The organism is Brevundimonas sp. EU05-FHT14B11, assembly GCF_058790835.1.
Map to the genome: position 1 here is coordinate 1 of NZ_JBYTCY010000004.1, position 54,193 is coordinate 54,193.

55 protein-coding genes, 1 tRNA gene, 1 other RNA gene and 1 pseudogene are annotated in these 54,193 nt (G+C 69.2%); 35 read left to right on the forward strand and 23 right to left on the reverse strand.

Going from position 1 to position 54,193, the window contains the following annotated elements; genetic code table 11:
• Positions 1-186 precede the first annotated feature (186 nt).
• The 5 genes from msrA to aguB all read left to right on the forward strand — a co-directional run bounded on the left by msrA (position 187) and on the right by aguB (position 5,526).
• Positions 187-807, forward strand: a complete 621-nt coding sequence (gene msrA / locus AC3WRV_RS16500; RefSeq protein WP_291838853.1) for a peptide-methionine (S)-S-oxide reductase MsrA — start codon at positions 187-189, stop codon at positions 805-807.
• Positions 808-989: 182 nt separating this feature from the next.
• Entirely contained in the window at positions 990-3,473 is a 2,484-nt protein-coding gene (locus AC3WRV_RS16505; protein WP_291838851.1) for a TonB-dependent receptor, read from the forward strand.
• A gap of 57 nt (positions 3,474-3,530) precedes the next feature.
• Entirely contained in the window at positions 3,531-3,662 is a 132-nt protein-coding gene (locus AC3WRV_RS16510; protein ID WP_492314099.1) for a hypothetical protein, read from the forward strand.
• Complete coding sequence (locus AC3WRV_RS16515; protein ID WP_492314100.1) at positions 3,659-4,660, forward strand: agmatine deiminase family protein; 1,002 nt, start codon at positions 3,659-3,661, stop codon at positions 4,658-4,660. The genes AC3WRV_RS16510 and AC3WRV_RS16515 overlap by 4 nt, the downstream gene beginning before the upstream one ends.
• Positions 4,660-5,526: an N-carbamoylputrescine amidase gene (aguB, locus tag AC3WRV_RS16520; protein WP_291838845.1), complete on the forward strand. Its 867-nt coding sequence runs from the start codon at positions 4,660-4,662 to the stop codon at positions 5,524-5,526. Before AC3WRV_RS16515 ends, aguB begins: the two co-directional genes overlap by 1 nt.
• On the opposite strand, the gene AC3WRV_RS16525 is transcribed toward aguB, so the two are convergent.
• The 3 genes from AC3WRV_RS16525 to AC3WRV_RS16535 all read right to left on the reverse strand — a co-directional run bounded on the left by AC3WRV_RS16525 (position 5,523) and on the right by AC3WRV_RS16535 (position 7,243).
• Complete coding sequence (locus AC3WRV_RS16525) at positions 5,523-6,314, reverse strand: phosphatase PAP2 family protein (protein WP_492314101.1); 792 nt, start codon at positions 6,312-6,314, stop codon at positions 5,523-5,525. The two genes, aguB and AC3WRV_RS16525, sit on opposite strands and share 4 nt — an antisense overlap.
• Positions 6,296-6,784 (reverse strand): hypothetical protein, encoded by a 489-nt coding sequence (locus AC3WRV_RS16530; protein ID WP_492314102.1) that lies wholly within the window; start codon positions 6,782-6,784, stop codon positions 6,296-6,298. The genes AC3WRV_RS16525 and AC3WRV_RS16530 overlap by 19 nt, the downstream gene beginning before the upstream one ends.
• Positions 6,785-6,889: 105 nt before the next feature.
• On the reverse strand, positions 6,890-7,243 hold the full coding sequence (locus AC3WRV_RS16535; protein ID WP_291838838.1) for a ribonuclease: 354 nt from the start codon (positions 7,241-7,243) through the stop codon (positions 6,890-6,892).
• Between the two features lie 364 nt (positions 7,244-7,607).
• Between AC3WRV_RS16535 and AC3WRV_RS16540 the strand changes: the two genes are divergently transcribed.
• On the forward strand, positions 7,608-8,054 hold the full coding sequence (locus AC3WRV_RS16540) for a PadR family transcriptional regulator (RefSeq protein WP_492314103.1): 447 nt from the start codon (positions 7,608-7,610) through the stop codon (positions 8,052-8,054).
• Between the two features lie 92 nt (positions 8,055-8,146).
• Positions 8,147-8,626, forward strand: coding sequence for a hypothetical protein (locus tag AC3WRV_RS16545; protein WP_492314104.1), 480 nt, complete (start codon positions 8,147-8,149; stop codon positions 8,624-8,626).
• A gap of 63 nt (positions 8,627-8,689) precedes the next feature.
• On the opposite strand, the gene AC3WRV_RS16550 is transcribed toward AC3WRV_RS16545, so the two are convergent.
• Entirely contained in the window at positions 8,690-9,742 is a 1,053-nt protein-coding gene (locus AC3WRV_RS16550) for a 1,9-bis(guanidino)-5-aza-nonane synthase (protein WP_492314105.1), read from the reverse strand.
• 100 nt (positions 9,743-9,842) lie between these two features.
• Positions 9,843-11,108 carry a type III PLP-dependent enzyme gene (locus AC3WRV_RS16555; protein ID WP_492314106.1) on the reverse strand — a complete coding sequence of 422 codons (1,266 nt, stop codon included), beginning with the start codon at positions 11,106-11,108 and terminating at the stop codon, positions 9,843-9,845.
• Between the two features lie 258 nt (positions 11,109-11,366).
• Here AC3WRV_RS16555 and AC3WRV_RS16560 point away from each other — a divergent pair, with 258 nt between their 5' ends.
• The 5 genes and pseudogenes from AC3WRV_RS16560 to phnE all read left to right on the forward strand — a co-directional run bounded on the left by AC3WRV_RS16560 (position 11,367) and on the right by phnE (position 17,982).
• Positions 11,367-14,150, forward strand: a complete 2,784-nt coding sequence (locus AC3WRV_RS16560) for a M16 family metallopeptidase (RefSeq protein WP_492314107.1) — start codon at positions 11,367-11,369, stop codon at positions 14,148-14,150.
• Positions 14,151-14,273: 123 nt separating this feature from the next.
• Positions 14,274-15,071, forward strand: a complete 798-nt coding sequence (gene phnC, locus AC3WRV_RS16565; RefSeq protein ID WP_291834622.1) for a phosphonate ABC transporter ATP-binding protein — start codon at positions 14,274-14,276, stop codon at positions 15,069-15,071.
• Positions 15,068-16,084 carry a phosphate/phosphite/phosphonate ABC transporter substrate-binding protein gene (phnD, locus tag AC3WRV_RS16570; RefSeq protein WP_492314108.1) on the forward strand — a complete coding sequence of 339 codons (1,017 nt, stop codon included), beginning with the start codon at positions 15,068-15,070 and terminating at the stop codon, positions 16,082-16,084. Before phnC ends, phnD (AC3WRV_RS16570) begins: the two co-directional genes overlap by 4 nt.
• A 56-nt stretch (positions 16,085-16,140) precedes the next feature.
• A pseudogene (gene phnD / locus AC3WRV_RS16575) lies at positions 16,141-16,992 on the forward strand (phosphate/phosphite/phosphonate ABC transporter substrate-binding protein); the annotation flags it as partial.
• 231 nt (positions 16,993-17,223) lie between these two features.
• Entirely contained in the window at positions 17,224-17,982 is a 759-nt protein-coding gene (gene phnE / locus AC3WRV_RS16580) for a phosphonate ABC transporter, permease protein PhnE (protein WP_291834643.1), read from the forward strand.
• Between the two features lie 58 nt (positions 17,983-18,040).
• Here phnE and AC3WRV_RS16585 read toward each other — a convergent pair whose 3' ends face one another.
• The 5 genes from AC3WRV_RS16585 to AC3WRV_RS16605 form a co-directional block, all read right to left on the reverse strand.
• A complete protein-coding gene (locus AC3WRV_RS16585; RefSeq protein ID WP_492314109.1) occupies positions 18,041-18,331 on the reverse strand; it encodes a GIY-YIG nuclease family protein in 291 nt (96 codons plus the stop codon).
• A gap of 88 nt (positions 18,332-18,419) precedes the next feature.
• A complete protein-coding gene (gene thrS / locus AC3WRV_RS16590) occupies positions 18,420-20,345 on the reverse strand; it encodes a threonine--tRNA ligase (RefSeq protein WP_492314110.1) in 1,926 nt (641 codons plus the stop codon).
• Positions 20,342-20,602: a membrane protein insertion efficiency factor YidD gene (gene yidD / locus AC3WRV_RS16595; RefSeq protein WP_291834641.1), complete on the reverse strand. Its 261-nt coding sequence runs from the start codon at positions 20,600-20,602 to the stop codon at positions 20,342-20,344. Before yidD ends, thrS begins: the two co-directional genes overlap by 4 nt.
• 81 nt (positions 20,603-20,683) lie before the next feature.
• Positions 20,684-21,148 (reverse strand): iron-sulfur cluster assembly scaffold protein, encoded by a 465-nt coding sequence (locus AC3WRV_RS16600; RefSeq protein WP_291834613.1) that lies wholly within the window; start codon positions 21,146-21,148, stop codon positions 20,684-20,686.
• 29 nt (positions 21,149-21,177) lie between these two features.
• Complete coding sequence (locus AC3WRV_RS16605; protein ID WP_291834610.1) at positions 21,178-21,990, reverse strand: tetratricopeptide repeat protein; 813 nt, start codon at positions 21,988-21,990, stop codon at positions 21,178-21,180.
• A 74-nt stretch (positions 21,991-22,064) separates the two neighbouring features.
• Here AC3WRV_RS16605 and AC3WRV_RS16610 point away from each other — a divergent pair, with 74 nt between their 5' ends.
• Complete coding sequence (locus tag AC3WRV_RS16610; protein ID WP_492314111.1) at positions 22,065-23,450, forward strand: leucyl aminopeptidase family protein; 1,386 nt, start codon at positions 22,065-22,067, stop codon at positions 23,448-23,450.
• A gap of 153 nt (positions 23,451-23,603) precedes the next feature.
• A complete protein-coding gene (locus AC3WRV_RS16615) occupies positions 23,604-24,377 on the forward strand; it encodes a C40 family peptidase (protein ID WP_492314112.1) in 774 nt (257 codons plus the stop codon).
• Positions 24,378-24,623: 246 nt separating this feature from the next.
• Here AC3WRV_RS16615 and AC3WRV_RS16620 read toward each other — a convergent pair whose 3' ends face one another.
• On the reverse strand, positions 24,624-25,352 hold the full coding sequence (locus AC3WRV_RS16620) for a c-type cytochrome (protein ID WP_492314113.1): 729 nt from the start codon (positions 25,350-25,352) through the stop codon (positions 24,624-24,626).
• Positions 25,353-25,503: 151 nt separating this feature from the next.
• Here AC3WRV_RS16620 and AC3WRV_RS16625 point away from each other — a divergent pair, with 151 nt between their 5' ends.
• Positions 25,504-26,226 carry a 3-deoxy-manno-octulosonate cytidylyltransferase gene (locus AC3WRV_RS16625; protein WP_492314114.1) on the forward strand — a complete coding sequence of 241 codons (723 nt, stop codon included), beginning with the start codon at positions 25,504-25,506 and terminating at the stop codon, positions 26,224-26,226.
• Between the two features lie 135 nt (positions 26,227-26,361).
• Here AC3WRV_RS16625 and AC3WRV_RS16630 read toward each other — a convergent pair whose 3' ends face one another.
• Positions 26,362-27,177, reverse strand: a complete 816-nt coding sequence (locus AC3WRV_RS16630) for a helix-turn-helix domain-containing protein (protein ID WP_492314115.1) — start codon at positions 27,175-27,177, stop codon at positions 26,362-26,364.
• A 107-nt stretch (positions 27,178-27,284) separates the two neighbouring features.
• Here AC3WRV_RS16630 and AC3WRV_RS16635 point away from each other — a divergent pair, with 107 nt between their 5' ends.
• A complete protein-coding gene (locus AC3WRV_RS16635) occupies positions 27,285-27,683 on the forward strand; it encodes a hypothetical protein (protein ID WP_492314116.1) in 399 nt (132 codons plus the stop codon).
• On the opposite strand, the gene nudC is transcribed toward AC3WRV_RS16635, so the two are convergent.
• Complete coding sequence (nudC, locus tag AC3WRV_RS16640) at positions 27,671-28,612, reverse strand: NAD(+) diphosphatase (protein WP_492314117.1); 942 nt, start codon at positions 28,610-28,612, stop codon at positions 27,671-27,673. The two genes, AC3WRV_RS16635 and nudC, sit on opposite strands and share 13 nt — an antisense overlap.
• 57 nt (positions 28,613-28,669) lie before the next feature.
• Between nudC and ffs the strand changes: the two genes are divergently transcribed.
• Positions 28,670-28,763: signal recognition particle sRNA small type (gene ffs / locus AC3WRV_RS16645), an RNA gene on the forward strand.
• 35 nt (positions 28,764-28,798) lie between these two features.
• Here ffs and AC3WRV_RS16650 read toward each other — a convergent pair.
• On the reverse strand, positions 28,799-29,395 hold the full coding sequence (locus AC3WRV_RS16650) for a hypothetical protein (protein ID WP_492314118.1): 597 nt from the start codon (positions 29,393-29,395) through the stop codon (positions 28,799-28,801).
• A 137-nt stretch (positions 29,396-29,532) separates the two neighbouring features.
• On the opposite strand from AC3WRV_RS16650, the gene AC3WRV_RS16655 reads away from it, so the two are divergent.
• Positions 29,533-31,419 (forward strand): DNA polymerase III subunit gamma/tau, encoded by a 1,887-nt coding sequence (locus AC3WRV_RS16655; RefSeq protein ID WP_492314119.1) that lies wholly within the window; start codon positions 29,533-29,535, stop codon positions 31,417-31,419.
• Between the two features lie 86 nt (positions 31,420-31,505).
• Entirely contained in the window at positions 31,506-31,940 is a 435-nt protein-coding gene (locus tag AC3WRV_RS16660; RefSeq protein ID WP_492314120.1) for a hypothetical protein, read from the forward strand.
• Between the two features lie 975 nt (positions 31,941-32,915).
• On the opposite strand, the gene AC3WRV_RS16665 is transcribed toward AC3WRV_RS16660, so the two are convergent.
• Positions 32,916-33,530 (reverse strand): malonic semialdehyde reductase, encoded by a 615-nt coding sequence (locus tag AC3WRV_RS16665; protein WP_492314121.1) that lies wholly within the window; start codon positions 33,528-33,530, stop codon positions 32,916-32,918.
• A gap of 161 nt (positions 33,531-33,691) precedes the next feature.
• Here AC3WRV_RS16665 and AC3WRV_RS16670 point away from each other — a divergent pair, with 161 nt between their 5' ends.
• The 8 genes from AC3WRV_RS16670 to AC3WRV_RS16705 all read left to right on the forward strand — a co-directional run bounded on the left by AC3WRV_RS16670 (position 33,692) and on the right by AC3WRV_RS16705 (position 38,793).
• A complete protein-coding gene (locus AC3WRV_RS16670) occupies positions 33,692-34,021 on the forward strand; it encodes a YbaB/EbfC family nucleoid-associated protein (protein WP_291837392.1) in 330 nt (109 codons plus the stop codon).
• Positions 34,021-34,356 carry a CPCC family cysteine-rich protein gene (locus tag AC3WRV_RS16675; RefSeq protein ID WP_492314122.1) on the forward strand — a complete coding sequence of 112 codons (336 nt, stop codon included), beginning with the start codon at positions 34,021-34,023 and terminating at the stop codon, positions 34,354-34,356. Before AC3WRV_RS16670 ends, AC3WRV_RS16675 begins: the two co-directional genes overlap by 1 nt.
• Positions 34,356-34,958 (forward strand): recombination mediator RecR, encoded by a 603-nt coding sequence (gene recR / locus AC3WRV_RS16680; protein WP_492314123.1) that lies wholly within the window; start codon positions 34,356-34,358, stop codon positions 34,956-34,958. The genes AC3WRV_RS16675 and recR overlap by 1 nt, the downstream gene beginning before the upstream one ends.
• Before the next feature lie 156 nt (positions 34,959-35,114).
• Complete coding sequence (locus AC3WRV_RS16685; RefSeq protein ID WP_492314124.1) at positions 35,115-36,380, forward strand: DNA recombination protein RmuC; 1,266 nt, start codon at positions 35,115-35,117, stop codon at positions 36,378-36,380.
• A gap of 89 nt (positions 36,381-36,469) precedes the next feature.
• On the forward strand, positions 36,470-36,910 hold the full coding sequence (locus tag AC3WRV_RS16690; protein ID WP_492314125.1) for a hypothetical protein: 441 nt from the start codon (positions 36,470-36,472) through the stop codon (positions 36,908-36,910).
• 10 nt (positions 36,911-36,920) lie between these two features.
• Complete coding sequence (locus AC3WRV_RS16695) at positions 36,921-37,109, forward strand: helix-turn-helix transcriptional regulator (protein ID WP_291837405.1); 189 nt, start codon at positions 36,921-36,923, stop codon at positions 37,107-37,109.
• Between the two features lie 9 nt (positions 37,110-37,118).
• Positions 37,119-37,772: a hypothetical protein gene (locus AC3WRV_RS16700; RefSeq protein WP_492314126.1), complete on the forward strand. Its 654-nt coding sequence runs from the start codon at positions 37,119-37,121 to the stop codon at positions 37,770-37,772.
• A 43-nt stretch (positions 37,773-37,815) separates the two neighbouring features.
• Complete coding sequence (locus tag AC3WRV_RS16705; RefSeq protein ID WP_492314127.1) at positions 37,816-38,793, forward strand: TraB/GumN family protein; 978 nt, start codon at positions 37,816-37,818, stop codon at positions 38,791-38,793.
• A gap of 5 nt (positions 38,794-38,798) precedes the next feature.
• Here AC3WRV_RS16705 and AC3WRV_RS16710 read toward each other — a convergent pair.
• Positions 38,799-38,872 (reverse strand) — tRNA-Gly (locus AC3WRV_RS16710).
• 38 nt (positions 38,873-38,910) lie between these two features.
• Complete coding sequence (locus AC3WRV_RS16715; protein WP_492314128.1) at positions 38,911-40,623, reverse strand: amidohydrolase; 1,713 nt, start codon at positions 40,621-40,623, stop codon at positions 38,911-38,913.
• A gap of 92 nt (positions 40,624-40,715) precedes the next feature.
• Between AC3WRV_RS16715 and AC3WRV_RS16720 the strand changes: the two genes are divergently transcribed.
• On the forward strand, positions 40,716-41,066 hold the full coding sequence (locus tag AC3WRV_RS16720; RefSeq protein ID WP_492314129.1) for a hypothetical protein: 351 nt from the start codon (positions 40,716-40,718) through the stop codon (positions 41,064-41,066).
• Positions 41,063-41,494: a DUF488 domain-containing protein gene (locus AC3WRV_RS16725; protein WP_291837801.1), complete on the forward strand. Its 432-nt coding sequence runs from the start codon at positions 41,063-41,065 to the stop codon at positions 41,492-41,494. The genes AC3WRV_RS16720 and AC3WRV_RS16725 overlap by 4 nt, the downstream gene beginning before the upstream one ends.
• A gap of 8 nt (positions 41,495-41,502) precedes the next feature.
• On the opposite strand, the gene AC3WRV_RS16730 is transcribed toward AC3WRV_RS16725, so the two are convergent.
• The 4 genes from AC3WRV_RS16730 to AC3WRV_RS16745 form a co-directional block, all read right to left on the reverse strand.
• Positions 41,503-41,895: a hypothetical protein gene (locus tag AC3WRV_RS16730; protein ID WP_492314130.1), complete on the reverse strand. Its 393-nt coding sequence runs from the start codon at positions 41,893-41,895 to the stop codon at positions 41,503-41,505.
• 1 nt (position 41,896) lies between these two features.
• Positions 41,897-44,068: a 3-hydroxyacyl-CoA dehydrogenase NAD-binding domain-containing protein gene (locus AC3WRV_RS16735; protein WP_492314131.1), complete on the reverse strand. Its 2,172-nt coding sequence runs from the start codon at positions 44,066-44,068 to the stop codon at positions 41,897-41,899.
• Positions 44,069-44,084: 16 nt separating this feature from the next.
• Positions 44,085-45,290, reverse strand: coding sequence for an acetyl-CoA C-acetyltransferase (locus AC3WRV_RS16740; RefSeq protein ID WP_492314132.1), 1,206 nt, complete (start codon positions 45,288-45,290; stop codon positions 44,085-44,087).
• 158 nt (positions 45,291-45,448) lie between these two features.
• A complete protein-coding gene (locus AC3WRV_RS16745; RefSeq protein ID WP_492314133.1) occupies positions 45,449-45,826 on the reverse strand; it encodes a VOC family protein in 378 nt (125 codons plus the stop codon).
• A gap of 172 nt (positions 45,827-45,998) precedes the next feature.
• On the opposite strand from AC3WRV_RS16745, the gene AC3WRV_RS16750 reads away from it, so the two are divergent.
• Positions 45,999-46,562: a hemerythrin domain-containing protein gene (locus AC3WRV_RS16750; protein WP_492314134.1), complete on the forward strand. Its 564-nt coding sequence runs from the start codon at positions 45,999-46,001 to the stop codon at positions 46,560-46,562.
• 57 nt (positions 46,563-46,619) lie between these two features.
• On the forward strand, positions 46,620-47,189 hold the full coding sequence (locus tag AC3WRV_RS16755) for a CAP domain-containing protein (RefSeq protein ID WP_492314135.1): 570 nt from the start codon (positions 46,620-46,622) through the stop codon (positions 47,187-47,189).
• Here the strand turns inward: AC3WRV_RS16755 and AC3WRV_RS16760 are convergent.
• The gene (locus AC3WRV_RS16760) at positions 47,186-48,175 is read right to left on the reverse strand and encodes a KpsF/GutQ family sugar-phosphate isomerase (protein ID WP_492314136.1); all 990 of its coding nucleotides are present in this window, start codon (positions 48,173-48,175) and stop codon (positions 47,186-47,188) included. The genes AC3WRV_RS16755 and AC3WRV_RS16760 overlap by 4 nt on opposite strands.
• A gap of 77 nt (positions 48,176-48,252) precedes the next feature.
• Between AC3WRV_RS16760 and AC3WRV_RS16765 the strand changes: the two genes are divergently transcribed.
• From AC3WRV_RS16765 to AC3WRV_RS16780, 4 genes are all read left to right on the forward strand, one after another.
• Positions 48,253-49,350 carry a serine hydrolase domain-containing protein gene (locus AC3WRV_RS16765; RefSeq protein ID WP_492314137.1) on the forward strand — a complete coding sequence of 366 codons (1,098 nt, stop codon included), beginning with the start codon at positions 48,253-48,255 and terminating at the stop codon, positions 49,348-49,350.
• 79 nt (positions 49,351-49,429) lie between these two features.
• Entirely contained in the window at positions 49,430-50,218 is a 789-nt protein-coding gene (otsB, locus tag AC3WRV_RS16770) for a trehalose-phosphatase (RefSeq protein WP_291838456.1), read from the forward strand.
• The gene (locus tag AC3WRV_RS16775) at positions 50,215-52,002 is read left to right on the forward strand and encodes a glycoside hydrolase family 15 protein (RefSeq protein ID WP_492314138.1); all 1,788 of its coding nucleotides are present in this window, start codon (positions 50,215-50,217) and stop codon (positions 52,000-52,002) included. The genes otsB and AC3WRV_RS16775 overlap by 4 nt, the downstream gene beginning before the upstream one ends.
• A gap of 6 nt (positions 52,003-52,008) precedes the next feature.
• Positions 52,009-53,454: an alpha,alpha-trehalose-phosphate synthase (UDP-forming) gene (locus tag AC3WRV_RS16780; protein WP_492314139.1), complete on the forward strand. Its 1,446-nt coding sequence runs from the start codon at positions 52,009-52,011 to the stop codon at positions 53,452-53,454.
• Between the two features lie 4 nt (positions 53,455-53,458).
• Here the strand turns inward: AC3WRV_RS16780 and AC3WRV_RS16785 are convergent, their stop codons facing one another.
• Entirely contained in the window at positions 53,459-54,073 is a 615-nt protein-coding gene (locus tag AC3WRV_RS16785; protein ID WP_291838448.1) for a glutathione S-transferase family protein, read from the reverse strand.
• Positions 54,074-54,193: the final 120 nt, after the last annotated feature.

Sequence of the window (54,193 nt, forward strand, 5' to 3'; positions counted from 1 at the left end):
CATCGGCATCAACTTCCGCTAAAAACGGAAGCTGATCCGAAGCCTTCGGCCTCAAGCAGGCCGAAGGCCGGTAGGCCAAGACTACAGAGCCGCCGGTCCTCCAAAGAGGGCCGGCGGTTTTGCTTTGCGCGACATCCGCCGATGCAGCGCCTACGTATGAGGACCATCGTCGAACGAGGCTGTCCCATGCCGCGCCGTCTCCTCCTGATCCTCGCCATCCTCGCCGCCGCCGCCTGTTCGGGCGGCGACAGGGCCGAGGGCGGCGCTCCGCCCGCCGCGCAACAGGACAGCGGCCGCCGCGAGGTCGCGGTCTTCGCCGGCGGCTGCTTCTGGTCGACGGAATCCAATTTCGAGCACATGCCCGGCGTGGTGGCCGCGGTCTCCGGCTTCGCCGGCGGGCGAACCGCCAATCCGACCTATGATCAGGTCGTGCGCGGCGGCACGGGACATCTGGAAGCGGTCCAGGTCACCTTCGATCCCGCCCGGATCTCGTATCGCGCCCTAGTCGATCGCTTCTGGCGCACCATCGATCCGACCGATGCGGAGGGCCAGTTCTGCGACCGGGGCGCCAGCTACGGGACCGCCGTCTTCGCCACGACCGCCCAGCGTCCGACGGCGGAGGCTTCGCGCGCGGCCGCCGTCCGGATCATCGGCGCCGATCGGTTTGTGACACCCGTTCGCGCCGCCGCCCGGTTCTGGCCCGCCGGGGCCGAGCATCAGGATTTCGCCCGCCGCAATCCGGTTAGATACGGCGGCTACAGCCGATTCTGCGGCCGGCCCGAGCGGCTTCGTCAGGTCTGGGGCTGAAAAACCATCCACAGTTGTGCGTTGCAACATGGTGTGTCCCGACGGCCACCCCCGCCGACTGTCATGTCACTGTCACATCAATGTCGTCCCACTTTCCAACGGCGCGCCTAAGGGGGGCGTGATTTCGACCGGCCGCCGCCGGACGAGGGCGCTTCCGCCCAGCTCATCGGGGATAGATGACAATGACGAACCGCAAACGCGTGTTCTGGGCCACCACGGCCCTCTTCAGCGGCCTGCTTCTGGCCGGCGCCGCTTCGGCCCAATCGACCGGCTCCGCCGCGGTTGAAGAAACTGACCTGGGCGAGGTCGTCGTCACGGGTTCGCGCGGTCCGCGCAGCATCGACGGCGCGATCGTCGCCCAGCAGATCGGCAAGTCGCGCTCGACCGTGACCCAAGAGTACCTGGCCCGCCAGCAGCCCGGCCAGAACACCCTGCAGTCGCTGAACCTGCAGCCGGGTGTGAACTTCAATAACAATGACGCCTACGGCAACTCCGGCGGCGACCTGACCATCCGCGGCTTCGACGCCCAGCGCATCTCGATGAACCTCGACGGGATCCAGCTGAACGACACCGGCAACTACCAGATCTATCCGACCCAGCAGATCGAACCGGAACTGCTGGAGCGCGTCAGCGTCAACCAGGGCACGACCGACGTCGACAGCCCGACCGCGGCCGGCACCGGCGGCACCGTCAACCTGGTGACCCGTCGTCCGAGCAACGACTTCGGCATCATCGTCCAGCCGTCGATCGGCACCGACAACTACCAGCGCATCTTCGCGATGCTGGACACCGGCGCCATCGGCCCCTGGGGCACGACCGCCTGGCTGGCCCTGTCGGCCAACAGCTACGAGCAGTTCGACCGTGACGGCGTGACCAACCCGGGCGACCTGGAGCGCCAGGCCGTCAACGGCCGCATCTATCAGCCGCTCGGCGACAACGGCGACTTCGTGTCGGTGGCCTTCCGCTATCAGGAAGACCGCAACAACACCTACGGCCGCAAGAACGTCCGCAACTTCAACAACGGCGGCGTGCTTGAAGCCGGCAACACCCAGTCCTGCCAGCTTCTGGCTCCGGGCGCCGGCCGTCAGGACCACGGCACCGCCGCCCTGAACCCGGGCTGCGGCAGCTTCTACGGCACCTTCTTCAACCCGACCGACAGCTTCAACGTCCGCGGCCAGTCGCGCTTCACCCTGACCGACAAGCTGACCCTGACGGTTGACCCGCAGTTCTCCTACACCCTGGCGAACGGCGGCGGCATTCAGGCGATCGAGGAAACCGATCAGCGCCTGCAGGGCCTGATCTACAACCCCGCCACGGCCGCGACCCGCGTCGCCAACGGCGTCGATCTCAACGGCGACGGCGACATCCTCGACCGGATCCGCCTGTACTCGCCGTCGAACACCCGCACCAACCGCACCAGCGTCAACGGCTCGCTGATCTATGATCTGAACGAAGATCACCGCTTCCGCGTGTCGTACACCCACGACTTCGGTGTGCACCGTCAGACCGGCGAATACAGCCGCGTCGACCTGGGCGGCCTGCCCGCCGACTGGTTCGGCGGCGTCATGAACAACGGCCAGCAGATTCTGACGCGCGACGGCAACGTCTTCCAGAAGCGCAACCGTCGTTCGACCGCCGAACTGAACCAGGTTTCGCTGCAGTACGTCGGTGACTACTTCGACAACGCCCTGACCCTCGATCTCGGCGTGCGGATGCCCTTCTTCAAGCGCAACCTGCAGAACTTCTGCTACCAGCTCGACACCTTCGACGCCTACTGCTCGGCCCAGGCCCCGCGCACTTCGGCGGGCGTGCTGATCACCCCGACCCCTGGCGCCCCGGTCGCCTTCGAGCGCAAGTACGACGACGTCCTGCCGAACGTGAACGTCACCTGGCGCTTCGCCGAGAACCAGCAGCTCTTCGCCTCGTACTCGAAGAACCTGTCGGCTCCGCGTACCGATGACCTGTACGACCGGATCCCGGCCAACCCGGAACCGGAAACCACCAACAACTACGACATCGGCTACCGCTACCAGTCCAGCCGCCTGATCGCCTCGGTCTCGGCCTACTACTCGGCCTTCCAGAACTACATCGTTCGCGCCTACGAAGAAGTTCGCGACGACGACGGCAACCTGCTGGACACCATCGCCTACACCACCAACGCCGGTGATGTGGACCGCTGGGGCGTCGACGGCCAGATCGGCTACTTCGTCAACGACAACCTCTCGCTCTACGCCACGGCCTCGTACTTGGGCAGCGAGATCAAGGAAGACATCCCCGGCACCACCGCCGGCAGCACCTTCGCCACCAAGGGCAATGAGCTGTTCGAAGTGCCGGAATGGCAGTACGGCCTGCGCGCCCAGTACGAAGTCGGCGCGCTGACCCTGGGTGTCCAGGGCAAGTACGTCGGCGAACGCTGGACCACCCTGGTCAGCCAGGGGCCGGGCTCGAACGACTACACCAAGGACTACACCCTGGTGGACGTCGATCTGCGCTACGACCTCGACTTCATCCGTCCAGGCACCTACCTGCAGATCAACGCCCTGAACGTGTTCGACGAACTGTACCTGTCGGATATCGCGACCTCGACGGCTCCGTCGGGCTCGGGCCAGACGGCCAACCTGGGCGCTCCGCGCTCGGTCGTCGCCACCCTGCGCGTCGCCTTCTAAGGCTCACGCGGTTCAGACTGAATGGAGGGCGGTCCGGAAACGGGCCGCCCTTTCTTCTTGCGCGCCGCCTCGCATCGCCTGGGCCTGCACGTCACCCGCGACGGCCGGAACGTTGAAGTCGGGGCCGCGCATGTCTATCTGGCGCGGCTGGCCTGCTTCGCCGCGCACAAGGATCGCTTCCGCCCATGACCACGCCCGTCCCCGCCGAATGGTCGCCGCACCGCGCGATGTGGGTCGGCTGGCCCAGCCATGGCGAGCTGTGGGAGGACAACCTCGAACCGGCGCAGGCCGAGGTCGAGGCCTTGGTGCGCGCCCTGGCCGGTCCGGGGCGTGAACACGTCAAGCTGCTGGTCGGCAAGGCCGAGGCGCTGGACGACGCCCGCGCCCGCTTCGCCGGCGTGGACGGGGTCGAGGTCATCGACGGTCGCTTCGGCGACATCTGGCTGCGCGACACCGGCCCGATCTTCGGCGCCGGCTCGGCCCGCGCCGCCGCCTTCCGCTTCAACGGCTGGGGCGGCAAGTACGAACTCGAGCACGACGACACCGTCGCGACCCAGATCGGCGCGGCCTCCGGCGTGCCGCTCGATCGCAACGACTTCATCCTCGAGGGCGGGGCGCTGGACCACGACGGGCAGGGGACCATCCTGACCACCCGCCAGTGCCTGCTGAACCCCAACCGCAACCCCGGCTGGACCGAGGCGAAGGCCGAGGCCGCCCTGACCGGGGCGCTGGCCGCCCGCAAGGTGCTGTGGCTGGGCGACGGCCTGCTGAACGACCACACCGACGGCCACGTCGACAACCTGGCCCGTTTCGTCGCGCCGGGCGTGGTGGCCTGCCCGATCGCCTGGGGCCGGAACGACCCGAACGACGACGTCTATGACGCGGTGGCCAAGGCCCTGTCGGAGATGACGGATGCGGCCGGCGGGCCGATCACGGTCCTGCGCCTGCCGTCGCCCGGCCTGGTGCTGGACGAGGACGAGAAGCCGATTCCCGCCAGCCACATGAATTTCCTGATCGCCAACGGCGCGGTGATCGTCCCGACCTACGGCGACGACCGGGCGGCCGACCTGGCCTGCCAGGGCCTGAAGACCGTCTATCCGGACCGCGAGATCATCCCGCTGCCGTCGCTCGCCATCCTGAGCGGCGGGGGATCCTTCCACTGCATCAGCCAGCAGGAGCCTGCGTAATGAGCCGCACGATCAGCGTCGCCGCCATCCAGACCGCCTATGGCGAGGACATGCAGGCGAACATCGACAAGACGGTCGGCTTCATCCGCGAGGCCGCGGCCCGGGGCGCGCAGGTGATCCTGCCGTCCGAGCTGTTCCAGGGGCCGTATTTCTGCGTCTCGCAGGAGGAGAAGTGGTTCGGCACGGCCTGGCCGTGGCGTGAACACCCCGCCGTCGTCCAACTGCAGCCGCTGGCCAGGGAACTGGGCGTGGTCATTCCCGTCTCGATCTTCGAGCGCGAGGGGCCGCACTATTTCAACTCGCTGGTGATGATCGACGCCGACGGGACCCTGATGGGCGTCTATCGCAAGAGCCACATCCCCGACGGCCCCGGTTATCAGGAAAAGTACTACTTCCGGCCCGGCGACACCGGCTTCAAGGTCTGGGACACCAAGTTCGGCCGCATCGGTGTCGGCATCTGCTGGGACCAGTGGTACCCGGAGACCGCCCGCGCGATGATGCTGCAGGGCGCTGAGATCCTGATGTATCCGACCGCCATCGGCACCGAGCCGCATGACGACACCCTGGACACCGCCGCGCCGTGGCGCCGGGCCATGCAGGGCCATGCCGTGTCAAACGTCGTGCCGGTCGTCGGCGCCAACCGCATCGGTCATGAGCAGGTGACGGAGGCGGGCCAGACCTTCTACGGCCACTCCTTCATCGCCGACCATCGCGGTGATCTGGTCGAAAGCCTGGAGCGGGAGGAGGGCGTGCTGGTGCACACCTTCGACCTCGACTTCCTGGATCGCCACCGCGCGGCCTGGGGCTTCTTCCGCGACCGCCGCACCGACCTTTACGGCGTCATCAGCGGCCCGCGCCCCGCCTAGGAGCCGGCCGGCCTGAGCGCCCGGCGCTCTGCGGCGCACGACGGGTTGGTCAGGCCTTCCGCCCGGGCGGCGGCCACCTCGGCGCGCGCGGCCTCAAGATCGGCGGCGAAGTCCGGCGCGGCGGCGGCGCGGGCGTAGAGCGTCCGGCCGATGCTCGCGCCGTCCCGCACGTCGCTCGGCCAGTTCATGCGGCAGACGATGCGGCTGAAGCCGATCTCGGCCCCCTCTCGGCGCGCGGCCTCGGCCCGGTCGGGCGCGAGGTCGGCGAACATTTCGCCATAGGTGGCGCCCGCGACCGCGCCGTTGGCGGGCCAGGACGGGCTGTCGCGCATGGTGTCGGTGACGCGCTGGCAGGGCTGAAGGGTCGGGTCGACGGCGATGGGACGGGCGCGCGCGTGCCCGGCGGCCAGGCGGCGGGTCAGGCTGTCGGCGTCGACCAGAAGACGATTCATCAGCCGGGTCAGGGCCGGGCGGGGCGCGCCGGCCAGGCGGGTCCCCAAGGCGCAGTCGAAATGCTGGGCGGCTTCGGGCGGACGCAACTCCGCCTGGGCTGTGGCCATCCACCAGCGGTCGGACCCGGGCGCGGCGCCCGGCGTCTCGTCACCGGTCCAGGTCAGGGTCGTGAGCGATGGGGCGAAGGCGCCGGACAGGGCGTCGAGGGCGCCGGCGTCCAGATAGCCGGACACGGGCAGGGCCGCCGGGCCGCTCCCGCCGCTCGTGGCGCAGGCCCCCGGCAGCAGGATCAGGGCCGCGACGGCGGCCGTACGGATCAGTGGCCGCCGGTCCACGACAGCTGGACGTCGTTGGGGGCGCCGTCGACCGGGGTCACGACCACGGTCAGCAGGCGGGTTCCGCCGTCGCCGGCCGAATAGGCCCGCGCCTCGCCCCGGTTCAGGCTGTTGATCGGCTTCAGGCCCGCGGCTTCGGCGCGCTGGCGATAGAAGGCGACGACCTCGTCCGGCGTGGCGTCGGTGGTGAAATCAAGCATGCCGCCGGGGCCCGCAGGCCCTTGGGCCGAGATGGCCGCAGACTTGGGCTGGCCGCCCGGGTAGATGACCGCGAACGCGGGAGCGTCAGGCGCGGCGGGCTCGGCGGTTGTCGCAGGGGGCGCAACGGCGGGGCCGGCCGCCGTCGTGGCCTCGGTGGCGCCGTCCGTCGGCGTCGCCTCGACGGCCGCGTCATCCTTTTTCGCGTTGCTGTCGCAACCGGTCATGACGATGGCCGCCGTGATCGTGGCGGCCCAAAGCATGCGCTTCATCCCGTATCCGTCCTTGAGACTGCGTTGTTGGCTTCACCGTGGCCCAACCATGCGGCGGCGGCAAGGCGGCAAGAGGCCGGTTCGGCGACCGAGCGCCGGAGTGTGTCAGCCCGTCGCCGCGTCGGCCTCTCCCCGCCCGCCCTCGGCGGGATCGCCCGCCGGCCCTTTCAGATCCTTGCCCGTGTTCTTCACCGCATTGGGTTCCACGCCCGACGGAGACTGGGGATCGGCGGAGGCCATGCCCTCGCTGGCCAGGGTCTCGTTGATCAGGTCCTGGTCGGGGTCGTCGTCCGAACCCGTGGCGGCCCCGCCCTGCAGGGAGCCGGCGCGCGTGTCCGATCCCATGTCCGAACCCGACAGGGCCTCGGTCAGGGCGTCCGGCGTGCGCCCCAGGTCCGGCTTTTCACCCATGTCGTCGGCTTCGCGGGCGTCTTCGGTCTGCTGTTGCTGCTCGGTCATGGAAAACTCCTTCCCGAACATAGCGGTCGGGGGCGGGCGAGGTTCCGAAGCGGGGGCGGCCCATAAAAATATATCTTACGACTATTGCGTAGCACTTTTTAAGATATATCTTTGCCGCATGAAAACGAAAGGACACATGATGTTTGGATTTCACGAAGACGAAAGCGGCCACCACGGCCGCCACCACGACCGCCATCGCGGTCATGACCGGGAATGGGGCCACGGCGCTCATTGCGGCGCGGATCGGGGCGACGGCGAAGGCCGCGGCTTCGGTCGGGGCATGTTCGGCCGGGGTGGACCCGGCGGGCGCCATGGCATGGGCGGCCAAGGTATGGGAGGAAGGGGCGGCGGCCGGGGCCGGCGCATGTTCGGTCCGGGCGATCTGAGGCTGGTGCTGCTGGCCCTCATCGAGCAGGAGCCCCGCCACGGCTACGACCTGATCAAGGCCATCGAGACCGCCTTCGGCGGCGGCTACGCCCCCTCGCCGGGCGTGGTCTACCCTAACCTCTCGCTGCTCTCGGACGAGGGCCTGATCGCCGGCGTCGAAGCCGGCGGCAAGCAGGTCTTCTCGGTGACGGAGGCCGGCCAGGCCTGGCTGGACGCGAACCGCACGGCCGTCGACGGCGTCATGCAGCGCATGGTGCTGGCGGCCCGGATGGTCTCGGGCGAACAGGCTCCGGAAGTCGTGCGCGAGGCCCTGCACACCCTGCGTCAGGCCATCGTCACCAAGCCCGGCGACTGGAGCGATCCGGAAACCGCGCGGGTGGTGGAAAGCCTGATGAAGGCGGTGCGGGAGATCAGCGGGCAGTAAGAGACGCAAGCTGAAGCGAAGGGGCCGCGAGTGATTGTGGCCCCTTTATCGTGCGCTATTGGCGAGGCGCAGACCCGGTGTAGGGTCGGCGAATGAGACCTCTGTTCGCCATTTCGCTAATGACGCTGTCTCTCGGCGCCTGCGCGTCCATCTCGCCCGCCGAGGGGCTAGAGCGCATCGTCTATGATCCTCAGCCGCCGCCGTTCTGTGGTGCGTGCGAGACGCGCACGGTCACGGTGACCGCCGACGATACGGTCTGGATCGAGGACGGTCATTGGGCCGGAGACTATTCAAACTGGACTGTCCGGCGGCGCCGGTTGGTGGGCGAAGCTGGGACCTATATCCGTCTCCGGGACGCGCTCGTCCCCTATCGCCCCGAGACCGAACAGCTGTCGTCGTCCTTCGCGGGCGAGGAGTGCGAGAACTACCTCACCGACAACGGCGGTGCGGTCATCACCTGGAGCGGCGCGTTCGGGGCCATTCGCCGGGGCCTGGATTACGGCTGCCTGGACGACAAGGTGATGAACGATGCGATCATGACCGCCGTCGCCCAAGTGCCGGTCGGCCGCTGACGGCAGACATGAAAAAGGGGCCGGATCGCTCCGGCCCCTCTCATGGGTTCGACCCAAGCGGTCTTACTTCCCGAACAGCTTGTTCCAGCGGCGCTTGTCGCGGTTCTTCCAGGTCCCGCGGTGATAGGCGTCCGAGCCGATCAGCGGCACGACGGTGGTGGCTTCGGCGAAGACCATCTGCTCGTGCGTGGTCTGCACCTTGCCCCACGAGGCGGCTTCCTTGAGCGTCGAGGACGAGCAGGCGCCGTCGCGGACGTCGGCGACCGTGATCTGGACCGCATAGCGGTGCATCTCGGCCTCGATGCCGAGGATCTCGGCGCAGACGACCGTGTCCTGGGCGAAGTTCTTGGGCACCCCGCCGCCGACCATGAACAGGCCGGTGACGCCCGCGGCGATCTTGATGTCGGTCAGTTCGCGGAAGTCCGCCACCGCGTCGATCATCAGATAGGGCTTGCCCTCGGCGATCCGCTCCTTCTGGTGCTTGACCAGGCCGAAGCCGGCCGAGGAGTCCACGAAGGCCGGGCAGAAGATCGGCACGCCCTCTTCATAGGCGGTCTGGATCAGCGAGCCGGGCTTCTTGGCGTTGCCTTCCGACAGCCACTTGCCCATTTCCCAGATGAACTCGCGCGAGGAATAGCCGCGCGGCTCCAGACGGTTGCAGATCTCCAGGATGGTGTGGTCACACGCCTGAAGCTCTTCCTCGTCGATGTAGGTGTCGTAGATCCGGTCGATGTAGTTGTCGCGCAGGACGTTGTCGTCCACCTCGCCGGCGGCCTGGTAGTGCTTGAAGCCCAGGGCCTCGAAGAAATCCATGTCGACGATCGAGGCGCCGGTGGCGACCACGGCGTCGATCATGCCGAACTTCACCATGTCGCGGTACACGTGCATGCAGCCGCCGGCCGAGGTCGAGCCGGCCAGGATCAGCCACGGCGAGCAGTCCTTGTCCTCGATGGCCATGTTGAAGATGTCGGCGGCGCGGGCGGTGTCGCGCGACGAGAACGACATCTTGCGCATGCTGTCGATGATCGGACGGGCGTCGAACGAGGTGATGTCGACGTGCTCGACCGTGTTCTGGAGCAGTTGGGCTTTTTGGTTCGATTGAACGGGAGCGTTCATTGCAAGGGTTTCCCTTTGATTTGAGCGCCCGTCGTCAAAAGAGAACAGCGGCCCGGACGGAGCGACGGGCCGCTGCTTGTTACAACGCAAAAGCGACGGTTTAGCGCCGTTGCTTCTTCCGCTGGCCCGCCTTGCCCTTCGGGCGCGACAGGCGGACGATCTTGCGGGCCTGCTCTTCCGCCGAGGTGCGCACGGTCGGGATGGAGCGCGGCGCCAGGCCGTAGAGCGAGGCCATCGGGGCGTCCTCGACCGCGGCGATGTCATGCTCGCCATAGCCATTGAAGCCGGTCGTCATGGCGACGCCATAGGCGCCGAGCATGCCGATCTCGATGAAATCGCCTTCCTGCACATCGGCCGGCAGCCAGAACGGGCCCGGCATGTGGTCGATGGAATCGCAGGTCGGGCCGTAGAAGCGGAAGGGCTTCAGGTCAGACGAGGCGTCTCCGTCCCGGACCAGCTTGGTCGGGAAGGGCCAGCGCGAGTGGGTGGCGTCGAACAGCGAGCCGTACGACCCGTCGTTCAGATACAGGGCGTCGCCCTTGCGCAGGTCCACGCGGCACAGGACCGACGAGGATTCGGCGACCAGCGACCGGCCCGGCTCGCACCACAGCTCGGTCGTTTCCGACACGGGCATCTCGCGGAAGCCGCGGTGGATGGCGTCGGCGTATTCGCTCATGTCCGGCGGGACCATGCCCGGATAGACCGAGGGGAAGCCGCCGCCGACATCGACGATGTCCACGAATACGCCGGCGCGGCTGATGGCGCGGCCGACCTGGGCCATGGCGGCCTCATAGGCGGACGGGCGCATGCATTGCGATCCGACGTGGAAGCAGACGCCCATCAGGCCGTCCTTCACCGCCTGGCGGGTGGCCAGCAGCAGGGACGGGGCCTGGTCCGGCGAGACGCCGAACTTGCCCGACAGGGAATAGGCCGCGCCGTCCGCCGAGACCGCCATGCGAACCAGCAGGTTCAGGTCGGTCGCGCCGCCGGTGGATTCGATGATCTTCTGCAGCTCGTCATGGCTGTCGAGCGAGAAGGTGCGGACGCCGTGGTCGAAATAGGCCTTGGTGATCGCGCCGCGGCTCTTGACCGGGTGCATGAAGGCCAGGCGTGCGTCGACGCTCACCGAGCGAACCAGCTCGATCTCGCCGATGGAAGCCACGTCGAAGGCGGTGACGCCCGACTCGATCAGGGTCTCGATGACCCAGCGCGAAGGGTTCGCCTTCACCGCATAGAAGACGTCAGCGTTCAGATTGTCCTGGAACCAGCGCGCCGCTACGGAAACCGAACGCGGTCGCACGAGGGCGACGGGACGTTCAGGGGACCGCTCGCGGACCAGGTCCAGGGGAAATGGATACGTGCGCAATTCACGTAAACCCCTGTAATTGTTAAACCCAGACCGGCGTTAGCAGCGCAACGTTAGACCTACGGGGTCCGCCGGAAGGCGCGATATGAGGTCATACGACTGTCATGTAAAGAGGTTTTTTCTAGGCGGGCGTTGATCTTGCTCGGGATTTGTCCGCGTGCGGAACGAGCTTGGCCGCCCGGCATGACTCAGCCGTAACTTGCCGCGCCGCGGAGCGCTGATACCGTCCCCTCCGCATATCATTCGGGGGACTGTTCCATGCGCCGCGCCGCTCTTCTCGCCGCCGTCTTTCTCGCCGTCACGCCGTGGCAGGCCTTCGCCCAGGTTCCGGCCTCCGAACTGGCCCGCAGCGTCGACATCCCCTTCGAAGAGTTCACCCTCGACAACGGCCTGAGGGTCGTCGTCCACACCGACCGCAAGGCGCCGGTTGTGGCCATCCACGCCTGGTACAACGTCGGCTCCAAGGACGAGCCGGCGGGCCAGACCGGCTATGCCCACCTGTTCGAGCACATCGGCCTGTTCAATCCGACCGAGAACGTGCCCGGGGGCCTGATGGAGCCCCTGCGGGCCATGGGCGCCACAGACTGGAACGGCACCACCTGGTTCGACCGCACCAACTTCTTCCAGACCGTGCCGACCTCGGCGGTGGACCAGGCGCTCTACATGGAGAGCGACCGGATGGGGCATCTGCTGGGCGCGCTCAGCCAGGAGCGGCTCGATAACCAGCGCGGCGTGGTCCAGAACGAGAAGCGCCAGGGCGACAACCAGCCCTACGGCCTCGTTTATTACACGGTGCTGGAGACCCTCTTCCCCGAGGGGCACCCCTATCGCCACTCGACCATCGGCTCGATGGCCGACCTGGACGCCGCCAGCCTGGAAGACCTGCGCCAGTGGCACCGCGACAACTACGGCCCCAACAACGCCGTCCTGGTGCTGGCGGGCGACATCGACACGGCGACCGCGCGGCCGCTGGTCGAGAAATACTTCGGCCACATCCCCCGCGGCGCGGTGAACGAACCGGCCCAGGCCGACATCCCCACCCTGGCGGCGCGCGTCGACAAGGTGCTGCACGACCGCGTGCCCAACACCCAGCTGTCGCGCAACTGGGTGGTCCCCGGCCTGGTGTCCGACGAGGCGGCGGCCCTGGACATCGCCGCCAGCGTGTTCGGCGGCCTGGCCAGCTCGCGCCTGGACAACGCCCTGGTGCGCGGCGACGAGACGGCGACCTCGGTCAGCGCCTCCTATCAGCCGTTCCAGCGGCTGGGCATGATCGACATCGATGTGAACGTGAAGGCGGGCGGCGACGCGGACGCCGTCTCGGCGCGGCTGGACCAGCTGCTGGCCGACTATATCGCCAGCGGCCCGACCCAGGCCGAGGTCGAGCGCGCCGTGACCCGCCGCATCGCCGGGGTGCTGCAGGCGCTTGAGCCGACCGGCGGTTTCGGCGGCAAGGCGGTGACCCTGGCCGAAGGCGAGCTCTACGCCAATGATCCCGGCTTCTACCGTCGTCAGCTGGCCGCCTACGGCGCGGTGACGCCCGCCTCGGTCAAGGCGGCCATGCAGCGCTGGCTGACCCGTCCGGTGCTGGCCGTCCGCGTCGAGCCGGGCGAGCGCGAAGCCTATGCCGAGGCCGCCGACAACCGTCCGGCCCCGGCGCCCGCCGCCCCTCTGACGATCACCCCGCGCGCGCCCATGCCGCCTGTCGGCGAGATGCGCCCGCTGGTCTTCCCGGCCACCGAACGCCTGCGCCTGTCGAACGGGATGGAGGTCGTCTACGCCCGCTCGACCACGGTGCCGATCACCCGCGTGGCGGTTGAGTTCAACGCCGGCCTGGCCGCCGATCCGGCCGATGAACTGGGCGCCCAGACCCTGATGCTGGGCCTGCTGAAGGAAGCCGCCGGCGACCGTGACGCCGCCCAGATCGCCGAGCGCGAGGAACAGCTGGGCGCCAGCATCAGCGCCGGCGCGTCGATGGACCGCACGGTCATCAGCCTGATGTCGCCGACCGCCAATCTGGACCCGGCCCTGGCCCTGATGGGCGACATCATCCGCCGTCCGGCCTTCCGCCCGGGCGATATCGAGCGCCGCCGGACCCAGCAACTGGCCCAGATCGCCCAGGAGCGCAGCTCGCCCAACGGCATGGCCGGGCGCGCCTGGCCCGCCCTGGTCTTCGGCGCCGACCATCCCTACGGCCGCCCGATGACCGGCCTCGGCTCGCCCGAGAGCGTCGGCGCGATCAGCCGCGAGGATCTGCAGGCCTTCCATGCCCGCTGGATCCGCCCCGACCTGGCCCAGATCTTCGTCGTTTCCGACAAGCCCCTGTCGGAGGTCGCCGCCCTTCTGGAAGCCCATCTCGGTCAGTGGGCGCCGCCGGCTTCGGCCCGCGGCGAGAAGAATTTCGCCGCCGCCGTCCCGACGGCCCAGCCGCGCATCATCCTGGTCGACCGGCCCCAGTCGCCCCAGTCGATCATCCTCGGCGCCATGGTCCTGCCGACGACCGGCCACCAGGACCGGGTGGTCTTCACCGCCGCCAACGAGGCGATCGGCAGCGGCTTCCTGTCGCGCATCAACCAGGACATCCGCGAGACGCGCGGGTGGTCCTACGGCCTGGGCGGCTCCGCCGCCGGGCTGGAACAGCAGGTGCCCTACATCATCTCCGCCCCCGTCCAGTCGAACCGCACGGGCGAGTCGGTGCAGGTCCTGATCGATCAGTACCGCGCCTTCCTGTCCGACCGGGGCGTCACCGCCGCCGAGCGCGAGCGGATCGTCAACGCCAACGTCCGCCAGATCCCGGGCCAGTTCGAGACCTCGGCGGCCCTGCTGGGCGCCCTGCGCTCGAACGCCCTCTACGGCCGTCCTGACGACTACTGGACCACCCTGGCGCCTCGCTATCAGGGGCTGGACCAGGCCGCGCTGGACGCCGAGGCCCGCCGCCTTCTGGGGGAAGCGCCCTTCGTCTGGGTGGTCGTGGGCGATGCGGCGACCGTCCGGCCCCAACTGGAGGCCCTCGGCCTGCCGGTCGAGGTGCGGACGGCGCAGTAGGGCAGGGCGTGCCCGCGGCGCCGTTCCGCTGGACGAAATCGTCGCGGACGTGCCATTAAGACTTGCCTCGCGGGCCCTGTCGGGCCATGCGGCGCGCCCTTGCAACCGCAAATTCGCGTGCTCATGACCTCAGCTCCCGCCGCTGTCGCGTCCGTCAAGGACGTGTCCAAAACCTTCGGCGCCCGGAAGGCGTTGAACGGCGTCTCCGTCGAGGTCGGCGCCGGCGAGATGGTCGCCCTGATCGGCCCGTCCGGCTCCGGCAAGTCGACCCTGCTGCGCTCGATCACCGGCCTGCAGTCGATCGACGGCGGTAAGGGCACCATCACCGTCTTCGGCGAGGTGGTTCAGAAGAACGGCCGCGTGACCGGTCAGGTCCGCGCCGCGCGCCAGAAGCTGGGCATGATCTTCCAGCAGTTCAATCTGGTCGGCCGCCTGTCGCTGTTCTCCAACGTCATGCTGGGCGCGCTCGGCCGCGTTCCGGGCTGGCGCGGCCTGTTCGGCGCCTGGCCGGGCGCGGACAAGGAACTCGCCATGGCCGCCCTGCACCGCGTCGGCGTGTCCGACTATGCGGCCCAGCGCGCCAACACCCTGTCCGGCGGGCAGCAGCAGCGCGGCGCCATCGCCCGCGCCATCGTGCAGGGCGCGAAGGCCATCCTGGCCGACGAACCCGTCGCCTCGCTGGATCCCGTCTCCGCCCGCAAGGTCATGGAGCTGCTGGTCGAGCTGAACCAGCGCGACGGCATGGGCGTCATCGTCACCCTGCACCAGGTCGACTACGCCATCCGCTATTGCGACCGCGTCATCGCCCTGCAGGGCGGCAAGATCGTCTACGACGGCCCGTCGACCGGTCTGGACACGGCCCGCCTGATCGAAATCTACGGCCCGGAGTTCGAGGACGCCTTCTGGGAAACCAAGGCATGATCCTTTCCGGCTGGGCTCGCCGTTCCGGGATCGGCGCTCTCGCCGTCGCCGCGCTGGGCCTGACCGGCGTGGCTCTGGCCGGCTGCGGCGAGCGGAACGGCGCGTCCGGCAAGCCGGCCGAGACCGTGACCTTCTCCATCCTCTCCGCCCAGGGCCAGGCGTCCGCCGGCCCCCTGTGGCAGCCTCTGCTGGACGACATGTCCAAGGCCGTCGGCGCGCCGGTGAAGCCGCAGTTCGCCTCGACCTACGCCGCCCTGGTCGAGGACATGAAGCGGGGCGAGGTCCAGGCCGGCTGGTTCTCGGCCCAGCCCGCGATCGACGCCATCGATGACGCGAACGCCGAACTGATCGCGCGCACCGTCAACCAGCAGGGCCAGGACAACTATCGCGCCACCCTGATCGTCAAGACGGGTTCGGGCATCACCCTGGACGGCGTCATGGCCTGCGGGCGGCGCTACAGCTTCGGCATCGGCGACGCCCAGTCGACCTCGGGCACCCTGGCCCCGCTGACCTATCTGTTCACGCCGCGCGGCATCGATCCGGAGCGCTGCTTCAGCAGCGTCCGCTCGGCCAACCATGAGCGCAACGCCTTCGAGGTCGCCTCCGGCGTGCTGGACGTGGCGACCTCCAACACCGTCAGCGGCGCGGCCCTGCAGGGCCAGAACCCGACCCTCGCCGAGCAGATCCAGGTCATCTGGCAGTCGCCGCCGATCCCCGAGGGCGGGATTGTGGTGCGCGAGGACCTGGACCCGGCGCTGAAGGAAAAAATCCGCAGCTTCTTCCTGACCTACGGCCAGGGCGCCGGGGTCGAGGCCGAGCGCCAGCGCCGCGTGCTGGCCGGACTGCGCTATTCACGCTTCAACGCCGCTGACGACGACTATCTGGACCCCGTGCGGGAAATGATGGCCGACCAGCGGCTGATCGCCGCCCGCGCCGAGCGCAACGCCGCCGGCGTCGCCGAGGCCGAGCAGGAACTGCAACGCCTGCGGGCGAAACGCGAGGTTCAGCCGTGAACCCCCTCAAGACCACAACCGCCGCCCGTTCGGGCGCGTTCCGGAAAGCCATGGGCATGAGCCGCCTTCGTACCGTCTTCGCCGCCGTCCTGGCGCTCGCCGTCGTCGTCCTCGGACTGACCTCGGTCCCCGCCGCCGCCCAGACCCGGGCCGAGCGCCCGACCAAACTGGTCTTCACCATCCTGTCGGCGGAAGGCCAGGCCTCGTCCGGCCCGATGTGGCAGCCGCTGCTGGACGATCTGGAACGCGCGGTCGGCATTCCGGTCGAGCCCATCTTCGGCTCGAACTACAGCGTGCTGGTCGAGGCCATGAGCGCCGACCAGGCCCAGATCGGCTGGTTCTCGGCCCTGCCGGCCGTCCAGGCGATCGACCGCGCCGGCGCCGAGGTCATCGCCCGCACCGTCGATATCGAGGGCAAGGATTCCTACACCTCGTCCCTGATCGTGAAGAAGGGCTCGGGCATCACGCTCGCCGACGTCGAGCGTTGCGGAAAGCGCTACGACTTCGGCATCGGCGACGCCCAGTCGACGTCGGGCACCCTGGCGCCGATGACCTATTTCTTCAGCCCGCGGAACATCACGCCGTCGGCCTGCTTCGCCACCGTCCGCTCTGCCAGCCACCAGGCCAACTCCTTCGCCGTGGCCAACGGCCTGGTCGACGTGGCGACCTCCAACTCGGTCAACACCGTCTTCCTGCGCCGCGAGAACCCGGCCATCGCCGACCAGATCGAGGTCATCTGGCAGTCCCCGCCGATCCCGGAATCGGGCATCCTGATCCGCGGCGACCTTCCCGCCGACGTGAAGGCCAAGATTCGTCAGTTCTTCGTCACCTACGGCCAGGGCTACGGCCCCGACGTCGAGCAACAGCGCGCGGTGATGACCAAGCTGAACTATTCCCAGTTCCGCGCCGCCGACAATAGCTACCTGGACCCCATCCGCGAGATGAAGGCCGACCAGGCCCGTCGTGAGGGCCGTCCGCCCGAGGTCGCGCCGCCGTCCAGGAAGGATCAGATCACCCGCTGGGGGCCGTTCGCCCTGATCGGCGTCCTGGTGCTGCTGGCCATCGGTCTGAACGTCCTGCCCAAGCGGGCTCCCGCGCCGAGCGATCCGGCCGTGGTTCCGGCGCCGCCGAAGAAGTCCATGGCCGCCTGGTCGCTGGACATCCTGCTGTGGGGCGGCTTCGCCATCATCCTGCTGGCGGCGGTCGGCCACGTCGGCCTGCCCAATATCGGCAACCTCTTCTCCAGCCCGGAGAAGATGCAGAAATACGGCCAGGCCTTCCTTAGCCCGGACTTCAGCCAGTGGCGCATGCTGGTCGGCCAGATGTGGCTGACGGTTCAGATCGCCCTATGGGGCACCTTCCTGGCGGTCTTCATCGCCATCCCGCTCAGCCTCATGGCGTCGCGCAACCTGTCGCCGGCCTGGTTGGTCTGGCCGGTGCGCCGCGTGATGGACCTGCTGCGCTCGGTGCCCGACCTGGTGGTCGCCACCCTGTTCATCGTCGCCGTGGGCCTGGGCCCGCTGGCCGGGGTGCTGGCCATCGCCCTGAACACCGCCGGCGTGCTGGCCAAGCTGTTCTCGGAAGCGGTCGAGTCGATCGACAAGGGGCCCATCGAGGGCGTCAAGGCGACCGGCGCGGGCGGCCTGCACGAGATCGCCTGGGGCGTCATCCCGCAGGTGGCCCCGCTGTGGACCTCCTTCGCCCTCTACCGTTTCGAATCGAACAGCCGCGCGGCCACCGTGCTGGGCCTGATCGGCGCCGGCGGCATCGGCCAGACCCTGTTCGAAAGCCTGCAGGCGTTCGAATATTCCAAGGTCTCGACCATCGCGATCATCATCGTCGTGGCGGTGACCCTGATCGACATGCTCTCCCAGGCCATGCGCAAGCGGCTGCTCTGAGCCTGAGAACCGCACCCACCTCCGCTCATCCCCGCGAAGGCGGGGACCCAGGCTTGAGCTAAGCGCGCAGCCGGTCGAACAGGTCGTGCCAGCCGGGGTTCATCTCTTCGATGAGCCTCAGCTTCCACAGCCGATTCCATTTCTTGATCTGGCGCTCGCGCCGGAATGCGCCGGCGCGGCTCTCGTAGACCTCATACCAGACAAGCCGGGCGACGCCGTATCTCGCCGTGAAGCTCTCCGGTCGCATCTTGTCTCGATGCTGCGTGATGCGCACCAGCAGGTTGTCGGTCGATCCCGTATAGAGGGTGCCGTTCCGCTTGCTGGCGACGATGTAGGTGAAAAAGGCCAAAGGCGGAGACCGCGGCTAAAACCTGGGTCCCCGCCTTCGCGGGGATGAGCGGAATTAAATCCGATCATCCATGCACGTCAAGCGTGTGTCAGCCCTGCCGCAGATCCGGCGGCGTCGCCTCTTCCGTCAGCATGCGGATGGCTTCCTCGACGGTGACCAGTTCCTGGGCCTGCGAGCCGAGGCGGCGCAGGGCGACCATGCCCTCTTCGGCTTCCTTCTTGCCGACCACGGCGATGACCGGGACCTTGCCGACCGAGTGCTCACGCACCTTGTAGCCGACCTTCTCGTTGCGCAGGTCGATCTCGGTCCGCAGCCCGGCGGCCTTGAACTTCGCCACCACCTCTTCGGCGTAGCTGTCGGCGTCCGAGACGATGGTCGCCACCACCGCCTGCGTCGGCGCCAGCCACAGCGGGAAGGCCCCGGCGTAGTTCTCGATCATGATGCCGATGAAGCGCTCGAACGAGCCCAGGATCGCGCGGTGCAGCATGACCGGCCGATGCTTCTGGCCGTCCTCGCCGATGTAGGTCGCGTCCAGCCGCTCGGGCAGGACGTAGTCCAGCTGCAGCGTGCCGCAGGTCCACTCGCGCCCGATGGCGTCCTTGACCACGAAGTCCAGCTTGGGCGCGTAGAAGGCGCCGTCGCCTTCGGCGATGACCGGATCGACGCCCGCGGCCTTGGCGGCCTCGGCCAGCATGCCCTCGGCCTTGTCCCAGAACGCGTCCGACCCGGCGCGGATCTCGGGGCGGGTGGCCAGGTTGATGTAGGCCGTCTCCATGCCCAGGTCGGCGTGGATCATCTTCGTCAGGCGGATGAAGCGCTCCGTCTCCTCGACGATCTGGTCCTCGCGGCAGAAGATGTGGGCGTCGTCCTGGGTGAAGCCGCGCACGCGCATCAGGCCGTGCAGGGCGCCCGACGGCTCATAGCGGTGGCAGGCGCCGAACTCGGCCATGCGCAGCGGCAGCTCACGGTAGGACCGCTGGCCGATGCCGAAGATCTGCACGTGGCCCGGGCAGTTCATCGGCTTCAGGCTGAGGGTCTCGCCCTCGACCGTCTCGCAGACGAACATGTTGGGGCGGTATTTCTCCCAATGGCCCGACTTCTCCCAGAAGGTGCGGTCCAGCACCTGGGGCGTCTTGACCTCGACATAGCCGGCGGCGTCCAGCCGGCGGCGCATATAGGCCTCGATGACCTGCCACAGCACCCAGCCCTTGGGGTGCCAGAAGACCATGCCCCGGCCCTCTTCCTGCATGTGGAAGAGCTCCATGGCGCGGCCCAGCTTGCGGTGGTCGCGCTTCTCGGCCTCCTCGACGCGCAGCAGATAGGCGTCCAGGTCGGCCTGGCTGGCCCAGGCCGTGGCGTAGATGCGCTGCAGCTGCGGATTGCGGTGGTCGCCGCGCCAGTAGGCGCCGGCCAGCTTGGTCAGCTTGAAGGCCTTGCCCACGAACTTCGTCGAGGGGAAGTGCGGTCCGCGGCACAGGTCCGCCCAGGTTCCCGTCCGGTAGACGGTGATCGTCTCGCTGGCGGGCAGGTCGCGGATCAGCTCGGCCTTGAAGCTCTCGCCCTTGGCCTCGAACATCGCGATGGCCTCGTCGCGGTTCCAGACCTCGCGAACCAGCTTCTCGTCGCGGTCGACGATCTCGGCCATCCGCTTCTCGATCGCGGCGAAGTCGTCCGTCGAGAACGGCTCTTCGCGGAAGAAGTCATAATAGAAGCCGTCCTCGATGGCCGGGCCGATGGTGACCTGGGTGCCGGGGAACAGCTCCTGCACGGCCTGCGCCAGGATGTGCGCGGCGTCGTGGCGGATGGTCTCCAGCGCGTCGGGATCGTCACGCATGATCAGCTTGAAGTCGCCGCCGACTTCCAGCGGACGGTCCACGTCCCACTGCTGGCCGTTGATCTCGACCAGCGCCGCGCGCTTGGCCAGGGACGGGGAGATGGAGGCCGCCACGTCACGGCCCGTCGCATCGGCGGGAAACTGTCGGCTGGCGCCGTCGGGGAATTTGAGTTCGATCATCGGTCTGTCTTTTCGGGCGGCGGAGGCACCGGATCATAGGTCCAGTCCATGCCGCTGAAGGGGTGGCATTTACAGAGGCGTCTGACCGTGAGCCATCCCCCCTTGAGCGGTCCGTGCTGGATCAGCGCGTCCCGCCCGTAGTCGGAGCAGGTCGGCCGGAACCGGCATTGCTGCCCGATCAGGGGCGACAGCGTCACCTTGTACCCGCGATGGGCCAATCGGACGCCGCGTTCGTAGAGAGTTCCGCCGGAAGCCATGTCGCCGCGCTTATCCCCCGTGAAGGGCCTGGCCTCAAGTAGCGCGACCGCGCGATAGGCCAAAGATAAAGGAGCAACCGCCTAGCCGGCGAGGCGAGTTCGGGTGTCCGGAGCCTTGCGCTCCAGCGCCTCGCGGACGGCGTCCAGCGTCGCCTCGATGGCGACCATGGTGGAGGCGTGGCGGGCCGGGTAGTCGGCGACCTGTTTCAGGGCGCGCAGGCCCTCGAACCGGCCCTCGGGGCCTTCGCCGCCGGATTTCAGCATGGCCAGCATGGCGTCGCGGGCGGCGGACAGCTCATTCGCCGTCGCGCCGATCACCGCCTCGCCCAGCACGCCCGCGGCGGCCTGGCCCAGGGCGCAGGCCTTCACGTCCTGAGCGAAGGTCGCGATGCGGCCCTCGGCGTCCAGCGTCACGTCCACGACGGCCTTCGATCCGCACAGCTTGGCGACCCGCTCGCCCGTGCCTTCCGGCGCGGGCAGGCGGCCGCTGTGCGGCAGGTTGGCCGCCAGCGTCAGGATGCGCGTGCTGTAGAGCTCGTCGATCATGGAACCCAATGTAGGGGATCAACCGCCCCTCAGCTACCTTGCAGCGAGGTCCAGGTGCGGGCGGCGGCCTGTTGCGAGCCCGCGGCGTTGCGGGCGTTCAGCCAGGCCAGGTTGCTGTCGGCCTGGTCCGGCGGCAGGTCGCGGCGCAGGATCTGCTCCGCCTCGCCCATCTTCCCGTTCAGACCCAGGGCCAGCGCCAAGTTCAGCCGCACCTTCAGCGAGGCGCCCGGCTGGGCGGCGGCGCGGCGCAGCAGGGGCTCGGCGGAGGCGTTGTCGCCGCGCGTCATGGCCGAGACGGCCATATTGGTCAGCACGTCGGGATTCTCGGGCGACAGGGCCAGGGCCTGGGCCCAGGAGGCGCGCGCGTCGTCGGTCCGGCGCACCTGCTCATAGGCCGTGCCCAGCAGCGACCAGGGGTGCCAGTCGTCGGGCTTCATGTCGCGGGCCCGCTCCAGCGCCAGGATGCCGTAGAAGGCCTGGCCGCGCGCGATATGGGCCCGCCCCAGCTCCAGCATGGCGTCGTAGTTGCCCGGCTGGACCAGCAGCACGCGCTGGGCGATGTCGGCGGCCTGGTCGTGGCGGCCCAGTTCGCGCAGCGCCTGCGAGGCCTTCACTCCGGCGACCGGATCCAGCGGCGTGATCTCGGCCTCCTGGGTCCAGAACACCGACCGCGACAGGGCGTCGGCCCGCTCATAGGCGGCGCGCACCTCGGCGGTCGCGGGCGTGCGCGGCGGCGCGGGCTCGGCGGCCTGTTGAGGCACAGGCGTGACCTGCGCCAGCGCCGGGGCGGCGAGGGCGGTGAACAGGACGACGGTTGCGATACAGGCGGTCGTGCGCGACATGAGAAGGCGCTCCGGAAAGGTCGGCCATAGAATCGGCCCTCCGCGTCAACTGCTGGTTAACAAAGGCCGACTCCATGTCCGTTCTCCATCCCGATGTGCTGACTGCCGACGCCACGGGCGCGCTTCCGGTCCGCGTGGTCGGCAAGGACGCGGTTCTGGGCGGCGCCGAGGCGGCCTGGGCCGCCGCCAATGACTTCACCGGCAAGGCCGGCCAGCTGCTGGTCCTGCCCGGCGCGGACGGCGCCGTGGCGGGCGCCCTGTTCGGCGCCGGCGACCGCTTCGATCCCATGGCCGCCCGGGGGCTGGCGGCCAGACTGCCCGCCGGCCTGTGGCGGCTGGACGGCGTGGACGGGGAGGCGGCCTCGCAGGCGGCCCTGGCCTTCGCCCTGGGAGCCTATCGCTTCGACCGCTACAAGAGCCGTCCCGCCCAGGGCCCGCGTCTGGCCGCCCCCGGCGTGGACGTGCAGCCCCTGCTGAACATCGCCTCCGCCTGCGCCCTGGCCCGCGAGATGGTCGACACCCCCGCCGGCGACATGGGCCCCCTGCAGATCGAGACCATCGCCCGCGAGATCGCCGAGGCCCACGGCGCGGCCCTGTCGGTCATCACCGGCGACGCCCTGCTGGAAGAGAACTACCCCGCCGTCCACGCCGTCGGCCGCGCCGCCGCCCCGCACCGCGCGCCCCGGGTCATCGAGATCGGCTGGAACCTGGACCAGACCGGCCTGCCCTTGGTGGCCCTGGTCGGCAAGGGCGTCGTCTTCGACACCGGCGGACTGGACCTCAAGCCCGCCGCGGGCATGCGCAACATGAAGAAGGACATGGGCGGATCGGCCCATGTGCTGGCGCTCGGCCGCCTGATCATGCAGGCCGGGCTGCCGGTGCGGCTGGTGGTGCTGGTCGCCGCCGTCGAGAACGCGGTGTCGGGCGACGCCTTCCGCCCCGGCGACGTCCTGTCCAGCCGCAAGGGCCTGACCATCGAGATCGGCAATACGGACGCCGAGGGCCGGCTGATCCTCGCCGACGTCCTGGCCCGGGCGGCGGAGCACAACCCCGACCTGACGCTGGACTTCGCCACCCTGACCGGCGCCGCGCGGATGGCGCTGGGACCGGAGCTGCCGCCGCTGTATACCGACGACGAGGCCCTGGCCGCCGACATGCTGGCCGCCGCCGCCGCCGTGGGCGACCCGCTGTGGCGCATGCCGCTGTGGGCCGGCTACCGGTCGGCGCTGGAGACCGAGATCGCCGACCTGAAGAACGATTCCTCCGCCTGGGCGCAGGCCGGCTCGGTCTGCGCGGCCCTGTTCCTGCAGAAGTTCGCCCCCGAGACCGGCGCCTGGGCGCACATGGACATCTTCGCCTGGAACCCCCGCGCCCGCCCCGGCTGGCCCGAGGGCGGCGAGGCGCAAGGCCTGCGGGCGTCGTTCGAGATGCTGAAGCGCCGCTTCGCGGTGAGGCAGTAGGCAGTAGGCAACAGGGAGGATTGCTCTCCCAGCCGCCCGGCTGCGATCTACCGCCTACTGCCTACTGCCTACTGCCTGCTGCCTAACTTCCTCCCGTTAACGGCCCTTCCACCACCGCGCGCTACAACACCGGCTCAACCAGACGAGCTTCGTTTGACCGCTGCCGCCGACATTCTGGACCCCCGCACCACCCTGGCCCGGCCCGATCTGGCCGAGCAGGCGCTGGAAGGCGTGGTCCGCGCCGCGGCCTACCGCGCGACCCGGGCGATGCGCTGCACCGCCCCGGTGGCCGACATCCATGGCGAAACCGGATCCCGCATCGACCAGCTGGTCTTCGGCGAGGTCTTCGACATCCTCGACGCCGACGGCGACCGCCTGTGGGGCCGCGCCCGCCGCGACGGCGTGGTCGGCTGGGTCAAGGCCTCCAACCTGACCGAGGGCGCGCCCCTGGCCCGCGCCCGGGTGGCCGCGGTCGACGCCGCCCTGCCGCTGAACGCCCTCGTCCTCGAGGGCGAAGACCCCAGTTTCCAGCCTGTCGGCGCGTTCGAGACCGATCCCGTCGCCGTGGCCGAACGCCTGCTCGGCGTGCCGCACGTTCCCGGCGGCCGCTCCTCGCGCGGCACCGACTGCGCGGGCCTGATCCAGCAGGCGCTCTACGCCTGCGGCCGCGCCGCGCCGCGCTATCCGGACCAGCAGGTCGAGCTGGGCGCCGAGACGCCGCGCGCGCAGGCCCGTCGCGGCGACCTGGTGATCTGGCTGCATGACGACATGGGGCCGTGGAACGGCCATTCGGCGATCCTGATCGACGCCGACCGCGTCCTGCACGCCACCGGCCACCACGGCGCGGTGGTCATCGAGCCGCTGGCCGAGGCGGAAGCCCGCTACGCCGCCGAGGGCTTCAAGGCGCCGCGCTTCCGCAGGCTCTGAGCCACAACTCCGTTGCTATCGTCATCCCGGGGGCGCGAAGCGAACCCCGGGACCCAGCGGCGCCGCGACTGCGGCGAAACACCATCAGCCGTCAACGAAGCTCGCTGTCGCCGATATTCGAGCTCCCCACAGGTTCGTGCTTTCGCGCGCCGCCGGGTTCCGGCCTTCGCCGGGATGACGATAGCGGGCCAGAACGAAAAAGGCCCCGCCGTCGCCGGCGGGGCCTTTCCGTATCTGTGACCGAGCCTAGTGGTTGGCCTGGGCCGGGCTGGTCGCGGCGGGCGGAGCCGCCGGCGTGGCCTGGGTCGTCGCCGGAGCGGCGCCCGGGGCGGCCGGAGCCGCGCCCTCGGTGGCGGCGGCGCCTTCAGCCGGAGCCGCGCCTTCCGCCGGAGCGGCGGCGGGAGCCGCGCCGGGCTGACGCGCGGGGTCCGGCGCCGGGATGGCGAAGCCGCCCGAGCCTTGCGAGCGCAGCCAGGCGATCAGGTTGATGCGGGTCTGCTGGTCGCGGATGCCCGCGAACGACATCTTGGTGCCCGGAACGTAGCGGCCCGGCGCGGTGATGAACTGGTCCAGCTGGTCATAGCCCCAGGTCGGCGCTTCGGCCTTGTGGGTCGCCATGGCGTCCGAATAGGCGAAGCCGGCGCGGTGCATGACCGGGCCGCCGACGACGCCCCACAGATTCGGGCCGATCTTGTCGGCGCCGCCCGAGTGCGCGTCGTGGCAGGCCTGGCAGCGGGCGAAGGCGGCTTCACCGGCGGCCAGATCGGCGGCCGGCAGGACCGTGCCCCAATCCGGCGGCAGGACGACTTCGGCCGGACCGCCCGCGGCTTCTTCCGGAGCGTCGACGAAGTAGCCCATCTTTTCAGGGGCTTCGGTATGATAGATCGCGCCCGTCACCTGCTGCACGCCGATGATGACGAAGGCGGTCGCCAGAGCGGCGCCCAGGATCTTGTTGCCGTTCAGATTGCCGCTCATGCGTCTCGTCGCATCCCGTACATTAGGGCCCGACCGTCTGGACGGCGGGCGAATTCTTGCGTGGGCGTCTCTTACACGCTAGCGCGGCCTTCGCAACCGGGCCGGAGCGACCTTTCAGGCGGTCCGGCGTCGCAGGCAGCGAGGCAGACCGATGAATCCGTTGATAATGATTCCCGCTCGCATGGCGGCGACCCGCCTGCCGGACAAGCCGCTGGCCGACATCGGCGGCAAGCCCATGATCGTGCGCGCCTATGAGCAGGCCGCCCTGTCGGGCCTGCCGGTGGCCGTGGCGGCGGGCGATCAGGCCATCGTCGACGCCATCGAGGCCATCGGCGGCGTGGCCGTCCTGACCGATCCGGACCTGCCTTCGGGCTCGGACCGCATACGGGCGGCCCTGGAGACCATCGATCCGGACGGCGTCCACGATGCGGTGATCAATCTCCAGGGCGACATGCCCTTCGCCGACCCGGGCCTGGCTGTCGCCTGCGCGGCCCTGTTGCACGGCGAGCCGCGTTGCGACATCGCCACACTGGTGGCGCGCGAGGCCGACCTCTCGGACCGCTCCAATCCGGACGTGGTCAAGGCGGTCATCGCCCTGCCCGAGGGCGAGCGCCACGGTCAGGCCCTCTATTTCACCCGCTCGACCCTGTACGGCGACGCCCCCGTCTGGCGGCACATCGGCCTGTACGGCTACCGCCGCGAGGCCCTGCTGAAATTCTGCGCCGCGCCGCCCTCGCCGCTGGAGAAGCGCGAAAAGCTGGAACAGCTCCGCGCCCTCGAAATGGGCCTGCAGATCTGGGCCGCTGTGATCGACGAGGCTCCGCTGTCGGTCGACAATCCGGCGGACCTCGAGGCGGCCCGAAAGCTGGCCTGACCCGATCTTCTCCCTCCCCTCATGGGGAGGGTGGCTCGCGAAGCGAGACGGGTGGGGAACCGAGCGCTCGGATACGGACCCCACCCTGTCGTCGCTGGCGCGCCGACATCCCTCCCCACTTCGGGGGAGGGAGAATCACCGCCCGCCCAGGGCGCGCGCCGTCGCCTCGTCCGCCGGGAAGAAGGATTCGATGGCGATTTCGGACAGGGTCACGTCCAGCGGCGTGCCGAACACCGTCGTCGTGGTCAGGAAGGACAGCGGCCCGTCCGGTCCGTCCAGCACCAGCGGCGTGGCGATGGCGCTGCCCGGCGCCGGGTGGGCGCGCGGCCCCGGCGGCGCGGGATAGGCCCACAGCTCGTCCAGAAGCGCCAGGATGCCGGGGTCGGCCGAGGCCGCGAACTGCGCCCGCAACCGCTCCAGCGCATGGGCCCGCCACTCCGGCAGGTTGCGGATACGCGGCGCCAGGCCCTCGGGGTGCAGGCTCAGGCGCAGCACATTGATCGGTCCCTCCAGCAGATGCGGCGCGGCGCCGGCCAGCAACGGCCCCACGGCGGCGTTGGCCATCACCAGGTTCCAGCCGCGGTCGACGGCCAGAGCGGGGTAGGGCTCGTGCGCCCTCAGCAGCCGCTCGATCGCCGCCCGGGCCACGGCCATGTCGGGCGCGTCCAGCGCGCGCTCGGCGTGGACGGCGGCGAAGCCGGCCAGGCTCAGCAGGGCGTTGCGCTCGCGCATCGGCACCTCCAGCCGCTCGGCCAGGTTCAGCACCATCTCCCGGCTGGGCCGCGCGCGGCCGGTCTCCAGGAAGCTGAGGTGGCGGGTCGAGATGTCGGCCTCAATGGCCAGGTCCATCTGGCTCAGGCGGCGACGGCGGCGCCAGTCGCGCAGGGCGTGGCCGAAGGTCGGGCCAGAAGTCGGGCCAGAAGTCGGGGGGGTGTCGGTGATGTTCTGCATGACGACGATCCAATCCCTCCGAGGTGGGTCTGGCCATTACCTCTCGCGTAATCGACCGGCCTGAGCGGGGCCGTCAATCTCGGATCGTCAACACCGAGGAGGACGACATGACCACCGCCAACACGCCCCTGTTCCTGCGCCGCGTTCTGGGCCTCGACGCCCTGGCCAGCGGCGCCACCGGCCTGCTGCTGGCCTTCGGCTCCGGCCCGCTGGACGACCTGCTGGGCCTGGACCCCGCCTTCACCCGGCCCGCCGGCCTGTTCCTGGTCGCCTGGGCCCTGGGCGTCGCCGCGCTCGCCCTGCAGACCCGTCCGGCCCGGCCGCTGGTCATGGCCGTCATCGCGGTCAACGCCCTGTGGGTGATCGAAAGCGTCATGACCCTGGTGCTGGGCTGGCTGCAGCCGAACGGGCTCGGCGTCGCCTTCGTCCTGGCTCAGGCGGCGGCGGTGGCGGTCTTCGCCGGCCTGCAGGTCTTCGCGATCCGGGGCGCCCGTCAGGCGGCCTGATCGTCGGCGCCGTCGACCCAGGCCTGCAGCAGGCTGCGGGCGATGGCGATCTTCGGCGGAGCCTTGATCGAGGGATGGCGGCCGGCCAGCACGTCGGCCGCCTCCTGCCGTGTCAGCCAGGCCACCGCCTCCAGCTCCGTCTGGTCCGGCCGGGCGTCGTCCGAATCCACGTCGGCGAACAGGCCGATCATCAGCTGGGACGGGAAGGGCCAGGGCTGGCTGGAGTGATAGCGGACCGCCGTCACCGTCAGGCCGGCCTCCTCCTCGATCTCGCGGGCGCAGCCTTCCTCGATGGTCTCGCCGGGCTCCAGGAACCCCGCCAGCGCCGACATCCGGCCCTCCGGCCAGGCTGCCTGGCGGCCCAGCAGGCATTTCGGCTCCGGCCCGCCCTTGTAGATCGCCAGCATGATGGTGACCGGATCGACGCGCGGGAAATGCTCGGTCCCGCAGGCCGGGCAGATGCGCTTCCAGCCGCCCGAGGCCGTGTCGCTGGCCTGGCCGCAGGCGGCGCAGAAGCCGTGCCGCGCGCGCCAGTCGAACAGGCTCTTGGCCAGTCCGGCCATGGCCGCGTCGGCGTCCGACAGCACGCCCGCCGCCTCGCGCATCTCGGGGAAGGCGCCCAGCCCCTGCAGCGGCCCGGCCGTCGGATCGACCGGCCCCTCCACCTCGACGGCGAAGACCGGGGCGGATTTCCACAGGCCGAGGAAGACCTCGCGATCCGGGACCACGGCCCGGGCGTGGTTCAGCGCCAGCCATTGCAGGCGCGGTCCCTCGGCATGGTCCTCGACCAGCGGCTTGCCCTGCCACATGACCAGCGCCAGCGCCTCGGGATTGGCCGCCTGCTCGACCAGCCATTCGGGATCGTTGCGCCGGTCGCCCGCCCGGTCGAGCGGATTGCCGGCGAAGGTGTTCAGGACGGGCAGGGGCATGGCCGTGTTCTAGCAAGGCGGCGCTTGCATCCGCGAGCCGGAATCGTCATATCCCCGATCGGAGATCGCGGGCGAAGGCTTCGCCAATCTGGTCAGGGCCGGAAGGCAGCAGCCACAACGAATTCCCCTTCGGGTCGCGGTCTCCACCTTTCCCAGACAATCCGGTTCCGACAGTAACGCCGTCGGTCAGCGGTTGGGTCGGCTGACGTCGAGCATCAGCGTGGCGCTTCCGCCCGTGCTGCTCAGGGATACGATCTGCACTTCGTGCGAACGCAACAGCTGCAAGAACTCTGCCTCGCTGTCTCCGGTGCGATCACCGACGACGCCATTGCTGAGGGTAAATGGCCAGATCAGCATTTCGCCTGAACGGACAGGAGAGAAGCCGAGGCGTTCAGTGACGTTGGCCGCGAGCGCCTCCACAGTCGATGCCCGGCTCCAAACCGTGCAGGTTTCAATGTGCGAACCTTCCAGGCCGAAGACCTGCTCGGAAGCCGCATGCGCCAGCATGACGAGCATTGGATTGGGGACCGCATTCTCCGCCGTCCCGGCCGGGACGTTGGCGTAATACTGTGTGTCGAGGAAGTTGCGGCTGTCCGCCTGCTGGATTCTCCCCCTGTCCTTGTACCAGTTTTGTTGGGTCAGGATCTCGTCGGCTGCGTCCCGCCGGGCGCTGGTGTCCAGACAGATGCTGGAAAAAGCTTGGAATTGTTGCGCGGCGACCGGTGTCGCGGTGAGAACGGCGGCGAGGAGACCGCTCGCCAGGCAGCGCAAGGCTATGGACATTGATACCCCACCCATCTCGATAGATGTCCGAGACCTAGCATGGCTGCTCGCGGCGACAACGGGTGTTCCCCAGTCGAGGGCCGGATGGCCGCACATCCGCCCTCCCGGAATCTCTCCGCCCACGCTAAGACAATCCCATGAGCGACATCGACCCGAGTCTCGAAGGCCCCCCGTGGGACGAGGACGCCCCGGAAGGGGCGGCGGAAGAGCGCGACCCCAATACCGAGGACATGTTCGGCGCTCCGCCCGTGGCCCCCGAGCCCGAGAAGGAAGTCGCCCTGGCCGAGGCCGCCGCGCCTTCGCCGCCGAAGCCCGCGCTCGCGGCCGAACAGCCGGCGCATGAGAACGACGGCGCCGCCTATCAGGTGCTGGCCCGCAAATACCGGCCGCGCACCTTCGAGGACCTGATCGGCCAGGAGGCGATGGTGCGCACCCTGACCAACGCCTTCGCCACCGGCCGCATCGCCCACGCCTTCATGCTGACCGGCGTGCGGGGGGTCGGCAAGACGACCACGGCCCGCCTGCTCGCCCGCGCCCTGAACAACGAGACCGACGTCATCGACCGGCCCTCGCTGGAGCTGACGGCCCATGGCCGGCACGACGCCGCCATCATGGCCGGCCAGCATATGGACGTGATGGAGATGGACGCGGCGTCGCACACCGGCGTCAACGACATCCGCGACATCCTGGAGAGCGTCCGCTATGCGCCGGTCGAGGCCCGCTACAAGGTCTACGTCCTGGACGAGGTCCACATGCTGTCGACGCAGGCGTTCAACGCCCTGCTGAAGACGCTGGAAGAGCCGCCGCCCCACGCCAAATTCATCTTCGCCACCACCGAGATCCGCAAGGTGCCGGTGACCATCCTGTCCCGCTGCCAGCGCTTCGACCTGCGCCGCGTCGAGCCGGAAATCCTAGTCGAGCATCTGGGCCGCGTCGCCGACCGCGAAGGCATGAAGATCGAGCAGGAGGCCCTGGCCCTGATCTCGCGCGCCGCCGAAGGCTCGGTCCGCGACGGCCTCAGCCTGCTGGATCAGGCCCTGGTCCAGGGCGAGCGCGGCGAGACGGTCAAGACCGAGATCGTGCGCGACATGCTCGGTCTGGCCGACCGCACCCAGACCATCGCCCTGTTCGAATCCATCATGGCGGGCCGCACGCCCGAGGCGCTGGAGCTGTTCCGCACCCTGTACGGCTACGGCGCCGATCCGGTGCAGGTGACCAACGACCTGCTGGAGCATTGCCACGCCGCCTCGGTGGCCAAGATGCTGGGCCCCAACGCCACCCGCCTGCCCAATGATCAGGCCCAGAAGCTGACGGCGCTGGGCGCGGTCATCTCGGCGGGCACGCTGGCCCGGGTCTGGCAGATGCTGCTCAAGGCGCTGGACGAGGTCCGGCGCGCGCCCAATCCCGCCGACGCGGTGGAGATGGCCATCATCCGCCTGGCCTATGCGGCCGACCTTCCGGGACCGGAAGAGGCTCTGAAGGCCCTGCGCGACGGCGACCCCGTCGGCGGCGGCGGCTCGGCCCCGCGCGGCGGCGGTGGTGGTGGAGGCGGCGGCGCCCAAGCCAGTTTAGGGGCCCAGCTGGCCGCCCGCCCGGTCGCGGCCCCGGCCCTGCCCGATCCCCAGTCCTTCGAACAGGTCGTGGCCCTGATCGGCGAGAAGCGCGAAGTCGGCCTTCAGATGGACGTGCAGCGCTTCGTCCGCCCCGTGGCCTTCAAGCCCGGCGCCATCACCTATGAGAGCGTGCAGGGCGCGCCGATCGACCTGGCCCGCAAGCTGTCCGCCCGGCTCAGGGAATGGACCGGCCGCACCTGGCTGATCGCCGCCAACGGCCAGGGCGGCGGCGAGACCATCATCGAGATCGACCGCCGCAAACGCTCCGAAGAGCGCGCCGAGGTCGAGGCCGACCCCTTCGTCAAGGCGATCATGGAGGCCTTCCCCGGCGCGAAGATCGGCGAGATCCGCACGACCGCCGCGCCGGTGGACCTGCCGGTCATCCCGGACGAGGCGGACGACGAGGACTAGGTAAGGCGGGAGGCAGGGACTGCTTTCGACCCATTGCGGACATTGGGTGGCTCATTCAGGTTGGCCCTCTGACGGGGGTGTCTACTGTGAATATCGAACTGCTGAACGCGGTGCCCGGTGGGCCGGAGCTTGTGGAATGGTTCGACGGCCATGCTCCTCGCTTTCATGACGCCGAGGTCACCAGCTTCGCATTCGACCGCGCCGGACCCACGTGCATGCTCCGCGTCCACGGCTTCAAGGTAAGCCGCGCGGTCAAACCGGATGGTCCCTACGTCTTTGAAGGCCATGCCGTCGTCACGTTCCGGTTAGGCGAGGTCACCGGGATGCAGCTTGACGGTTTCAATCACCAGAATGCGTTGATGGGCCTCAGCATCGTTCGGGGCCCGAACGAGGGCTTCCGGGTGGAACTCGACCCAGCCTATGGCCTGTCCGGGTTTATTGAGGGGCGGTCGCTGTCGATTGCTATTGAGCCCGGCATTCCGCCGGGCAGCCAATACGAGGCTCAGAACAACGTCCGCTAACCGCCCCCAAGGGGCAGTCCGCATCCGACCCATTGCAGACATAAGGGTGCACTTCAGGGCCGGTTGCAGACCGCACTTCAACGGCTAAGATTGAGCGATGAGCACCGCTTCCCTGCAAGCCGATACGACGGCACCCTGAGCTTATGGCTGTCAAACAAAGGATCGTCAGAATATCTCAGAGCTCGCTGAGCGAAGCGTCTGTCGATACCGACGCCTTGGAGCGGCTCTTGCGGTTCGACCTAGCGGGACCTGAAGATACCTTGGACCTCGATTGGGCCCCTAACGGGCTGCTAGCGCTTGCTCGACGGTCTTTTACGGAGGGGCAAGTCGCAGCGCTGCGGGACATATTAGAGGGATCAAAGCTCCTCAACGAGGAATGCGCGGCTGGACCACAACACGATCCTGTCTACTCAGATGTGACCTGTCTTGTCGCTCCTGAGGTCCAGCGTGCGGCAGGTGTCTTGGCTGGCCTAACCTCCACCGACATCCTTCGAGCACTTCCGGCGACTTGGGGGGCGCAAAGGGAAGTCATCGGCGCTGGGACGCCTGACGATCCGCCCAACTACTACAAAGAACACTTCTCTGCTCTTCTAAACTTTGCCCAAGGGGCGGCAGATCAAGAGCTCTGCTTAGTCCAGTGGTGGGACTGAACGTCATCGGCGCTATCAGCTGGGGCGAGCTCCACATGCGACCTCGACCGGACGTTGGGGCAAGGTCCATGGCACACTCGCCTATGTCCGCTTTCCACCCATTGCGGCCTTCGAATGCGCCCGCTCTTGGGCTGGCCGGCGACAGCCCGGAACACGGGTCATCCCTCGCACCGCAGCGGTGATCCGGACGCTCGCTCCTGAAACGCGAGACGCCCGGAAGCTGCGTCAGCAGCTGTCCGGGCGACAGTCGGAAGAGAGCTCCATGCCTGCCCGGTTCTCCGCTTCGCTTCGGCCGGGATGACAAGAGCCTCGACGGCTTCGGCCCCTACAGGATCTGCGATGCGTCCTCGAAGCTCAGCCGTGGCGAGCGCGGGAACAGGTTTTCGTCCGAGCCGTAGCCGATGTTCATGATGAAGTTCGGCTCGACGTTCGAGTCCGGGAAGAACTCGGCCTTCACGGCGGCCGGGTCGAAGCCCGACATCGGGCCGACGTCCAGCCCCAGCGCCCGCGCGGCCAGGATCATGTATCCGCCCTGAAGCGAGGCGTTGCGGAAGGCGCTCTCGCGGCGCATCGCGTCATCGGCGAACCAGTCCTTCGCGCCCGGCGCGTGGGGGAACAGCGTCGGCAGGTGCTCGGGGAAATCCAGGTCCTGGCCGACGATCACCGTCACCGGCGCCTGCGCGGTCTTGGCCTGGTTGCCTTCCGCCATCAGCGGCACGAGGCGCGCCTTCGCCTCCGGCGAGGTCACGAAGACAAAGCGGGCGGGGGTGTTGTTCACCGCCGTCGGGCCGAATTTGGTCAGGTCGTACAGCTTGCGCAGCAGCGCCTCGGACACCGGACGGTCAGTCCAGGCGTTGCGGGTGCGGGCTTCGGTGAAGAGTTGCGCCAGCGCCGCTTCGTTAAGCGGGGCGTCGCGGTCGGGCAGAGCGTCAAAGGCCATCGTGTGGTCCCTCCAGATATAGAACTGCAACAGCAGCGGGTGCTAAATAGGAGGGCCTGAAGGCGGCGCCAAGGGGTCTGGAACACTTTCTGTTGCAGATAGCGGATCCGTCATTTCGCCGACCCCTGTCGCCGGGCGCGCGAACCGCTTATCTAGGGGGCATGAAAGACCTCAACGCCCTGATGCAACAGGCCGCGCAGATGCAGCAGAGGCTGCAGGACGCCCAGGCCAAGATGGCTGAAACCTCCGCCTCCGGCAGTTCCGGCGGCGGCCTCGTCACCGTGGCCCTGAAGGGGCCGGGCGACATCACCGCCGTGACCATCGACGACAGTCTGATGGTCCCCGGCGACACCGAAATCCTCGCCGACCTGATCGTCGCCGCCCACGCCGACGCCAAGCGCCGGCTGGACGAGGTCAACGCCGCCCTGATGCGCGAGGCCGCCGGTCCCATGGCGGGGATGAACATTCCCGGCATGCCCAAGCTGTTCTGATGCTCGGCGGGGAGGGGACCACATGCCCGTGCTGCGGCTACCGCACGCTCGCTGAGGGCTGGGGCTCGTTCCAGGTCTGCCCCATCTGCTGGTGGGAAGACGACGGGCAGCAGCTGGCCAACCCCCTCCTGCGCGACGGCGCCAATTCAGTCAGCCTGGCCGAGGCGCAGCTGTATTTCATCAGCGCCGGGGTCAGCGATCCCCGCTTCTCAGCCCACGTCCGCGCGCCCGCCGAAGACGAGCCGGATCCCGAATGGCGGCCGCTCGAGAACGGCCGCGACATGCAGGGCGGCCCGATCATGACGGCCGCCGAACCCTACTGGCTGCGCACCTGATGGCCGCCTCCGCCGGACCCGAGATCGAGCGGCTGATCAGCCTGCTGGCCAAGCTCCCGGGCATGGGGCCCCGCTCGGCCCGCCGCGCCGCCCTGGCCCTGCTCAAGAAGCGTGACCAGCTGCTGGTCCCGCTGGCCGCCTCCCTGGCGGAGACGGCGGAGAAGGTGTCGTCCTGCTCGGTCTGCGGCGCGCCGGACACCCGCAACCCCTGCTCCATCTGCTCGGACAGGTCCCGCGACAACGGCCTGATCTGCGTGGTCGAGGAGGCCGGCGCACTGTGGGCGATGGAGCGCTCGGGCGCCTTCCGCGGCAAGTATCACGTGCTGGGCGGTCTGCTGTCGGCGCTGGACGGCGTCGGCCCGGACGCGCTCCGCATCGCCGAACTGGTGGGGCGAGTGCGCGGCGGCGACGCGAAAGAGGTCGTTCTGGCCCTGCCCGCCACCGTCGATGGCCAGACCACCGCCCACTACATCGCCGAACGGCTGGCGGGCGGCCAGGTCGAGATCACCAGCCTGGCCCGCGGCGTCCCCGTCGGCGGCGAGCTGGACTGGCTGGACGACGGCACCATCGTCCAGGCCCTGCGGGCGCGACGCCCGGCCTGAGGCCATCGGACGGGCTGCGTCCGTTTCTGACGCAGCTATCGGCTATCCTGCCGCCGGTTGCCTCCCAGGGCGACGCATCGGACGCATGCGGACGCATCGGACGGTGTTTTCAGTCGGACGTGGCGGCTTTCCGCGACTCCGGATAAGGAACGGAGCATGAACGCCTCGCTCGTCGCCGCCCTCGCCGCCTCCGTCGTCGCCCTCATCGCCCTCGCATGGGCGGTGATGGAGCGTCGCCGCGCGGCCGCCTCGGACGCCCGCGCCTGGGACCTGTCGCAGCGCTTCGCCGCCACCGAGGCCCGTCTGCACTATGCGGAGGACCAGGCCGCCATCCAGACCGCCCTGCTCCAGGCCCAGGCGAGGGAGCAGGCCGACACGGTGGCCGAGACGCTGCTGAAGCGGACCGACGAGACCTTCCGCACCCGCGAGCTGATGGCCCAGCAACGGATGGAGGCCCAGCTCAAGCCGGTCGCCGAAACCCTGCTGAAATTCCAGGAGCAGGTCGCGGCTCTCGAGAAGACCCGCGTCGAGGAGACCGGCGGACTCAAGGAGCAGCTGGCCCAGCTGATGACCGCCTCCAGCGCCACCCGCGACGAGGCGCGCAAGCTGACCGAGGCCCTGCGCGGCAACACCGGCCGCCGCGGCCGCTGGGGCGAGCAGACCTGCCGCAACGTGCTGGAGGCCGCCGGCATGGCGGGCCGCTTCGATTTCGAGGAACAGTCCTCCTACGCCGACGAGGAAGGGCGCCAGAAACGCCCCGACTTCATCGTCCGCATGCCCGGCGGCGGCATGTTTATCATCGACGCCAAGGTGCCCCTGACCTTCGACGATCCCGCCGATGGCGACGAGGAGGCGCAGGCGCGGGCGTCTTCGATCCGGATCGCGGCCAGCATGAAGACCCACGCGCGCCAGCTGGCCTCCAAGGCCTATCAGGACCAGTTCAAGCCCAGCCCGGACGTTGTCGTTATGTTCGTTCCGGGCGAGTCCTTCCTCGCCGCCGCCCTGGACCACGAACCCGAACTGATCACCCAGGCCATGGCCTCGCGCGTGCTCATCGCGACCCCCACCACCCTGTTCGCCCTGTGCAAGGCCGTCGCCTACGGCTGGCGCGCCGAGGAGCAGGCCAAGAACGCCGAGGAGGTCGCGAAGCTGGGCAAGGAGCTCTACAAGCGCCTTTCGGTCATGGGCGGCCACGCCGCATCGGTCGGAAAGGCGCTGGAAGCCGCCGTGGGCCGCTACAACCAGTTCGTCGGTTCGCTGGAAAGCCAGGTCATGGTCTCGGCCCGCCGCTTCGAGGACCTGCACGTCGATCACGAGGGCAAGGACATCCCCGAGCTCGCCCCCGTCGAACAGGCGCCCCGCACCCTCAGCCGGCCCGAACTCACCGACAGCGCCCGCCTCAGCCTGACCGAAGGCGGCTGAGACCGGTCCCGGCGCCGATTGACAAGGGCGCTTGACACGTCTCGCTGGTGATGTAAAACACCCTTGTCAAACAGACAGGGGAGCTTGTCATGCCGTCCGCCAAACCCAAACGCCCCCTGACCGGCGTCGCCGCCTTCGGCCTCGTATTCGGGCTGTCCATCCTCGTCGGCGTCTTCGCGGGCGTCGGCAGCGTCTTCGCCGGCGAGGTTCCCGGCGCGCCGGGACTGGCCGCGTCGCTGGCCGTCAACGGCGCCGCCATGGCCGCGGCCCTGTTTCTCTGCGTCTGGTGGTGGCGCCGGATCGACGAGGCCGCGCGCGAGGCCCACAAATGGGCCTGGTGGTGGGGCGGCTGCTCCGGCGCGCTCGTCGGCGGCGCCCTCCTGCTGACCGCCCTGCACCGGGACGGCGACCTGGGGCTCGGCGCCATGGCGCCCAACGACGTCCTGGTCGCGGGCATGACCCTGATGTTCACCTGTCAGGTGGTGGGCTACTGCATCGCCTGGGCGGTGTGGTGGGCGAAGCGCCGGTGAGGACCCTGTCATGAACAATCGTCTCAAGGTGCTGCGCGCCGAGCGCAACTGGAGCCAGGCCGATCTGGCGGATGCGCTGGGCGTCTCCCGCCAGACCGTCAACGCGCTCGAGACCGGCCGCTATGACCCGTCCCTGCCGCTGGCCTTCAAGATCGCCAGGGTCTTCGACCAGCCCATCGAATCCATCTTCTCGGAATAGGAGCCTGCGATGTCCGGCCTCTTCCCCGCCTCCACGCCCGAATGGGCCCGCCAGTTGAGCAAGGCCGTCCTCGCGGGCGCCGTCTTCGGCGCCGTCGGCTACGCCGTCGGCCAGTTCGCCGCCAAGCTCTTCCCCGGCCTCGAGCCGGACCTGCCCGACCTGCGCTGGGCCGACATCGTCGCCGGCCTGGTCGCCGCGGTGCTGCTGGTCAGCTGCCTCGGCACGGCCATCACCTCCTTCTATCGCCGGAGCCTGGGCCGCGTCCTCAAGCTGGAAGGTCCGGCCGGCGATGATGAGGTCCGTGACGCCCGCAGGCAGTCCGCCGTCCTGGGCCTGTCCGGGGTCATCATGATCCTGCCGATGATCCTCTCCGGCCTGGCCTTGCCGGTGACCGCCTCCCTCGCCGGGATCGGCCTTCTGCTGGTGCTGCACACGGCGCTGAACCTGCGCCTCTACCGCTCGGTCGACGAGCTGTTCCGCCGCGTGGTGGTCGAGGCCGGCGCCCTGACCTTCTGGCTGGGACAGGGCCTGCTCTTCATCTGGGCCGCCGCCGAACGTCTGGCGGTCGCCCCGCCGCTCACCGCCTGGGACATCTATGTCGTCCTGATGAGCGTCTACCTCATCGTGTCGATGGTCGTGACCTTCCGCCGCGGCCTCGCCTGATTCCCGCCTCCCCGATCCAGCTCTTCTCCAGGAGACCGTTCCGATGACGCTCGCTTCGCGCCTGAAATCCACCGCCGCCCTGACCGGCCGCACCGTCTTCGGCCTCGCCGCGGGGCTGGGCCTGGCCGCCGCCATCGCCTTCCAGCCCGCTCCGGCGCTGGCCCAGGCCGCGGCTCCCGCCGCTCCCGCCGTCGCCGCCGCGCCCCGCGCCGAGGGCGCCGGTCCGGCCCTGTGGGTCATCCGCGACGCGGACTCGACCATCTATCTGTTCGGCACCGTCCATGTGCTGCGCCCCACCACCGGCTGGGCGACCGACCGGATCGACACCGCCTTCGACAGCGCCGACCAGATCTGGTTCGAGATCTCCAACCCGGACGATCAGGCGGCCATGATGCCGATCGTGCAGCGCCTCGGCCTCTCGCCGCAGACGCCCCTCTCCAGCCTGCTGAACGCTGAGGAGAACGCCGACCTGCAGGCCGCCGCGGCCTCGATCGGCATGCCCGCCGCCCAGATGGACATCTTCCGCCCCTGGCTGGCCGGCCTGACCTTGTCGGTCGCCCCGCTGGTCAAGGCGGGCTACGATCCGGCCTCGGGCGTCGAGCTGGTGCTGAAGGCCCGCGCCCTGGCCGCCGGCAAGCCGCTCCACGGCTTCGAGACGCTGGAGGAACAGGTCGGCCTGATCGCGGGCCTGCCCGACGAAGCCCAGCTGGACTTCCTGCGCAGCACGCTGGAGACCTATGACAACGCCACCGTCGAGCTCGACCGCCTGGTCGGCGCCTGGTCGAAGGGCGATGTGGCGGCCATCGAGCGCTACGGCGTGCAGGAGATGAAGGACGACAACAAGGTCGTCTACGACACGCTGCTGACCAACCGGAACGTCAACTGGGCGGGCCAGATCCAGACCCTGCTGGACGGCTCGGGCACCGTCTTCATCGCGGTCGGCGCGGCGCACCTGGCGGGGGACGACAGCGTGCAGTCGATCCTCGAACGCCGCGGCGTCCACGCCACGCGGGTCGAGTAGGGGGCTGGAGCGGGCGGCGGGAATCGAACCCGCACGAAAAGCTTGGGAAGCTTTCAGGCTACCACTACATCACGCCCGCGCAGCCGGAGGCAGCCTTAAGCGGAACGCCGCGGTGCATCAAGGCGAGATGCGCGCAGGGGTTCCAGGCAGACGGAACTCCACGCCGTCTGTGGCCGAGATGACGGCATGGACGGTCGAGCCGTCCACGATCGTCAGCACGGCGCGTCCCTTGGGGATGTCCGCCAGGGGCGCGGTCATCAGGTCCACGTCGAAGGCGGTCAGGTCGGCGCGCTTGCCGACTTCGATGGTGCCCAGCTCGGCCTCGCGGAAGCTGGCGTAGGCCGGCCACAGGGTGAACATCTTCAGGGCCGTGGCGCGATCCACCGCCTCGTTCGGCCGCCAGTCGGGCCCCTGGAAGCCCTCCAGATCGCGCCGCGCGACGGCGGCGTAGAACTCGATCAGGGGCGAGCCGCGCTCGACCGGCGCGTCCGAGCCGCCGACGACGATGACGCCCCGGTCGGCCAGGCTGTGCCAGGCATAGGCCCCGTCCAGCCGGGCGTCGCCCAGCCGCGCGGGGGCGAAATGCAGGTCGCCGATGGCGTGGCTCGGCTGCATCGAGGCGATGATCGGCAGGTCGTGGAACCAGTGATAGTCGGACGGCCGCAGGATCTGGGCGTGCTCGATCCGCCAGCGCACGTCCGCGCCGTTGGGCCGCGCGGCGGCGGGGACGGCGTTGAGGGCCTCCGCGTACCAGCTCGCCACCGAGGCGTTGCCGCGATCGCCGATGGCGTGGGTCGCGACCTGGATGCCGCCCCGCAGCGCGGCTGCGTACAGGGGAACGATCTCCGCCTCGGTGATCTGCATCAGGCCGGTGGTGTCGGGTCGGTCGGCATAGGGTTCGAACAGGGCCGCGCCGCGTGAGCCCAGGGCGCCGTCGGCGTAGTATTTGATCGCCCGGGTGATGATCCGGCCGTCGGCGGCGCTGCGCGGACCGCCGGCGATCAGCTCGGCGGCGCCGTCGGGCGTGACGCTGTTGTAGACCCGCAGCGGCGCCTCGCCCGCCTCGGCCATCTGCTCCAGCAGGGGCACGTCGCGCCACGGGGCGCTCATGAAATGGACGCCGGTCCAGCCGTAGGCGGCCTCGACGCGGAAGCCCGCGCGATAGGCCTCGCGGGTGGCGGCGGGATCGGCCTGGGGCATAAGGCGGGCGACCAGCCCTTCGGCGGCGTCGACCAGCAGGCCGGTGGGTTCGCCGTCCGGCCCCTTCAGGATCTCTCCGCCGGACGGCGCGGCGGTCGAGGCGTCGATCCCGGCGGCGGCGAGGGCGGGGGAGGAGACGACCACCGCATGGCCGTCGGCGCGGCTGAGCAGGACGATGCGCCCCGGCGCGGCGGCGTCCAGGTCGGCGGCGGTCAGGAAGCGGCCCTCCGGCCACCGGGTCTCGATCCAGCCGCGCCCGACGATGGGGCCGTCCGGATGCGCCTGGGCCCAGACCGTCAGCCGGGCCATCGCATCCGCGACCGAGGCCGAGCCTTCGAGGTTCAGGGTCAGTTCGCGCCAGCCCACGCCGTCCAGGTGGGCGTGGCCGTCGGTGAAGCCGGGGAACAGAGCCGCGCCCTGCAGGTCCACCACCTCCAGATCCGCGGCGTCCGGCGCGCCCGCGAGCGCGCCGACGTAGGTGATGCGGCCGTTGCGGACCTGGACCACCTCGGCGGTCGGCGCGCCGTCAACGCCGGTGTAGATCGGACCGCCCCGGATGATCAGGTCCTGCGCCTGGGTCGAAGTGGCGGTTCCGGCCAGCAGCAGGGCGAGAAGGAGCGTCCGTCGCATCTGATCGTTCCTTACGGGAAGGGGCTTCGGACTCGCCTTATTGCGTCCGCCCCGTCAAGCTCGACACTTCGATCGTTCGAGGGACCTACGCCATGACGCCGCTCATCCTCGTGTTCGCCGGAGTGTTCCAGACGGCGCCGGCCGAGCCGGTCAGGGCCGAACTCTGCCTGGCCCATGTGAACGTGATGATCGCCGAGGCCGTGCGGGAGACGGGGCGGGTCGCCGGCCCCAGCTGGTTCATCCGCGACTGGTGGGAGGAGCGGACGCCTGCGTCGGGCGAGGCCGGAACCCTGACGCCGGAACAAAGAGCCGCGCTCGAACGGACGCTGGCCGAGCGCAGGACGCAGGACCGGGCGCGCCACGACTCCGAGCTGGGCTCGTGCGTGGACGAGGCGATCAGCGCCGGGGCCGTCCCGGGAATGGCGCGGGTCAGCCCGGGATGAAGCTCTTCACCATCGGCTATGAAGGCGAACCGCAGGCGGCGGTGATCGACCGGCTCAAGGCCGCGGGCGTCGAGGTGCTGGTCGATGTGCGCGCGGTCGCGGCCTCGCGCCGCGCCGGCTTCTCCAAGACGGTGCTGGGGAACAGCCTGGGCGAGGCCGGGATCGACTACGTCCACCTGCGTCCGCTGGGCACGCCCAAGGCCGGGCGCGAGGCGGCGAAGAAGGGTCGGATCGGCGAGATGCGGGAAATCTTCGCGGGTCATATGGCCGAACCCGCGTCAGAGGCGGCGTTCCAGCAGCTGCGCGCGCTGGCGTCGGAGAAGCGGACCGCGCTGCTGTGCTTCGAGGCCGACCACGCCGGGTGTCATCGCGCGGTCCTGGCTGAGCGACTGGCCGGCGAGGACGGGTTCGAGGTGGTGAACCTCTAGGGCCCGCTTCAGTGGGCCGCGAACAGGCCCCATCCCGCCGCGATGGCGATCAGGGCGAACAGCCAGGACGAGGGGAAGCGCCAGGGCGCGATCCCGCCCTTCATCGCGACCCAGATGGAAAGCGGGGACAGGATGACGGCGACCAGCGTCAGCAGGATCGCCACATCCGCCGAGCCCGGACGAACGGCGGCGACGCCGTAGCCGAGCGCCATGACCAGCAGCAGCACCGTGACCATGTGCCAGGTCATGTAGTTCAGCCAGCGGCTGGCCTTGTCGAAGTCGTGGGCGTCCAGCAGCGGACGGGCGGCGAACCGCCCGCCCACGAAGGTATGCACGGCGAAGGTGATCAGGGAGAGGACAGCGGCCGCCGCGAAACCCGCATTGACCGCCATCCCTTCCATGTCAGGCCGCCGCCTTCTTGCCTTCGAAGTTTCCATAGAAGGTCTCACCCTTGGCGGCCATGTCGCGCACGAACTGCGGGACCTTGAAGCGGTCGCCGTAGCGTTCGGCGTACTCGTCCGCCTTGGCCACGAAGGCCTTCAGGCCGGTCTGGTCGATGAAGGTGATCGGGCCGCCGGTCCAGGGCGCGAAGCCCCAGGCCAGGATGGCGCCGACGTCGGCCTCGCGCGGGTCGTCGATGACGCCCTCGTCCCAGCATTTCGCGACCTCGACCGCCTGCCGGTACAGCAGGCGCTGCTTCTGGTCCTCGATCAGCTCGGGCGTCGAGTCGTTGATCTTCACCGGGGCCAGGTCCGACAGGCCGGCCCACAGGGTCTTGGGCTTGGTTTCGTAGTCGTAGAAGCCCTTGCCGTTCTTGCGGCCGTAGCGGCCCAGGTCCTCGACCATCACGCGCACGATCTCGGAGCCCGGCAGGGGCACATACTTGTCGCCCAGGTCCAGCGCGGTCTGCTTGGCGACCTTGACCGACAGGTCCAGCGCGACGTCGTCGTGCATTTCCAGCGGGCCGCGCGGCATGCCGGTCATGCGGCCCAGGTTGTCGATCAGGGCCGGGGCGTAGCCCTCCTCCAGCATCGCCAGACCTTCGGCGACGTAGGTGGCGAAGCAGCGCGAGGTGTAGAAGCCGCGGCCGTCGTTGACGACGATCGGGGTCTTCTTGATCTTCAGGATGTAGTCCAGCGACTTGGCGATGGCCGCCTCGCCGGTCTTCTCGCCCAGGATGATCTCGACCAGCATCATCTTGTCGACGGGCGAGAAGAAGTGGATGCCGATGAAGTCCTCGGGACGGACAGAGGCTTCCGCCAGGCCGGTGATCGGCAGGGTCGAGGTGTTGGAGCCGAAGATGGCGCCCGGGGCCAGCTTGGCCTCGGCGCGCTTGGTCACCTCGGCCTTGATCTCGCGGTTCTCGAACACGGCCTCGATGACCAGGTCCGATCCCTTGATCAGGTCGTAGTCGGTGGTGGCGGTGACCGAGCCGAGCAGGGCGTCGAACTTGGCCTGGTCGATCTGGCCGCGCGACAGGCGCTTCTTCAGCAGCTCCTCGACGTGGGCCTTGCCCTTGTCGGCGGCTTCCTGGGTCTGGTCGATCAGGATGGTCTCGATGCCGGCCAGGGCCTGCACATAGGCGATGCCCGCGCCCATCATGCCGGCGCCCAGGACGGTGACCTTCTTCGGGTCCGACTTGGGCACGCCCGCGGGGCGGACGGCGCCCTTGTCCAGTTCCTGCTTGGACAGGAACAGCGAGCGGATCATGGCCTGGGCCTGCGGCGTCATCAGGGTCTTGATGAAGTAGCGGGTCTCGATGCGCAGGGCCGCGTCCATCGGGACCTGAACGCCCTCATAGACGGCCTTCATCAGGTTGGTGGCGGCCGGATAGTTGCCGTAGGTCTGCTTGCGGATCATCGCGTTGCCGACGATGAAGTTCTGCACCCCGACCGGGTGGTAGGGGCCGCCGCCGGGCAGTTTGAAGGACTTGTCGTCCCACGGCTGGACGGCCTTGCCGCCCTTGATCCAGGCCTTGGCGGCCTCGACCTCGGTCCCGACGGGAACGACCTCATGCACGAAGCCGGCACCCTTGGCGTCGTTCGGGCGGAAGGACTTGCCCTCGGTCATGGCCATCATGGCCGCCTGCACGCCGATCAGGCGCGTCAGGCGCTGGGTGCCGCCGCCGCCCGGGAACAGGCCGACCTTGATCTCGGGCAGGCCCAGCTGGATCTTCGAGCTGTCGCCCACGACCCGGTAGTGGCAGGCGAGGGTGAGTTCCAGACCGCCGCCCAGCGCCAGGCCGTTGATGGCCGCGGCCACCGGCTTGCCGCAGGTCTCCAGCGCGCGCAGGGCGCCGTTCAGTTTCCAGCCTGCGTCATAGGCTTCCTGCAGCGAACCGCCGGCCAGCATGCCGCCGGCCATGTCGCCCAGGTCGGCGCCGGCGCAGAAGCCGGAGGCCTTGCCCGAGGTCAGGACCGCGCCCTTGATGGCGTCGTCGGTCTTGATGCGTTCGACCCACTCGGGGATCTCCTGCATCACGCCCGAGGTGAGGGTGTTCATCGAGCGTCCCGGGACGTCGAAGGTGATCAGGGCGATGCCGTCGGCGTCGACGTCGATCTTGAAGTTTTCCATGTTCATGATCTCCGGATCAGACGCGTTCGATGACGGTGGCGGTGCCCATGCCGCCGCCGATGCACAGGGTGATCAGGGCGGTTTCCTTGTTCGAGCGCTCCAGCTCGTCCAGCACCACGCCGGTGATCATGGCGCCGGTGGCGCCGAGCGGATGGCCCATGGCGATGGCCCCGCCGCAGACGTTGATCTGGTCATGCGGGATGTCGAGCGCCTGCATGAAGCGCAGGACGACGGCGGCGAAGGCCTCGTTCAGCTCCCACAGGTCGATGTCCGACTTGGACATGCCCAGCTTGCCCAGCAGCTTGTTGGCCACGAACTCCGGGCCGGTCAGCATGATCGAGGGCTCCGAGCCGATCGAGGCGGCGCCGCGGATCTTGGCGCGCGGCTTCAGGCCCAGGGCCTTGCCGGCTTCCAGCGAGCCGATCAGCACGCCGGCCGAACCGTCGACGATGCCCGAGGAGTTGCCCGGGGTGTGGACGTGGTTGACCCGCGCGACCTCGGGGTAGCGCTGGTTGATCACGGCGTCGAAGGCCATCTCGCCCATCATGGCGAAGGACGGGTTCAGCGCGCCCAGGGTCTGCATGTCGGTGTTGGGGCGGATGGTCTCGTCATGGTCCAGACGGATAAGGCCCAGCTGGTCCTTGACCGGCACGACCGAGCCCTTGAACCGGCCCTCGGCCCAGCTTCTGGCCGAACGCTTGTGGCTTTCCACGGAGTAGGCGTCCACGTCGTCTCGGCTGAAGCCCCATTTGGAGGCGATCATGTCGGCCGAGACGCCCTGCGGGACGAACCAGGTCGGGAAGGCCGAGGACGGATCGACCGGCCAGGCGCCGCCGTCCGAACCCATCGGCACGCGGCTCATGGCCTCGACGCCGCCGCCGACGGCGAAGTCGGCCTCGCCGGACTTCACCTTGGCCGCGGCCATGTTCACCGCTTCCAGGCCCGAGGCGCAGAAGCGGTTGATCTGGACGCCCGCCGTGGTCTGGGCCCAGCCGGCGTTCAGCACGGCGGTGCGGGCGATGTCCGCGCCCTGTTCGCCCACCGGCGAGACGCAGCCCAGGATCACGTCGTCGACCTTGGAGGTGTCCAGGCCGTTGCGGTCGCGCAGGGCTTCCAGCACCTGGGTGGCCAGCGACAGGGCGGTGATCTCGTGAAGCGATCCGTCCTTCTTGCCCTTGCCGCGCGGGGTGCGCACGGCGTCGTAGATGTAGGCGTCGGCCATGGAGGAGGTCTCTTTCTTGGGTCCCCTAACGCTCGGCGCGCGGCGCCTCGCTGCTTGAGGGGAGGGTGCGGAATTGAAACTTGGGCAGCAGAAAGCGTACGTTTACGTCAACGTCAAGTAACAACCGTGAAGGCGTCCGCAAGGGGATGTGGGCGGCGTCACTCCGCCGCGTGGCAGACGGCCTCGACGTTGAAGCCGTCGGGGTCGAGGACGAAGGCGGCGTAGTAGGTCGCGCCGTAGTGGGGACGCACGCCCGGCGCGCCGTTGTCGCGGCCCCCCGCCGCCAGCGCCGCGGCGTGGAAGGCGTCGACCTGAACGCGGGTCGCGGCGCGGAAGGCGATGTGGTTGGCCTCGCCCGGGCGGTCCTTGTCAGCGATGACGAAATCGATCTCGCCGTCGACGCCGAACATGACGACGGTGGTCCCGTCCTCGGCGATCTCGTGCACCACCGCGTAGCCGAGCGGGGCGAGCGCTTTCTCATAGAAGGCGCGGGAGGCGGCGATGTCGGCGACGTCGAGGCCGATGTGGTCGAGCATGGCGGGCGATCTCCTGTGTCCGCTTTCAAACGCGCGAAACGGGCCGTTGTGTCAGCGACCGGACGCCCAAAGGGCTGAATTCGAGCGAACGACTCTCAGCTAGCTTGGCCTTTGGAACGGCGCGGCGAACGCGGCTTTCCGGGCTCGAAGCCATTGCCCAGGAGGAACCCCCATGGCCCAGACCTATGAAGAGATGGACGCGATCGCGATGCTGAAGGCCGACCACCGCAAGGTGGAAGGAATCTTCGAGGCGTTCGAAAAGGCGACCAGCCGCGACCGCAAGCAGGCGCTGGCCGAACAGGCCTGTCTGGAGCTGAAGGTCCACACCGCTATCGAGGAGGAGATCTTCTATCCGGCCTGTCGCGGTCGGATCGAGGACGATCTGCTGGATGAGAGCTACGTCGAGCATGACGCGGCCAAGACCCTGATCAACGAGATCGAGGCGGGCAGCCCGGCGGAGGACTTCTACGACGCCAAGGTGAAGGTGCTGTCCGAGATGATCGAGCACCACGTCAAGGAGGAGGAGCAGCGCGTTGAAGGCATGTTCAGCCAGGCCCGCGACGCCGGCTTGGACATGGACGACCTGGCCGACCGCATGCGCGCCCGCAAGGCGACGGCGATGGAGGAGTTCCAGGCCGGCAAGCCTGCTGAGACGCGCACCATGGAAGGGGACGATGTTGCGAGCGCCCTGACCGACGAGCCGATGGACGGACAAGGCGTCCCGCTTGAGCGCTAGGCGGAACGCGAACGGGCGGCGTACGCTTTGATCCGGTCCGACCGATCCGGAGATCCGATGCGCCGTCTCGCCTGCCTGTCCTTCGCCTTGAGCGTCCTGCTCGTCACGCCGGGCTGCGCCGCCCCGTCCGATCCGGGCGACGGCCCGCGCACCGTGCGGCCGATCCGGCCGCCGCGGGACGCACTGCCCTCGGATGCGATCGAGGTGCGGGTGCTGCGGGCCCACAACGCCGAGCGGGCGCGGGTCGGGGCGCCGGCGCTGATCTGGGACGAGGGGCTGGAGCGCGAGGCGCGGGCCTGGGCCCAGCACCTGATCGACACCGGCGATTTCGCGCACGACCCGGCCCAGCACGGCCACGGCGAGAACCTGTGGACCGGCTGGGGCAATCGCCGCTGGACGCCGGAAGAGATGGTCGGGGAGTGGATCGCCGAGAAGGCGCAATACCGCCACGGCGCCTTCCCCGCCGTCAGCCGCACCGGCGACTGGACCGCCGTCGGCCACTACACCCAGCTGGTGTGGAGCGGCACGACCCACGTGGGCTGCGCCGTCGTCCGCCGCGGCGACCGGTCGGTGCTGAACTGCCGCTATTCTCCGCCGGGCAACATCGACGGCATGCGGGCCTACTAGCCGACGTAGCCCGCTTGCATCAGCTCGGCGATGTGGACGATGGCCAGGGGGCGCTCGTCCTCGACGATCAGCAGGGTGGCGATCTTGTTCTGGGTCATCAGGTCGATGGCGTCGCTCATGCGCGCGCTGGGATCGATGACCTTGGGCCGAGCGCTCATGACGTCGGCGGCGGTCAGGCCCGACAGGTCGCCGCGCGCGAAGGCCCGGCGCACGTCGCCGTCGGTGACGATCCCGGCCAGGGTCCCGTCGGCGTTGACCACGGCGGCGGCGCCCTTGCGCCCTTCCGTGATGGCCGAGACGACCTCGGCGAAGGTCGCGGTCAGGGGCACTGTGGCCGGCGCCGGCGGACGGTCCCCCATCCAGTCGCGCACGCTCTGCAGGCTCATGCCCAGCTTGCCGCCCGGGTGGTGCAGGCCGAAGTCCTCGGCCGTGAAGCCGCGCCGCTCGGTCAGGACCATGGCCAGGGCGTCGCCCATCGCCAGGGTCATCAGGGTCGAGGTCGTAGGGGCCAGACCGTCCGGATGCGCCTCGGGCGCATTGGGCAGGGTCAGGCAGACGGCCGAGGAGCGGCCCAGGAAGCTGTTGGGGCGCTGGGTGATGCCGATGACCGGAATGCCCTCGCGCTGGCAGTAGATCAGCGGATCGCGCAGTTCGCGGCTCTCGCCCGAGTTGGAGATGGCCAGCAGCGTCACATCCTTGCGCAGCATGCCCAGGTCGCCGTGGCTCATCTCGGCCGGATGGACGAAGAAGGCGTTGGTCCCGGTGGAGGCCAGGGTGGCGGCGATCTTGCCGCCGATGTGGCCCGACTTGCCCATGCCGGTGACCACCAGATAGCCGGGCCGCGACAGGATGATCTCGACCGCCCTGGCCAGGCTGTCGTCGATGGCGGCCTCCAGCTGCTGCAGGGCCGCGATGTTCATCTCGATCACCTCGCGGGCGCGGGCGACCATAACGGCGGGATCGGCGGACAGGGTGGGTTCGGTCATGGACGAAAGCCTTTACAAGGAACGGCCTCTTGCTCAAACCGGCGAGGACCGGGCTCCAGTTCGCAGGTGGGGAAAGCATGAAGTTCGCGCATCTGGCGGCCGGCCTGTGCCTGTTCCTTTCGGCGTGCGGCGGACCCGCGGCGAGCTCGGACTTCAGCGCCGCGCTGGACGCCCAATTGCGGGCCAACGCCGAACGGTACGGCCCCCCGGCGCAGTCGGTGCTGGTCCTGCACAACGGCGAGGTGCTGTACCGCAACCAGATCGGCCTGGCGGATGTCGAGGCCGGACGGGCCGTGCGCCCGGACGACGTCTACGGCGTCTACTCGGTGAGCAAGCTGTTCGCGAGCACCCTGATCCTGGAACTGGCCGACAAGGGACGGCTGGACCTGAAAGCTCCGGCCGCCCGGTATGTGCCGACCCTGCCCGCAGCCTGGCGCGAGGTGCAGGTGGACCAGCTGCTCAGCCATGTCTCGGGCCTGCCCGACTTCGTCTCGGGCGCCGATGATACGACGGTCTTCCCGTCGACCCGCGACGAGATGTTCCGCGTGATGGGCGAGCGGCCGTTCGATTTCCCGACGGGCACGCAGGCCCGGTACAACCAGACCAACTATGTCGTGCTGCAGGCCGTTCTGGAGGCGGTGTACGGCATGTCCTACCGGGACATCGTCCGCAGCCGCATCGTCGAGCCGCTCGGGCTGAAGGACGTCTATCTGGGCGTGGAGAAGGCGCCCCGCGACCGGCTGGTCAGCCCCTATCACGGCGAGGACGGGCGGCTCGTTCCGGATCGGCCCATCCAGTGGCGCGACTACAGCGTCTCCCACGCCGAGCTCTACACCACGGCGGATGACCTGGGACGGTTCCTGACCGCGGTGGCCCAGGGGCGGTTCGCCCGGCAAGAGACGCTGGCGCGGCTATGGCGGCCCTACCCCCTGCCGAACGGCGGAACCGGCTTCGCCTCGGGCTGGGACTATGGCGAGAGCGGCGACTATCGCGAGGTCGGCCACGACGGGAGCGTCAAGGTGCGCGTGCGGCTGCTGTTCCGCGGCGAGGACCTGAGCGACCACTACATCATCGTCTACCTGACCAACGGCACGCCCGAGAACACCTGGACGCGGACCTTCGTGGATTCGATCCAGCCGATCATCCTGCGCGCCGGGAATTCCGAAACGCCCTAAGCCGCCGTCGTTTGCTGCATCTGCGAAACAAAAGGCCAAGCTGAGGGAAACCCGTGGGGCCTGACGCGTTAGGACGGCCATGGGCACGTCCGACCTGACTCTCGACGCCGACACCGCGGCGGTCGACGCCATTCCGCGTTTGCCTGCGCCGCCCGCGCGCCTGAGCCGACCGGCCCTCTTCCTCGATCTGGACGGCGTGCTGGCCGAGCTGGCGCCGACGCCCGACGCCGTGGTCCCGGATGCCCGGCGCACCGCCGTGCTGCAGGCGCTGACGCCCCGGCTGGGTGGACGGGTCGCGATCATCAGCGGTCGGACCATCGCCGAGATCGACCGAATCTCCGATTCCAGCATGGCTTCGGCCTCCGGCGTGCACGGGCTGGAACGCCGCCGCGCCGACGGCGCCTTCCTGCGCGCCGAGGCCTCGGAGGCCGTGCGCGGCGCGGTGCGGGCCTTCGAGGAGTTCGCCCGCAACCGCCCCGGGGTGGTGGTCGAGGACAAGGCCGTGGCCGCCGGCCTGCACTATCGCGGCGCGCCCGAGACGGCGGGGGACGCCGAGGCCCTGACCCGCCGCCTGGCGGCCGAGACCGGACTGACGCTGCAGCCCGGCAATATGGTCATCGAGCTGAAGACGCCCGGAGCCAGCAAGGGCACGGCGTTGAAGGCCTTCATGGCCGAGGCGCCCTTCGCCGGGGCGGTTCCGGTCATGCTGGGCGACGACCTGACCGACGAGGACGGCTTCCGGGCGGCGAGCGAACTGGGCGGCTTCGGCGTCCTGGTCGGACCGCCGCGCGAGACCGCCGCCCGCCACGGCCTGTCCGGGGTGGACGCCGTGCTGGACTGGCTGGAGCAGCTCGAGGTGGAGGCATGACCCAACCCGACCTGGACCTGGCCCCCATCGGCAACTGTTCGATCAGCGCCCTGATCGACCGGCGCGGCCGCTTCGTCTGGGCCTGCGCCCCCCGGGTGGACGGCGACCCCGTCTTCTCGGCGCTGATGGACGGCAATGACCCTCAGCACGGGTTCTGGGACATCGAGCTGGAGGGGCTGAAGCACATCAGCCAGGCCTATATTCGCAACACCCCTGTGCTGCGGACCGTGCTGACCAGCGCGGACGGGGCCATGGTCGAGATTCTCGACTTCGCCCCGCGCCATCCCAAGCACAGCCGCACCTATCGCCCGCTGGCCTTCGCCCGGATCGTGCGGCCCCTGGAGGGATCGCCCCGCATCCGCGTGCGGCTGCGGCCCTCGGCGGACTGGGGCGCGCGGCCGGCCGAACGCACCAGCGGCTCCAACCACATCCGCTATCTGTGCACGGACGTCATCCTGCGGCTGACGACCGACTGCCCGGTGTCGCATGTGATGAACGAGCGGACCTTCCGGCTGGAGAAGGCCCACGCCTTCTTCCTGGGGCCGGACGAGGGCTACGACCAGGATGTCGGACCGGGCGTCTCGGCGGCGCTGGATCGCACCATCGCCTACTGGCAGGACTGGGTGCGCAAGCTCTACCTGCCGCTGGACTGGCAGGAGGCGGTGATCCGGGCGGCGATCACGCTGAAGCTCTGCGCCTATGAGGAAACGGGAGCCATCGTCGCGGCCCTGACCACCTCGGTGCCCGAGTTCCCGGAGAGCGGACGCAACTGGGATTACCGGTACTGCTGGATCCGCGACGCCTATTACGTCGTACGGGCGCTGAACCGTCTGGGCGCGGTCGACCTGCTGGAGAACTACCTCGGCTATCTGCGCAACCTGGTCGACGCCTCGGGCGGCGGCCATGTGCAGCCGGTCTATGGTGTCGGCCTGGAAGAAGACATCGACGAACGGATCACCGAGACCGTCGCCGGCTATCGCGGCATGAAGCCGGTCCGCGTCGGCAACCAGGCGCGCGAACACCTGCAGCATGACGTGTACGGACAGATCGTCCTGCCGCTGGTCCAGGCCTTCTACGACCAGCGCCTGCTGCGCCCCGGCACCATCGACGACTTCCACGCGCTGGAGAAGGTCGGCGAGCGGGCCTTCGCCATGCACGACCAGGTCGACGCCGGCCTGTGGGAATTCCGGACCATCGCCCGGGTCCATACCTATTCCTCGGTCATGTGCTGGGCGGCCTGCGACCGTCTGGCCAAGGCGGCGGACCATCTGGGGCTGACCTCCCGGACCGAGGTCTGGCGCGCGCGGGCCGACCAGATCCGCGCCCGGATCGAGAAGGAGGCCTTCCTGCCGGATGAGGGCCGGTTCGCCGCCAGCTTCGGCAACCGCGAGCTGGACGCCTCCCTGCTCCAGATGACCGACCTCGGCTTCCTCGACGCCCGCGATCCTCGGCAGGTGGCGACCTTCGACGCCATCGAGCGGGACCTGAAGAAGGGCCCCTACCTGTTCCGCTATGTCGAGCCGGACGATTTCGGCGAGCCGGAGACGGCGTTCAACTTCTGCACCTTCTGGTTCATCGAGGCCCTGCACCAGAACGGCCGCACCGAGGAGGCGCGCGAGATCTTCGAACAGATGCTGAGCCGCCGGACCCATGCGGGCCTGCTGAGCGAGGACATTTCTCTTGGTGATGACGAGCTGTGGGGGAACTACCCGCAGACCTATTCGCTGGTGGGCATCATCAACTGCGCCGTGCTGCTGAGCCGGTCGTGGACGGATGTCCGGTGAGTTTCCATGAGTAGGTTGATCGTCGTCTCCAACCGGGTCTCGGCCCCCAAGGACCCCGCCGCGGGCTCGGCGGGCGGGCTGGCCATGGCGCTGTCGGCGGCGCTCAAGAAATACGACGGCCTGTGGTTCGGCTGGTCGGGCGAGACCGTCGAGCACTTCACTGGCGAGCTGCAGATCGAGGATCGCGCCGGGGTGACGGTCGCCCTGGTCGATCTGGAGGCCCAGGACGTCGACGAATACTACAACGGCTACGCCAACAAGACGCTGTGGCCGCTGTTCCATCACCGCACCGACCTGGCGGCCTACGAGCGGTCGTACGGCGAAGGCTATGAGCGGACCAACGCCAGGTTCGCCGAGGTGCTGGCGCCGCTGATCCAGCCGGACGACATCATCTGGATCCACGACTACCACATGATCCCGATGGCCCGGGACCTGCGCCGGCTGGGCATCAGGAACCGCATCGGCTTCTTCCTGCACACGCCCTGGCCCGCGCGGCAGCTGCTGGTGACCCTGCCGCATCACCGGCGGCTGGTGGAGTCGATGTTCGACTATGACCTGCTCGGCTTCCAGACCCGCGAGTGGCTGGACCTGTTCCGTGACTACGTCGCCTCCGAGCCCAGCGTGAACGGCAGGCTGCTGCCGAACGACGCGCTGGAGGCTTTCGACAAGACGGTCCAGACCGGCGTCTTCCCCATCGGCATCGACGTGGACGGCTTCCTGAAGGCGCGCAACTCGGCCTTCGGCCGCCGGACCTACGACCGGATGGCGGCGTCGTCGGCCTTCCGCTCGATGATGGTCGGGGTGGATCGGCTGGACTATTCCAAGGGGCTGGAGGAGCGGCTGCTGGGCTATGAGCAGTTCCTGAAGGACAACGCCGACAAGCGGGGCGATGTCTTCCTTCTTCAGGTCACTCCGATCAGCCGGGACGACGTGGACACCTACCAGGACATCCGCGGACGGCTGGAAGGCCTGGCCGGACGGATCAACGGCGAGTTCGCCGACATGGACTGGCAGCCGATCCGTTACCTGAACCGCACCTATCGCCGCGACCAGCTGGCGGGCATCTACCGCGCCGCGCGGGTCGGGCTGGTGACGCCGCTGCGCGACGGCATGAACCTGGTGGCCAAGGAATATGTCGCGGCCCAGAATCCGGAGGATCCGGGCGTGCTGGTGTTGTCGCGCTTCGCCGGGGCCGCCGAGCAGATGGGCGAGGCCCTGCTGGTCAATCCGTTCAGCCGCGAGGAGCTGTCCGACGCCATCAAGCGGGCGCTGGACATGCCGCTGGAGGAGCGCAAACGGAAGTGGCAGGCGCTGATGCAGGTCGTGCGCGACACCGACGTGGGCGTCTGGCGCGACGACTTCGTGGCCTCGCTGCAGGCGGTCGTGCGAACGACCGGGGACGAGGGCGGCGGCATGGGGGACGACGGAAGCGGCGCCGCCCACGCCGCCTGATCGGTCAGGCGACCTCTGCCATCACCGGCGGCGTGCCGTCCTTGGCCGTCGCCAGCAGATTGGCCGGACGGTCCGTGATGCGGGCCAGCCAGCGGTCCATCAGCTCGCTCTTGGGGGCGAACTCGCGGCCCCAGGCCATGGCCGAGCCGACCATGACATCCACCGCCGTGAACCGGTGGCCCATCAGATAGGGGCCATGCTCCAGCGCGGTCAGGATGCGGGCGTTGACCTGATCGTAGCGGGCCTTGGCGACCGGATCGGTCTCCGTCTGGCCGCTGATCCGGGCCCAGTAGGCAGGCTCCATCTCGCCCGCCGTCCACGCCAGCCAGGTGACGTAGGCGGCCCGCTCCGGCGATCCGACCGGCGCGCCGAGATCGGCGGCGGGGAAGAGGTCGGTCAGATACAGCGCGATGGCGGCCGATTCGGTGACCAGGGCGCCGTCATGCAGCAGGGCCGGAACCTTGCCGTCCGGATGCAGGTTGGCCGGGTCGCGGCGGCCCGAGGCGGTCTGGGCGCGGATGATGTCGACGTATTCGATCTCGCAGGGTGCGCCGATCTCCTCCATCAGCCAGACGATGCGGCCCGAACGGGACCAGGGCGCGTGAAACAGGGTCAGCATCGTGTCTCTCCATTGTGGCGGGCGATGCTCGCTACGCGTCCTCCCTTTCGTGGGGATGACAATTCGCGACCTGGGCCCTGCGCCCGACGACCCCTCGTCGCCGGCAGTCCATTGACTACT

Coding starts and splice junctions, on each gene's coding strand:
- msrA (WP_291838853.1), top strand. CDS start 187: ATGCCGCGCCGTCTCCTCCTGATCCTCGCCATCCTCGCCGCCGCCGCC.
- AC3WRV_RS16505 (WP_291838851.1), top strand. CDS start 990: ATGACGAACCGCAAACGCGTGTTCTGGGCCACCACGGCCCTCTTCAGC.
- AC3WRV_RS16515 (WP_492314100.1), top strand. CDS start 3,659: ATGACCACGCCCGTCCCCGCCGAATGGTCGCCGCACCGCGCGATGTGG.
- aguB (WP_291838845.1), top strand. CDS start 4,660: ATGAGCCGCACGATCAGCGTCGCCGCCATCCAGACCGCCTATGGCGAG.
- AC3WRV_RS16530 (WP_492314102.1), bottom strand. CDS start 6,784: ATGAAGCGCATGCTTTGGGCCGCCACGATCACGGCGGCCATCGTCATG.
- AC3WRV_RS16535 (WP_291838838.1), bottom strand. CDS start 7,243: ATGACCGAGCAGCAACAGCAGACCGAAGACGCCCGCGAAGCCGACGAC.
- AC3WRV_RS16540 (WP_492314103.1), top strand. CDS start 7,608: ATGTTCGGTCCGGGCGATCTGAGGCTGGTGCTGCTGGCCCTCATCGAG.
- AC3WRV_RS16545 (WP_492314104.1), top strand. CDS start 8,147: ATGAGACCTCTGTTCGCCATTTCGCTAATGACGCTGTCTCTCGGCGCC.
- AC3WRV_RS16550 (WP_492314105.1), bottom strand. CDS start 9,742: ATGAACGCTCCCGTTCAATCGAACCAAAAAGCCCAACTGCTCCAGAAC.
- AC3WRV_RS16560 (WP_492314107.1), top strand. CDS start 11,367: ATGCGCCGCGCCGCTCTTCTCGCCGCCGTCTTTCTCGCCGTCACGCCG.
- phnC (WP_291834622.1), top strand. CDS start 14,274: ATGACCTCAGCTCCCGCCGCTGTCGCGTCCGTCAAGGACGTGTCCAAA.
- phnD (WP_492314108.1), top strand. CDS start 15,068: ATGATCCTTTCCGGCTGGGCTCGCCGTTCCGGGATCGGCGCTCTCGCC.
- phnE (WP_291834643.1), top strand. CDS start 17,224: ATGGCCGCCTGGTCGCTGGACATCCTGCTGTGGGGCGGCTTCGCCATC.
- thrS (WP_492314110.1), bottom strand. CDS start 20,345: ATGATCGAACTCAAATTCCCCGACGGCGCCAGCCGACAGTTTCCCGCC.
- yidD (WP_291834641.1), bottom strand. CDS start 20,602: ATGGCTTCCGGCGGAACTCTCTACGAACGCGGCGTCCGATTGGCCCAT.
- AC3WRV_RS16600 (WP_291834613.1), bottom strand. CDS start 21,148: ATGATCGACGAGCTCTACAGCACGCGCATCCTGACGCTGGCGGCCAAC.
- AC3WRV_RS16605 (WP_291834610.1), bottom strand. CDS start 21,990: ATGTCGCGCACGACCGCCTGTATCGCAACCGTCGTCCTGTTCACCGCC.
- AC3WRV_RS16610 (WP_492314111.1), top strand. CDS start 22,065: ATGTCCGTTCTCCATCCCGATGTGCTGACTGCCGACGCCACGGGCGCG.
- AC3WRV_RS16620 (WP_492314113.1), bottom strand. CDS start 25,352: ATGAGCGGCAATCTGAACGGCAACAAGATCCTGGGCGCCGCTCTGGCG.
- AC3WRV_RS16625 (WP_492314114.1), top strand. CDS start 25,504: ATGAATCCGTTGATAATGATTCCCGCTCGCATGGCGGCGACCCGCCTG.
- AC3WRV_RS16630 (WP_492314115.1), bottom strand. CDS start 27,177: ATGCAGAACATCACCGACACCCCCCCGACTTCTGGCCCGACTTCTGGC.
- AC3WRV_RS16635 (WP_492314116.1), top strand. CDS start 27,285: ATGACCACCGCCAACACGCCCCTGTTCCTGCGCCGCGTTCTGGGCCTC.
- nudC (WP_492314117.1), bottom strand. CDS start 28,612: ATGCCCCTGCCCGTCCTGAACACCTTCGCCGGCAATCCGCTCGACCGG.
- AC3WRV_RS16650 (WP_492314118.1), bottom strand. CDS start 29,395: ATGTCCATAGCCTTGCGCTGCCTGGCGAGCGGTCTCCTCGCCGCCGTT.
- AC3WRV_RS16655 (WP_492314119.1), top strand. CDS start 29,533: ATGAGCGACATCGACCCGAGTCTCGAAGGCCCCCCGTGGGACGAGGAC.
- AC3WRV_RS16665 (WP_492314121.1), bottom strand. CDS start 33,530: ATGGCCTTTGACGCTCTGCCCGACCGCGACGCCCCGCTTAACGAAGCG.
- AC3WRV_RS16670 (WP_291837392.1), top strand. CDS start 33,692: ATGAAAGACCTCAACGCCCTGATGCAACAGGCCGCGCAGATGCAGCAG.
- AC3WRV_RS16675 (WP_492314122.1), top strand. CDS start 34,021: ATGCTCGGCGGGGAGGGGACCACATGCCCGTGCTGCGGCTACCGCACG.
- recR (WP_492314123.1), top strand. CDS start 34,356: ATGGCCGCCTCCGCCGGACCCGAGATCGAGCGGCTGATCAGCCTGCTG.
- AC3WRV_RS16685 (WP_492314124.1), top strand. CDS start 35,115: ATGAACGCCTCGCTCGTCGCCGCCCTCGCCGCCTCCGTCGTCGCCCTC.
- AC3WRV_RS16690 (WP_492314125.1), top strand. CDS start 36,470: ATGCCGTCCGCCAAACCCAAACGCCCCCTGACCGGCGTCGCCGCCTTC.
- AC3WRV_RS16695 (WP_291837405.1), top strand. CDS start 36,921: ATGAACAATCGTCTCAAGGTGCTGCGCGCCGAGCGCAACTGGAGCCAG.
- AC3WRV_RS16700 (WP_492314126.1), top strand. CDS start 37,119: ATGTCCGGCCTCTTCCCCGCCTCCACGCCCGAATGGGCCCGCCAGTTG.
- AC3WRV_RS16705 (WP_492314127.1), top strand. CDS start 37,816: ATGACGCTCGCTTCGCGCCTGAAATCCACCGCCGCCCTGACCGGCCGC.
- AC3WRV_RS16715 (WP_492314128.1), bottom strand. CDS start 40,623: ATGCGACGGACGCTCCTTCTCGCCCTGCTGCTGGCCGGAACCGCCACT.
- AC3WRV_RS16720 (WP_492314129.1), top strand. CDS start 40,716: ATGACGCCGCTCATCCTCGTGTTCGCCGGAGTGTTCCAGACGGCGCCG.
- AC3WRV_RS16725 (WP_291837801.1), top strand. CDS start 41,063: ATGAAGCTCTTCACCATCGGCTATGAAGGCGAACCGCAGGCGGCGGTG.
- AC3WRV_RS16730 (WP_492314130.1), bottom strand. CDS start 41,895: ATGGAAGGGATGGCGGTCAATGCGGGTTTCGCGGCGGCCGCTGTCCTC.
- AC3WRV_RS16735 (WP_492314131.1), bottom strand. CDS start 44,068: ATGGAAAACTTCAAGATCGACGTCGACGCCGACGGCATCGCCCTGATC.
- AC3WRV_RS16740 (WP_492314132.1), bottom strand. CDS start 45,290: ATGGCCGACGCCTACATCTACGACGCCGTGCGCACCCCGCGCGGCAAG.
- AC3WRV_RS16745 (WP_492314133.1), bottom strand. CDS start 45,826: ATGCTCGACCACATCGGCCTCGACGTCGCCGACATCGCCGCCTCCCGC.
- AC3WRV_RS16750 (WP_492314134.1), top strand. CDS start 45,999: ATGGCCCAGACCTATGAAGAGATGGACGCGATCGCGATGCTGAAGGCC.
- AC3WRV_RS16755 (WP_492314135.1), top strand. CDS start 46,620: ATGCGCCGTCTCGCCTGCCTGTCCTTCGCCTTGAGCGTCCTGCTCGTC.
- AC3WRV_RS16760 (WP_492314136.1), bottom strand. CDS start 48,175: ATGACCGAACCCACCCTGTCCGCCGATCCCGCCGTTATGGTCGCCCGC.
- AC3WRV_RS16765 (WP_492314137.1), top strand. CDS start 48,253: ATGAAGTTCGCGCATCTGGCGGCCGGCCTGTGCCTGTTCCTTTCGGCG.
- otsB (WP_291838456.1), top strand. CDS start 49,430: ATGGGCACGTCCGACCTGACTCTCGACGCCGACACCGCGGCGGTCGAC.
- AC3WRV_RS16775 (WP_492314138.1), top strand. CDS start 50,215: ATGACCCAACCCGACCTGGACCTGGCCCCCATCGGCAACTGTTCGATC.
- AC3WRV_RS16780 (WP_492314139.1), top strand. CDS start 52,009: ATGAGTAGGTTGATCGTCGTCTCCAACCGGGTCTCGGCCCCCAAGGAC.
- AC3WRV_RS16785 (WP_291838448.1), bottom strand. CDS start 54,073: ATGCTGACCCTGTTTCACGCGCCCTGGTCCCGTTCGGGCCGCATCGTC.